The following is a 56563-nucleotide window of genomic DNA, read 5'->3' on the forward strand; positions in this document are numbered from 1 at the left end:
CGGGCGGCCGCCCGGTACGCCTGATCGACCTCGTCGACCGTGGCTATCGTGATCGACGCGAGCTTCTCGTCGTCGTACGGGTTGAAGTCGATGATGTCCCAGGAGCCGGTGCCCGGGCGCCATTCACCGTCGATGTACTGCTGAGCCAGGTCGGTGAAGTACGACGACATGTGATCCCTCGATCCCTTGCTGCATCAGCGGAGCACTGATCGACTGCATGGTCTGATCGCACGTCATCGTACTTGTGTTTCATGTGAGTTGCGGTGTGCTCAGGACATGTGCAGCAGCCCCCGCAGGAGGTCCCGGCTCTCCGCGGGGCCCGGGCTGTCGTGCTGGAGCTCCTTGAGCGCCTTCTCGTACTGGGCCACGTCCTCGGCCTTGTCGAGATACAGCGCGCTGGTCAGCTGCTCCAGGTACACGACGTCCGACAGGTCGGACTCGGGGAAGCTGAGGATGGTGAACGCGCCCGACTCGCCGGAGTGCCCGCCGAGGCTGAACGGCACGACCTGCAGCCGGACGTTGGGCCGCTCGGAGACGTCGATGAGGTGCTGGAGCTGGCCGCGCATCACCGCGCGGTCGCCGTACGGCCGGCGCAGGGCGGCCTCGTCGAGGACGACGTGGAACTCGGGGGCGTTCTCCGAGACCAGGTACTTCTGCCGCTCCAGGCGCAGCGTCACCCGCCGTTCGACGTCCTCCTCGCTCGCCCCCTTCATGCCGCGCCGCACCACCGCGCGGGCGTACTCCTCGGTCTGCAGCAGGCCGTGCACGAACTGCACCTCGTACGCCCGGATCAGCGAGGCGGCGCCCTCCAGACCCACGTACGTGGGGAACCAGCTCGGCAGCACGTCCGAGTAACTGTGCCACCAGCCCGCCACGTTGGCCTCCTTGGCGAGGGAGACCAGCGACAGGCGCTCCTGCTCGTCCGTGATGCCGTACAGCGTCAGCAGATCCTCGACATCCCTGGTCTTGAAGCTCACCCGGCCCAACTCCATCCGGCTGATCTTCGATTCGGAGGCGCGGATCGAATAGCCCGCCGCCTCACGCGTGATCCCCCGCGCCTCACGCAGTCGCCGCAGTTGTGATCCGAGCAGCATGCGCCGCACCACCGATCCCGGCTCTCCCGCGCTCACGTTCGCCAGCCTCCCCAACGTCTTCAGGGCCCGCAGTCTGCCACTAAAACACTTCGAGCAGTACTCGCCCGGTTACGGAAACGGAATCCGGCCGAGGGTGCCGGCCGGGAAGGAGCACGGAACGGGCACGGGGGGAGAAGGAAGGAGCAACGAGGAGGCATGGGAACAGCCGGAAGCGGACGGGAAGATGACGGAAAAATTGGCCAACAAACCAGTACGGCAGGGACGATTTCGGTCAGCTGCACGTGCATCTGCCCTTGCATCTGCTGTACGCATCCGAAACCATGGTCTCCGCACCACCGCAGCCTCGCTACGACCGCGAATTCCCGGGAGTGCCTCGCATGGGGACGAATGGATCGACCATGCTCGAGCCGTTACGGCAGGGCCTTCCGCCGCTGAACCTCGCGGCCGCGTCCGACGCCGCTTCCTGTGCCCTCCCCGCCCGCTACGAAGCGGTCCGCGAGGCCCGGCAGTTCACCCGCAAGACCCTCGACCAGTGGAACCTGGGCGACCGTTTCGACGACGTGTGCCTGGTCGTCTCCGAGCTGGTCACCAACGCCCTGCGGCACGGTCTGCCGGCCGGCGCCCCGCGGCCGACGGCACCGGACCTGCCGGTACGGCTGCACCTGATGCGGTGGACCGAGCGACTGGTGTGCGCGGTGCGCGACCCCAGCGACGACAGCCCCGTCACCCGCGAGTCGGACGACTTCTCCGCCGAGTCGGGCCGGGGGCTGTTCCTGGTCGAGTCCTTCAGCGACAGCTGGGGCTGGCACCCGATGACCGGCGCGCCGAGCGGCAAGGTGGTCTGGGCCCTGTTCCGGCTCCCGCGCCCCGCCGGCCACCCCTGTCCCGGCTCATGACGAACCGCGGCGCTTCCGGGCGCCGCGGTTCTACGCGCGTTGGCGGCTCCTGAGCCACTCCGGTCCCTTCCGGAGCGCCCGGCGCCATCGGTCAGCCGGCCACCAGGTGGTCGAACTCGCCGTCCTTCACGCCCAGCAGCATGGCCTCGATCTCCGCGCGGGTGTAGACGAGCGCGGGACCGTCGGGGAAGCGGGAGTTGCGCACGGCCACCTCTCCGCCGGGCAGCCGGGCGAACTCCACGCAGGACCCCTGCGAGTTGCTGTGCCGGCTCTTCTGCCAGACCACACCGTCCAGCCCGGTGGCCGCCATGCCGTTGTACGCGCCGGACGCGTCGGCACCGTCGTACACGTCACCGTCGTACACGTCGTGGTCCACAGGTCGCTCCCCGCTGGTGCACTGGCTGGTGTGGCCATTGATGCAGTGGTCAACTGACCGGGATCATAGCTTTGTTCACGTGCAGATGCTTGAGCAAATGCACGTGCACGCGGGGTGTTCCCGCGGTTACAGCCTTGACGGCCGAGTGGTGCCCGCTTTGACGGACGTTTTACCGAACCCCGCTTCCTAAGAGACGCACGCGGGGGCCTTTGTGTTCCACCGTGTTCCCTTGTGTGTCCTCCGCGTTCCGTGGGCGTCGTTCCCGTGCGCGCCGGCCCACCGATCCGCCGTGAACATGCGGTGCGAGGTGTGTCACGGAGGCTGGTGAGGTGCCGGTGGGTCCTGTTAGCTGGCGGCTGTCGTCCGGCCGACGGGGCCGGCCACAGCCAGGGGGCTCGCAGTGACTTCGGAGGCTTCGGTGACGTACCAGCCCGCATCGCCGTCATCGCGCGGGTCGCACTCCCGGCGCGCTCGGGTCGCGGCCGTGGCCGTGGCCGTGGGGCTGACCGGCACGCTCGTGCTGACCGCGTGCGGTGGGGGCGGCTCCGACGGCTCGGACGACTCCACGGCCGGCCCCACCCCGTCCACCACGGCGACCGCGGACTCCGGCGGCGGCACCGGGGGCTCCGGCGCGAGCGCGGCCCCGGCGAGCGAGCTGGAGGGAAGCTGGCTCACCACGGCCGACGGCAAGGCCGTGGTCCTGATGGTCAACGGCGGGGACGCCGCACTCTTCGCCACGGGCGGCACCGTGTGCAGCGGCACCGCGCGGGAGCGGGCCGGGACCCACTCGATCCGCCTGAAGTGCGGCGACGGCGCCGAGGAGCGGGCGAACGGCACGGTCGGCTCCGTCGGCGAGGACTCCCTGGAGGTCACCTGGGAGGGCGCCCTCGGCACCGAGACGTACACCAAGGCCGAAGGCAGCTCCTTCCCGACGGGGCTGCCCACGGAAGGGCTGGGCTCCTAGCGCCTGTCCGCGGGGCGGACCGGTGACGGATGCGTGATGATGACCGGTGGGCACCTCCACGAAACCCCAGAGGATCACTCATGCGCACCACGCCGATCGCCGTCCCCGCCGCCCTTGCCGCGCTCCTCCTGCTGACCGCCTGCGCCGGCGCGGGCGGCGACGAGGACGGCGACGGGAAGCGGGAGAGCACCGCCTGCTCGGTCGACACGGTGAGCGTGGAGGTCGGGCCCGCGAGCGCCGCGCCGGCCGCCGGGGACACCGGTGAGGTTCCCGTCGTCCTCACCAATCAGAGCGCCGCCTGCACCCTGGACGGCTTCCCGAAGGCGGCCCTGGTAGGGATCAGCGATTCCGCCACCCTCAATGCGCCGCCGGCCGAGGGCGCCAAGGCGCAGAAACTGACCCTGGCCAAGGGCGAGTCCGCGTCCTTCACCCTCACCTACGAACGCGGCACGCCCCGCGACGGCGCCTTCAACGCCGAGAAACTGCGGGTCGAGCTGCCCGGCGACACGAGCAGCTCCGTCATCCGGGCCTTCCCCTGGACGTACGGCCCGGTCGCGTCCGCCGGCCAGGGCAGCCACAAGATCTCCGTCGGCGCCTACCAGCAGGCGGGCGACTAGAACTCCCGGGGAAGGTGCGGACGCGCCCTGACCTGTGCGTCGTCCGCCGCGCGGGCACCCTCCTCCCAGCCCGCCGCGTCGCTCACGCCGCGCAGCCGGGTGGTCGTCGTCTCCGGGAACAGCCGGTCCGTCCGCTCGGTGACCGCCACCGCGCGGGAGGCGAGCACCGGGAGCAGATCGTCGCTCACCTGGGTCTCGGCGACGGCCGCGAGACGCGTGCCCACGCGGTGCGCGTAGGCGGCGAGGAAGGACTGTCGGAAGGTTTTGGTCCGCTTGCGCCCGCCCGCCCGCTGTGCGGCCTCCGCCCTGGTCATCGCCGTGGTGGCCTGCACCAGCAGTGAGGTGTAGAGGAGTTCCACCGCCTCCAGGTCGGAGGCGAAGCCGACCACGGTGGAGAAGCCGAGCGGTTCGTTCCACACGGCCCGGCAGTGGTTCGCGCCGGCGACCGCGTCCAGCAGCACCGCCTTGGCCTGCTCGTACGGCGGCTCCACCCCGATCCGGCAGGCGCCCGGCGCCTGGGCCGAGGGCTCCCGCGCGGCGAGCAGCGCCTCGTCGACGCTGTGCCGCGCCATCAGCTCCTGCGCCTTGGCGCTGAGCGCCTCCGCCTCGTCCGGGAACCCGGTCGCCTCCGCCTTGGCCAGCAGCGCGCGGATGCGGCCGAGCACGCGGGACTCCGGCCGCCGGTCCCGTGGGTCCGGGGCGGCCGTCTCGTCGAGGGGCTCGAGGGCGGGCAGGCGCAGCAGCAGGCGGTACAGCTCCAGGACGGCCGTGGCGTACGGGAAACGGTCACCGCGCGGGACGTCGTCCGCCCCGAGCTCGTCCAGCTGGGCCTTCCACCGGGGTCCGCGCGGCCGGTCGTCGCGCGGTGCCTGCGCGCGGATCAGCGCGGAGACGAGCCGTACGTGGACGTCGTCCAGCTCGCGCCGGACGATCCGTACGACATCGGCGGGCTGCCAGCCGCGCCGCCAGGCGGTCGCCACGAACTCCTGCCCCCGCCGGGCGAGTTCGGCGTCGGCCGCCGGGTCGGCGGCGAGCAGGGACGCGCCGGTGTCCAGGGCGGTGTCGCCGGTGTCGTAGAGGGCGGCACGGAAGGCGCGGTCGACGGTGCTGGACGTACTCACGGACCGATCGTGCCATGTTCCGGAGATTCACCCGGAAGTGTCAACTTCGGGTTGACACCCTCTGACTGTCAACCTACGGTTGACACATGACGACGAACCCCGCCATCAAGTCATCCGTACGTCTCGACGACCTCATCGCGGCCATCAAGAAGGTCCACGAGGAACCCCTGGAACAGCTCCAGGACGCGGTGCTCGCCGGTGAGCACCTCGGCGACGTGGCCGACCACCTGATCGGCCACTTCGTGGACCAGGCCCGGCGTTCGGGCGCCTCCTGGACGGACATCGGCAAGAGCATGGGCGTCACCCGGCAGGCGGCCCAGAAGCGGTTCGTGCCCAAGGAGGGCAACGACCTCGACCCGAGCCAGGGCTTCAACCGCTACACGCCCCGCGCCCGCAACACGGTCATGGCCGCGCACAACGAGGCGCAGGCCGCGCGCAACGCCGAGGGCCTGCCCGAGCACCTGGTCCTGGGTCTGCTGGTCGAACCCCAGGGGCTCGCCGTGAAGGCGATCACCGAGCAGGGCGTCACCGTGGACGCGGTCCGCGAGGCCGCCCGCGCGGCGCTCCCGCCGGCCGTCGAGGACGCCCCCGAGCTGGTGCCGTACGGCCCGGCGGCCAAGAAGGTCCTGGAACTCACCTTCCGCGAGGCCCTCCGTCTCGGCCACAACTACATCGGCACCGAGCACATCCTGCTCGCCCTGCTGGAGCACGAGAACGGCAAGGGCCTCCTCAGCGGCCTCGGCGTCGACAAGACCGCCACCGAGCGGTACGTCGCCGACATGCTGGCGCAGTACGTCGAGACCCGGACGGAGGGCGAGAGCGGGAGCGAGGCCGCGCGGGAGGGCTGAGCCCCAGGAGGCCGATCAGGGGCCGGCCGATCGGAAGGTCGACCGATCGGAAGGTCGACCGATCGGAAGGCCGTTGTCAGACCCCCCTGCCACACTCGCAGCATGGCCGACCGGTGGGCACTCGCTCCGGCCGAGGAAGGTGGCGTGGACGTCGCTCCCCTCGGTCCGGACGGGCTGCCCGCCGGTCCGGTGCTGCGGGAGGCGGACCTCGCCGAGGCCGTCCGGAGCCGTCCCGGTGTCACGCGGTGGGTGTGGCGGTCCACCGCCGAGGTCTACCCGCGCCTGCTCGCCACGGGGGTGCGAGTGGAGCGGGCCTACGACATCGAGGTCGCCGAGACGCTCCTCCTCGGCCACGAGGGGCGGTACGGGGAACCCCGTTCGGCCGCGGCGGCGCTGGCCCGGCTGCGCGGCGGCCCCGTACCGCCCGATCCACCGCAGCGCCAGGCCGAACCGGGCGCCCAGTCCTCCCTCTTCGAACCCCAGGGCGTCCGGCTGCCGCTGACGGACCTCCTCGCGGTCTACGCCGAACAGCAGCGGCGGACCGACGCGACCGCGCACCCGGACCGGATGCGGCTGCTGACGGCCGCCGAGTCGGCGGGGACGCTGGTGGCCGCCGAGATGAACCGCGCGGGACTGCCCTGGCGGGCCGACGTGCACCGCGCGGTGCTGCACGACCTGCTCGGCGAGCGGTACGCGGGCGGCGGCGAGCCACGCCGGCTCGCCGAGCTCGCCGACGAGGTGTCCGCCGCCTTCGGCCGCCGGGTCCGGCCCGACCTGCCCGCCGATGTGGTGAAGGCCTTCACGCAGGCCGGCGTCAGGATCACCTCGACCCGCCGCTGGGAGATCGAGTCCGTCGACCACCCGGCCGTCGGACCGCTGGTCGAGTACAAGAAGCTGTACCGGATCTGGGTCGCCCACGGCTGGTCCTGGCTCCAGGACTGGGTGCGCGACGGCCGGTTCCGGCCGGAGTTCCTCGCGGGCGGGACGGTGACCGGCCGCTGGGTGACCAACGGCGGGGGCGCGCTGCAGATCCCCAAGGTGATCCGCCGCGCGGCCGTCGCCGACCCCGGCTGGCGGCTCGTCGTCGCCGACGCCGACCAGATGGAGCCGCGCGTACTGGCGGCGATCTCCCGTGACCCCGGGCTGATGGAGGTGGCCGGCCGGGAGACCGACCTGTACCAGTCGGTGTCCGACCGCGCCTTCTCCGGCGACCGCGCCCAGGCCAAGCTCGCCGTCCTCGGCGCGGTCTACGGCCAGACCTCCGGCGACGGCCTGAAGAACCTCGCCGCGCTCCGCCGCCGCTTCCCCAGGGCGGTGGCCTACGTCGACGAGGCCGCCCGCGCGGGCGAGGAGGGCCGGCTCGTACGGACCTGGCTGGGCCGCACCTGCCCGCCGGCCGCCCGTACGACGGACGACGCGACGGAGGAGGCGGGCATCCCGGTCGCCGAGGAGGACCAGGAGTCCGCTGCCCGCCCGTGGGTTCCGGGCTACGCCTCGACCGACGCCCGCGCCCGTGGCCGCTTCGCCCGCAACTTCGTCGTCCAGGGCAGCGCCGCTGACTGGGCCCTGCTGCTGCTCGCCGCGCTGCGGCAGACCCTGAGCGACATGGCGGCCGAGCTGGTCTTCTTCCAGCACGACGAGGTGATCGTGCACTGTCCCGAGGAGGAGGCGGAGACCGTGGTGGCGGCGATCCGGCGGGCCTCGGATCTGGCCGGACGGCTGACCTTCGGGGAGACACCGGTGCGGTTCCCGTTCACGACGGCGGTGGTGGAGTGCTACGCGGACGCCAAATGATCAGGTCGCCGGCCGGCCCCCTCGTCGTTCTGCACGTCGGGTCGGACGACCGGTGGCCGGTCGGGTCGGACGACCGGTGGCCCGTCGGGTCAGATGACCGGTGGCCGTCCGAGCCGGGTGAGCCGCCACACCGTCCGCCAGCTCATGGCCCGCCGCTCCCCGGCCGGCTCCCGCAGCCCTTCCGTGAATCCGCCGAACCAGGCCCGCAACCCGCTGGCCGACCGGTTCCGCACCACGGTGAGCAGCATCCACACCCCGAGATGGACGGGGACGAGCAGGAGCGGCAGCCGCCGCCGGGCCAGCCACACCCGGTTCCGGGCGTTCACCCGGTAGTAGATGGCGTGCCTGGCCGGCGAGGTCTTCGGGTGCTGGAGCAGCAGTTCGGGCGCGTAGAGGATCCGCCACCCGGCGTCGACGGCCCGCCAGGCGAGGTCGGTCTCCTCGTGCGCGAAGAAGAACGCGGCGGGCCAGTCGCCGATCTCGTCCAGCATCGCCATCCGCAGCGCGTGCCCGCCCCCGAGGAACCCGGTGACGTACCCGCCGCGCATCGGATCCGACTTCCCGACCCGGGGCACATGCCGCTGCTGGGTCTCCCCCAGTTCGTCGGCGATCCGGAACCCGACGACCCCGAGCCGCTCGTCGGCGGCGTACAACTCCCCTACGCGGCGCAGCACATCGGCGTCGACGAGCAGCCCGTCGTCGTCCAGCTCGACGACGACGTCCACGTCCCCGAACTCCCGCAGCCGCGCGATCGCCGCGTTCCGCCCGCCGGGGCAGCCGAGGTTCTCCTCCAGCTCCACGGCGGTGACCTCACCGGGGAGCGACAGCCGCCGGGCGAACTCGGGCAGCGGGCAGCCGTTGCCCACGATCACGATCCGCGCGGGCGGGAGGTCCTGCTTGGCCACGGACTCCAGCAACGCGTCCACCTCGACCGGCCGGTTCCCCATGGTCACCACGGCGACGGCGATCCTCGGCGTCTCCACGTCCTCACCTCACCATCCCGGCCGACGACTGCGTCCGCGATGCTAGCCGTTCACGCCATGGCCTCCCGCGGTAGGCCGCGCGGACGCCTCCGTGCCGCGTCGCGTGGCGCACGTTCTCCTACGGAGCGGGGCGGAACGGTGTTCACCGGGCGGGCCGGGGGCGGGGAAGCAGGAGGGGAGCGGAGGTCCCGTTCAGGAGGGCTTGACGACGGAGACGACGGACCAGCGCAGCGCACTCGACCCCGAGCCGCAACGCACCACCTGAAGCCTGGCGTCGTTCCCGGCGGAACCGCCGCCGACCACACTCATGCACAGGTCGCTCGCGGCGTTGCGGATCCGGTAGCCCCCCGACTGCGGGTCCAGCCACCAGAGCTGGTTGTCCGCGCTCGGCCTGCAGTGGTACTCGGTGACCTTGGTCCCGGCTGCGACACTGCCGTAGTTGGGCAGGTCCATGCACATCCCGTCCTTACGGTTCTTGATGACGAACAGGCTCGATCCCTGGGGCCCGCCGTCCGCGTCGGCCACCTCCAGGTCCCAGAGCTGGTTGTCCTGGGTGGTGGGCCGGCAGTTGAACTGGCTCACCGGGCCGTCGACCGAACCCTTGTCGAAGTAGGGCAGGTCGGCGCACTTGCCGGTCGCGACGTTCTTCAGCTGCGCGTTGACCCGGGTGGAGAGGGCGTTGGCCAGTTGCCGGGCGGTGATCGCGGGGGGCTTCTCCGCCTTCGGCGTGGCCTTGCCCTCGGCCGTCTTCTTGGTGTCGGACCGGGGAGCCGCCTTCTCCTCGACGTCCGCGGTGACCGAGACGGAGGGCAGCGGCCCGGACGTGGCCCGGGCGTCGGACTTCACCTCGGGGCTGCTCGACGACGCCGAGGGTGACGGGGATTCGGCCTGGTAGTCGACGGCCGGGAGGTCGTCGGACGTACCGGGGTCGAGGGTCGTCCCACCGACGGGTGCCGTCTCGACCGTGCGCTCGTCGTCGCCGCTCAGGGCAAGCACCAGGAGGGGTACGCAGATCAGTACCGCGCCCACGAGGGCGGCCGCGGCGACCATGGGGCCGCGCAGGCGCCCCGGCGCCGACTCGTCAGCGGCCGTGCTCGCGTTCGCGTCGCCCGCGCCGTCGCCCTTCCCGGCCAGGAGCGCACCGGCCGCCGCCGCTTCGGATTCCGCTCCGTCGGACTCCGCCGTCTGCCGCCGCTGTCGTTCTTCCTGCCGCCGCTGTCGTTCTTCCTGCCGCCGCCCCTCCTCGACGGCCGCCGGTTCCGCGGCGGCGGACCGGAAGCGCCATCCGGTGCGCCGTCCGGGGGCGGGCTCAGAGGCGGACTCGGGGGCGGGCTCGGAGACGGGCTCGGGGGACGACGCTGCCGGTACCGAGGCGTCCGGACCGGCAGCGGAGTCGGGTTCGGGGGCAGTGGCAGTGGCAGGAGCAGGAGCGGGGGCAGGCTCTGGCGTACGCGGTCTCAGGTCCGCGCCGGGGTCCTTGCCCGGCGCGGGCACGGAAACCGCACGGCGGACGGCCACGGAAGGCGTCGTCTCTCCGGCCGGGGGTTCGTGCTGACGTGGCATGAACACTGCTCCTTGTCGATGGTGGGGGTGGACGGTGCGGTGTCGTCAGGGGGCGCCTACGCCACAGAACGGTCCGGCACGGCGAGCCGGCCGGTCACCGGTGGACGGCGCCGGGCCGAACGGCTGCTCCAGCGACTCACGAGTCACTCAACTAACTCTGGATTACACCCGGTTGCACCCAAACCCCAAACAGATGAACGTAGGACGACACAGGATCACGTTCGCCCGTCAACCACGTCGGGGGACTCGCTGCCGGGCCCGGCAGGCGCACTCCGCTCACGCACTCGGCTCCGTCCGGCCCCCCAGCACGGTCCGCCGCCCCGACCGCGGTGGGAACACACGGAGTCGACCGGCCGGTCCACGGGAGTTCCCCTGGAGCGGATCCCGGCCGGCAACGCGGCCCCGGCCTCCACGGGGCCGGGGCCGACGTCCGGGCGGCCGGAGCCTACGCGGGCATCGCCCCGCTCCGTTCCGCCTTGCGGTGGCGGGCGGACAGGCGGGAGCCGGACTCGCGGCGGGCGGCGCGGCGCAGGAGGGGGACCGCGAGGAGGAAGCCGAGGACCGCCCAGGCGGTCAGTACGAGGGCGACCATGGGCAGTTCCCAGGAGCCGGCCGGCTCGGCGGCCCGCGCGGCGTCCGGCAGCAGCGCCGAACGCAGGCCCTGTGCCATCCACTTGAGCGGGAAGACGGAGGCCACCTGCTGGACCGGCACCGGCAGCGAGGTGATCGGGAACGCCGTTCCGGAGGTGATCAGCAGCCCCATCACGGGCAGCATGATCAACGCCAGCGCCTCGCGCGGATTGGGCAGGACGGCGCCCAGGGCCGCGCCCAGCGGTACGACGGCGAGCAGCCCCAGCGTGGTGACCCACAGCAGCGTCAGCCAGCCGCCCGGCCCCTGCGGCAGCGGCCCGTCCACCAGCAGGGCCGCGGCCACCAGGAGCAGGGCCAGGGTGCCGACCGCCGTGACGACCACCAGCAGGCACTTGGCGACGAGGTAGGCCGGTATCCCGCCGGGCGTGGCGCGCAACCGCAGCAGGGCGCCCTCCTCCCGCTCGGTCACGAGTATCTGCGGAAGGTTGAGCAGCCCGATCTGGAACAGCAGATAGGCGGCGAATCCCGCGAGCGCCAGGTGGGCCATCGGGGTCCGGGTGCCGGGGACGTCGTCATCGACGTAGGCGACGACCAGCAGCGCGACGGCCACATTGACCAGGTGGCCGGACATCTCCTTGGAGTTGCGCAGGAGGTGCCGCAGCTCGATGCCGCCGCGGAGGAACCCGGCACGCCAGTAGGGGCGGGCGGGGCGGCGCGGGCTGCCCGTCCCGCCCGGTGCGTCCTCCTGTGTGTCCTTCATGTGGCCGCCGCCTCCCCGTCCGTGGTGCCGTCCTTCTGATGGACCATGTGCAGATAGGTGTCCTCCAGCGTCGGACGGCGGACCTCCAGGCCGGCGATCGGGCCGTCCGCGTCCCGGTGGAGTTCCCAGACCAGCCGTGAGGGGTCCGCGGTGCGTTCGCGGCGGTACGTCCCGTCGTCGGCCGTCCAGCGGACCTCGGCCTGTGCGGCGGCCCGCCGGGCCAGTTCCGCCGGAGTGCCGCAGGCCCGGATCCGGCCGCCGACCAGCATGGCGATCCGGTCGGCGAGCCGCTCGGCCTCCGCCAGGTCGTGAGTGGTGAGCAGGACGGTGACGCCTTCGTCGCGGGCCAGCCGTTCGACCAGGACGTGGAACTCGTGCCGCGCCTCCGGGTCGAAGCCGGTGGTCGGCTCGTCCAGGAACAGCAGCTCGGGGCGGCCGACGATGCCGAGCGCGACGTCCAGCCGCCGACGCTGTCCGCCGGACAGCCGGTCCACCTGCCGGCCGGCCTGGTCGGTGAGGCCGACCAGGGCCAGCAGTTCGGCCGGGTCGCGCGGGTGGGGGTAGTACGTCGCGAAGTGCGTCAGCAGCTCGGCGACCCGCCAGCGGCGGTGGTCGCGCCAGGACTGCAGGACCAGTCCGATACGGCCCCGCCAGGCGTCGTCGCCCCGCTCCGGGTCCGCGCCGAGGACGCGGACCTCCCCGGCGGACCGCCGTCGGAAGCCCTCCAGGATCTCCACGGTGGTGGTCTTACCGGCCCCGTTGGGCCCGAGCAGCGCGAACACCTCGCCGCGGTGGATCTCCAGATCGACGCCGTGGAGGACGGTGACATCGCCGTACGCCATGGTCAGATCGCGGGCCCGGACGACGGGTCGGTCGGTCGCGGTGGGTGCCGTCACCGCGCCGCCTCCACCCGGGACCGGCCTTGTTCCGCCCCGGCCTCGCCCGGTGCCGTGCGCTCGGCTCCCTCGACGATCGCGCGGAGCGCCGCCACATGACCGTCGAAGGCGGTGCGGCCACGGTCCGTCAGCCGCACTTTCGTACGCCGCTTGCGACCGCCGCCCTCCTTCTGGATCTCCAGGTACCCGGCCTCTTCCAGGGTGTGCAGCTGTTTGGAGAGAGCGGAGTCACTGAGCGAGAGGCTGTCGCGGACGAACCCGAAGTCCGCCCACTCGGTGGTGGCGAGCAGCGCGACCACCGACAGCCGGGTGGCCGGATGGATCAGCTCGTCGAAGCCGGCGGGCGTGCTCATCGGCCCTCCCCCGCACGGACCGCCGCTTCACCGCGACCGCGCAACGAGCCGACCGCCCAGCGATTGGCCGGCACCGCGAAGAGCACGAACACGCTCGCCGAGACCGTGGCCTGGATCACACTGGCGGCCATCGGCCCCCACGGCAGCGCCTCGACCAGTCGGCCGGACAGCAGAACCGTCCCGCCGGTCACGACCATCCCCCCGAGGAACGCGGCGGACGTCCGCCAGTCGTAGCGGGTGCGATGCAGCCGCACCCGGCTCCTGCGGTTGTGGATCACGGCCACCCCGGCCAGCAGCACGACGTACCCGGCGAGGGCCAGCCAGACACCCCACCGGGGCAGGTCCAGGCCCAGAGCGGCCAGGAAGACCCACATGATCGCGGCCGTGGCGTAGGTCGCGCCGGGGTCACCGAACGCACTCCGCTCGACCTCGTCGTACACCCGCTCCTGCGGCACCCGGATCCGCTGCAGGTCCTTCCAGGCCCGCTCGGCGTCCATCGGCACACTCACGACCATCGCCTCCCCACTTCGACTTTCCCACCAGGAAAGCTAACTCTCGACTTTCCCGGAAGGCAAGCCAGGGGATCGACGCCGATCCCGGCAGAAGGCGCGACAAGCAGCCCCGGAACACGAAAAACCCAGGCCACACGGAGTGTGACCTGGGTTCGCGATGAGCCGCCTTCGGGATTCGAACCCGAGACCTACGCATTACGAGTGCGTTGCTCTGGCCATCTGAGCTAAGGCGGCGTGCTGCCGGCACCATGGTGCGATCAGCGACGTCGGTAAGTCTACACAGTTTCCGAGGGTGCTTCGTACCGGCCCCGGAGGCGGGCCGGAGCGGACGCCTCCGGGGGTGGTCGCACCGGCTATGAGCAGCGCTTTCCGTCCTTCGGCGGGGTGCCGGCGAGCAGGTAGGTGTTGATCGCGGAGTCGATGCAGGCGCTGCCCCGGCCGTAGGCGGTGTGGCCGTCGCCCTCGTAGGTGAGGAGGCGGGCCGAGGAGAGCTGGCCGGCCAGGGCCTCGGCCCAGCGGTACGGGGTGGCCGGGTCCCGGGTGGTGCCGACGACGACGATCGGGGCCGCGCCCTTCGCCTCGATGCGCCGGGCCTCGCCCGTGGCCCGCACCGGCCAGTACGCGCAGTTCAGCGAGGCCCAGGCGAGGCCCTCGCCGAACACCGGGGACGCCTTCTCGAAGGCGGGGAGCGCCCGCCGCACCTCGTCCGGGGAGTCGAAGGCGGGCGGGAGGTCGAGGCAGTTCACCGCCGCGTTGGCGAACATCAGGTTGCTGTAGTCACCGTTCGCGTCACGTTCGTAGTAGCTGTCGGAGAGGAGGAGGAGTCCGGCGCCGTCGTTCTCCTTCATCGCGGCCGTCAGCGCCTCGCGCAGCTGTTGCCAGGCGCCCTCGTCGTACATCGCGGCGATCACGCCGATCGTCGCGAGCGACTCGGTGAGCCTGCGGCCGTCGGCGTCACCGGTGGGGACCGGACGGGCGTCGAGCTTCTCGAAGAACGTCTTGAGGTTCTTGCCGACCTGCTCGGGGGCGGTGCCCCGGCCACCGAGCGGGCAGTCGCTCTGCCGCACGCAGTCCTCGGCGAAGGCGGTGAACGCCGTGTCGAAGCCCTCCGTCTGTTCCAGGTTGAGCCGGCGCGCGGGCAGCGAGGGGTCCATCGCGCCGTCCAGGACGAGACGGCCCGCCCGGTCCGGGAACAGGCCGGCGTAGGTCGCGCCGAGGAAGGTGCCGTACGAGGCGCCGACGTAGTTCAGCTTCTCGTCGCCCAGCGCGGCCCGGACGATGTCCATGTCCCGGGCCGCTTCGACGGTGGACACATGGCGCAGCAGCTTCGGCGCGTCCGCCCCGCAGCCCTCGGCGAACTTCTTGTACGACGCGACCAGCGCGCCGGTCTCCTTCGTGTCGTCCGGTGTGATGTCCGTCCGCGTGTACGCGTCCATCCCGGGCCCGTCCAGGCACTCGACGGGTTCGCTGCGGGCGACGCCCCGCGGGTCGACGGCCACCATGTCGTAGCGGGCGCGCACGTCGGACGGGTAGCCGATCCCGGCGTACGCCTGGACGTAGCCGACCGCCGAGCCGCCCGGGCCGCCGGGGTTCACCAGCAGTGAGCCCAGCCGCTTTCCCGGGCCCGTGGCCTTCTTGCGGGTGAGGGCGAGGCGCACGTCACCGGCCGTCGGTTCGGCGTAGTCGAGCGGGACCTTCAGCGTGGCGCACTGGAAGCCGGGGACTCCGCAGTCGCGCCAGGCCGGTTTCTGCTCGTAGTACGGCGTGAGGGCCGTGGGTGTGGAGCGGGGCAGGGGGGCGAGGGCCGCCGCCGCTTCCCCCGCCGCCGCGCTGGCCATACTCGGGCTGTTCCCCGAGGAGCAGCCCGAGATCAGCAGTGCGGCGGCGGCGAGCAGAGCGAATCCGGTTCCGGTGCGGGTCCTGCGGTGGGTGCGCCTTGTGTGCATACCGTGAGCGTAACTGTGCGCAACGGGACAGGTGCTCTGTGCGCACGCCGTGCCTCGTACGAGTTACCGCGTCAAGCCACTGGGCGGATGCCCTCGGTCAGCCCGCTCTGAGGGCCATCGTCATCGCCTCCACCGCGAGCAGCGGGGCCACATTGCGGTCCAGGGCCCTGCCGCACGCCGCGATCGCCTCGATGCGGCGGAGCGTGGACTCCGGGGAGCTGCCGCGAGCCATACGCTCCAGTACGTCCTCGGCGTCGCCGTTGGCGATGGCGACGCGGGAGCCGAGCTGAAGGGCGAGGACGTCGCGGTAGAAGCTGGTCAGGTCGCTCAGCGCGATGTCGAGAGTGTTGCGTTGTGTGCGCGTTTTGCGACGCTTCTGATCGGCTTCCAGATCCTTGAAGACGCCTGCCGTGCCACGTGGCAACCGGCCGCCCTGGGCCGCGCCCAGGGCCTCCCTCAGCTCCTCGGTCTCCTTGGCGTCCATCTCCTCGGCGAGCTGCTTGGCGTCCTCGGCCGCCACGTCGACCAGCTCCTGGGCCGCCTTGAGCGCGCTGCCGATGTCCTCGACCCGCAGCGGCAGCTTGAGCACGGCGGCCCGGCGTGCGCGGGCGGCGGGGTCGGTGGCCAGGCGACGGGCACGGTCGACGTCGCCCTGGGTGGCGCGGGCGACGGCGGCGGCGACGTCCGGTTCGATGCCCTCGCGCCGGACGAGCATGTCGGCGACGGCGGCCACCGACGGCGTGCTCAGGTTGAGGTGGCGGCAGCGGGAGCGGATCGTCGGCAGGACGTCCTCGATCGAGGGGGCGCACAGCAGCCAGACAGTGCGGGGGGCGGGCTCCTCGACGGCCTTGAGGACGGCGTTGCCGGACTTCTCGTTCAGCCGCTCGGCCTCCTCGACGAGGATGATCTGCCAGCGACCGTTCGCGGGTGAGGTGAACGACTTGCGGACGGTCTCCTTCATGTGTTTGTAGAGGATCTCCGCGCCCATGGCGACCACCGTGTTGACGTCCGCGTGGGTGCCGATCAGCGCGGTGTGACAGCCGTCGCAGAAGCCGCAGCCGGGGGCTCCGCCCAGGGCACGGTCGGGGCTCACGCACTGCAGCGCTGCGGCGAAGGCCCGCGCCGTCTGTGTCACTCCCGCGCCGGGCGGGCCGGTGAACAGCCAGGCGTGCGTCATGCTCGACGTCTCGGGAAGCGGGCCGTCGGCCGCAGCGGCGGTCACGAAGGCGTCGGCGTCCCGGGCGGCTCCGGCGAGCCGCTCGCTCACCCGCTCCTGCCCGACGAGGTCGTCCCACACGGTCATGGGTCAGCCGGTCCTTCCGTCACGTCTGCTTACCGGATCCATTGTGCGGGTGGGCACCGACAACGCCCGCACCCGCGGACCGGACAGTCAGCGCCGACGCCCCCGGCGGCCTCGGCCCTCGTCCTCGTCATCCTGCTCGTCGTCGCCGTCGTGCGGGCCCAGCAGCTCGTCGGCCAGCGTCGGCAGGTCGTCCAGCGGGGTCTCCTCGGCCCAGTCCGAACGCTGCCGGCGGTGGGGCGCGCCCTCGGCGTCGATCCGGGGCAGTTCGCGCGTGCGGTCGTGGGGACCGTCGGTGGCCTCGGGGCCGCTCGCCGGGCGCTCGTCCCGGAAGTAGCCCGGCGGCAGCCGGTCCGCGGATCCCCTCCCGTCCTCCCGTACCGGAGGCAGCACCGCCGTCTCGTCCGCCGCGCCCGGCGGAACCGACGGCTTCGGCAGTTCGGCCGTCGCCTCGGCGTCGGACATTCCGGACCGGCCGGACCGCTGCCCGGCGTCCTCGTCCGGCACCCGGGGCAGCACGGCGGTCTCGTCGACCGGCCCGCCCGACGCGTTCGTCGGCGTCACCACCGGCGTCGGCACGGTCGCCGCTTCGTCAGCCGCTCGCCGAGGGGCGGCATCGGGGGCGCCCGTCGTCCTCGGTCCCGCCTCCGCCGCGGCCACCGCCTGTTCGGCCAGCCGCCGGGCCTGCTCCGCGCGCAGCAGCGCCTCCTCGGCCTTGCGCTGCTTCTCCAGGCGCAGTGCCTCGGCCTCGGCGCGCAGCCGCGCCTCCTCCTCGGCCTGCTTCCGGCGGCGCTCCTCCTCGGCCTTGCGGCGGGCCTCCTCCTCGGCGCGCGCCTTCTCCTCGGCGAGCAGCCGCTGCCGCTCCTCCTCCGCGCGCCGGCGCGCTTCCTCGGCCCGCTGCCGGGCCTCTTCCGCCTGTCGTTCCGCCTCGCGCTGCTGAGCTTCCTCCAGCTCGCGCCGCTTGCGCTCCTCCTCCTCGGCGCGCAGCCGGGCGAGCTGCTCCTGGCGCTCGCGCTCCAGGCGCTCCTCCTCGGCCTTGCGGGCCGCCTCTTCCTCCGCCTTGCGGCGGGCCTCCTCCTCCGCCTTGCGGCGTGCCTCCTCGCGGGCCCGGATCTCGGCCTCGGACAGCGGCAGCACCCGGTCGAGCCGGTGCCGGATCACCGTGGTGACCGCCTCCGGTTCCTGGCCGGCGTCGACCACCAGGTAGCGGCCGGGGTCGGCCGCGGCCAGCGTGAGGAAACCGGCCCGCACGCGCGCGTGGAACTCGGCGGGCTCCGACTCCAGCCGGTCCGGCGCCTCGGTGAAGCGCTCCCGCGCGGTCTCCGGGGACACGTCCAGCAGCACCGTCAGGTTCGGGACCAGCCCGCCGGTCGCCCAGCGGTTGATGCGGGCGATCTCGGTCGGCGACAGATCGCGCCCGGCGCCCTGGTAGGCGACGGAGGAGTCGATGTACCGGTCGGTGATGACGACGGCGCCGCGCTCCAGGGCGGGCCGTACGACGGTGTCGATGTGCTCCGCGCGGTCCGCGGCGTACAGCAGTGCCTCCGCGCGGTGCGAGAGGCCGGCGCTGGAGACGTCCAGCAGGATGGACCGCAGCCGCTTGCCGACCGGGGTCGCCCCGGGCTCGCGGGTGAGCACGACCTCGTGGCCCTTGGCCCTGATCCAATCGGCGAGGGCCTCGGCCTGGGTGGACTTCCCCGCGCCGTCGCCGCCCTCCAGGGCGATGAAGAAGCCGGAGGCGGCGGGCGTCTGGTCCGGGTCGTCGCCGCCGAGCAGCGCGTCGCGCAGGTCCTGCCGCAGCGGCACGCCGGAGCGGTCGTCGACCTTGGCCAGCACCAGCGCGGCCACCGGCAGCAGCAGCGCGCCGACCAGCATCAGTGTGAAGGCGGCACCGCCGTGCGCGAAGACGAACCGGCCGTTCTCCAGCCGGTGCGGTCCGATGGCCGCGGCGACCATCGGGGCGATCACCGCGGCGAGCGCCACGAAGACCCGGACCACGGCGTGCAGGTGCTCGGTCGTACGGGCCCGGCGCTGGTCCTCGGTCTCCTGGTCGAGCAGCGTGTGCCCGGTGTTGGCCGCCATGCCCGCGCCGACACCGGCCAGCGCCATGATCAACAGCACGCTGGTGACGTCCGGCACGAGTCCTGCCGCCAGCAGCGCGACGCCCGTGAAGGCGAGGGCGAGCGCGAGCAGCCGGCGCCGGGACAGGGCCGGCAGCAGGGCGGGCGCCGTACGGATGCCGATGACGACACCGCCGGTCAGCGCGCCCACCAGCAGGCCGTACAGCACGGGACCGCCGCCCAGGTCCTTGGCGTGCAGCACCGACACGGCGGCGGCGGCCGCCACCGCGGCGGTGACGGACGCGGACGCGAACACCAGGAGCGGCATCGCGCCGGTGCGGCCCCGGTCGGAACCTGCGGCGCTCTTCGGGCGGCGCAGTCCCTCCAGCGGCGACCGGGCACGCGGGGTGCGCGTGCCGGGCAGTTCCAGGAAGGTCAGGACGGACAGCGACGCGGCGAACAGCCCGGCCGCGACGTACGAGGCGAGGGCCGCCCGGTGTTCGCCGAACCAGTCGATCCCGGTGCCGAGCAGGTTGTTGATGAGGGCCGCGACGACGAGCGTGACGGCCGCGAGCGGTATCGCCACGAAGCCCGTGCGCAGCGACAGCCGGCGCAGCGCGTCCATGTGGTCGGGCAGCGGGCGCACGGTCGCGCCCTCCGGGGGCGGGGCGGGCAGCAGGGCGGGCGCCGCGCTCTCCCGGCACACCGTCCAGAACCGCTCGGCGACACCGGTCACGAAGGCCGTGACGAGGAGGACGGCCAGCGCGTCCTCGGGCGTCCAGTCGATCCACAGCGGCGCCACGATGAGCAGCGCGGCCCGCAGACCGTCCGCGCCGACCATGGTCCAGCGGCGGTCCAGCGGTCCGTCCTGCGAGGTGAGCGAGGCGAGCGGGCCGAGGAGTACGGCGCCGAACAGCAGCGTCGCCAGGATGCGTACCCCGAAAACGGTCGCCACTGCGAACGCCACGCCCCGGTAGCCCCCGCCGAAGGCTCCCTCGGCGACCGCCGCCTGCAGGGTCAGGAGGACCAGTACCAGGAGGGCGAGGACATCGCCGACCCCGCCCACGAGCTGCGCACTCCACAGTCGTTTCAGCTGCGGTCGGCGCAGCAGGGCGCGGACGGCACGCTCGCGGGAGTCCGCGACCAGGGCGTCGTCGGGGGCCGGCGGAGGGGCCGTTGGCTGCTCGGCTCGCGTCATGCGTTCAGACTATCGGCCCGAACCGACAGTCCGGCGCGACGCGCCTGACATGCTCACGCCCCGACATCGAAGTGTTGTCGGGGCGTTCGCATTCCGAACCCCGGGCGAAGACCGAACAGAAGGATCGACAGGAGGTCCGGACGTGGTCCGGAGGGCTCAGTCCTCCGCCGCGTTCGAGGCGGTCGCCTTCTTGGCCGCGGTCTTCTTCGCCGTCGTGGTCTTCTTCGCCGCGGTCTTCTTGGCGGCCGTGGCCTTCGCCGGCGCCTTCTTCGCCGGCGCCTTCTTGGCCGCGGTCTTCTTCGCCGTCTTCTTGGCGGGGCCCTTCGCCCGCTTCTCGGCGAGCAGCTCGAACCCGCGCTCCGGCGTGATCCCCTCGACGCTGTCGCCGGAGCGCAGCGTCGCGTTGGTCTCCCCGTCGGTGACGTACGGCCCGAAGCGGCCGTCCTTCACCACGACCGGCTTCTCGCTGACCGGGTCGGTGCCCAGCTCCTTCAGCGGCGGCTTGGCCGCGGCCCGACCGCGCTGCTTGGGCTGGGCGTAGATCGCCAGCGCCTCCTCCAGCGTGATCGTGAAGAGCTGGTCCTCGGACTGCAGGGACCGCGAGTCGGTGCCCTTCTTCAGATACGGCCCGTAGCGGCCGTTCTGCGCGGTGATCTCCTGGCCCTCGGCGTCGGCGCCGACCACACGCGGGAGCGACATCAGCTTCAGCGCGTCGTCGAGCGTGACCGTGTCCAGGGACATCGACTTGAAGAGGGAGGCCGTACGCGGCTTGACCGCGTTCTTGCCGGTCTTCGGGGTGCCCTCGGGGAGGACCTCCGTGACGTACGGGCCGTAGCGGCCCTTCTTGGCGACGATGTCGTGACCGGTGTCCGGGTCGGTGCCCAGGACTCGGTCGCCGCTCGGCTCGGCGAGCAGCTGCTCGGCCAGGTCGAGGGTCAGCTCGTCCGGCGCCAGGTCGTCCGGGATGTCGGCGCGCTGGTGCTGCTCGGTGTCCTTCTCGCCGCGCTCGATGTACGGGCCGTAGCGCCCGACCCGCAGCACGATGTCGTTGCCCACCGGGAACGACGACACCTCGCGCGCGTCGATCGCGCCCAGGTCGGTCACCAGTTCCTTGAGACCGCCGAGGTGGTCCCCGTCGCCGTTGCCGGCGTCGGCCGCGTCACCGTTGCTCGCGCCCTCGCCGAAGTAGAACCGCTTCAGCCACGGCACCGCCCGCGCCTCGCCCCGCGCGATGCGGTCGAGGTCGTCCTCCATCCGGGCGGTGAAGTCGTAGTCGACGAGCCGTCCGAAGTGCTTCTCCAGCAGGTTGACCACGGCGAAGGAGAGGAAGGACGGCACCAGGGCCGTGCCCTTCTTGAACACGTAGCCGCGGTCGAGGATCGTGCCGATGATCGACGCGTACGTCGACGGGCGGCCGATCTCCCGCTCCTCCAGCTCCTTGACCAGCGACGCCTCGGTGTAGCGGGCCGGGGGCTTGGTGGCGTGCCCGTCGACCGTGATCTCCTCGGCGGTGAGGGCGTCACCCTCGGAGACCTGCGGCAGCCGGCGCTCGCGGTCGTCGAGCTCGGCGTTCGGGTCGTCGGCGCCTTCCACGTACGCCTTCAGGAAGCCGTGGAAGGTGATCGTCTTGCCGGACGCGCTGAACTCGACGTCCCGGCCGTCGGCCGCCGTGCCGCCGATCCTCACGGTGACGGAGTTGCCGGTGGCGTCCTTCATCTGCGAGGCGACGGTCCGCTTCCAGATCAGCTCGTAGAGCTTGAACTGGTCGCCGGTCAGCCCGGTCTCGGCGGGCGTGCGGAAACGGTCGCCCGAGGGGCGGATCGCCTCGTGCGCCTCCTGCGCGTTCTTGACCTTGCCCGCGTAGGTGCGCGGCTGCGGGGGCAGGTAGTCGGCGCCGTACAGCTGCGTCACCTGGGCGCGGGCGGCGGCGACCGCCGTCTCGCTCAGGGTCGTCGAGTCCGTACGCATGTAAGTGATGTAGCCGTTCTCGTACAGCTTCTGCGCGACCTGCATGGTGGCCTTCGCGCCGAAGCCGAGCTTGCGGCTCGCCTCCTGCTGCAGCGTCGTCGTACGGAACGGGGCGTACGGCGAGCGGCGGTACGGCTTGGACTCGACGGAGCGCACGGCGAACCGCGTGTTCTCCAGGGCGGCGGCGAGCGCGCGGGCGTTCGCCTCGTCGAGGTGGAGGGTGTTCGCGCTCTTCAGCTGTCCCAGGGAGTCGAAGTCGCGGCCCTGCGCGACCCGCCGCCCGTCGACGGTCTGCAGGCGGGCGACAAGGGACGACGGGTCGCTCGCGTCCCCGGCCCGGCCGGTCGCGAAGGTGCCCGTCAGGTCCCAGTACTCAGCGGAACGAAAAGCCATGCGCTCGCGTTCCCGCTCCACCACGAGCCTGGTGGCGACGGACTGCACGCGGCCGGCGGACAGCCGGGGCATGACCTTCTTCCACAGGACCGGCGAGACCTCGTAGCCGTAGAGGCGGTCGAGGATGCGGCGGGTCTCCTGGGCGTCGACCAGCTTCTGGTTGAGCTGGCGCGGGTTGGCCACGGCCGCGCGGATCGCGTCCTTGGTGATCTCGTGGAAGACCATCCGCTTGACCGGGATCTTCGGCTTGAGCACTTCCTGCAGATGCCAGGCGATGGCCTCGCCCTCGCGGTCCTCATCGGTGGCGAGGAAGAGTTCGTCGGACTCCTTCAGGAGGTCCTTGAGCTTCTTGACCTGGGCCCGCTTGTCCGCGTTGACCACATAGATCGGCTGGAAGTCGTGGTCGACGTCCACACCGAGGCGGCGGACCTCGCCGGTGTACTTCTCCGGCACCTCGGCGGCGCCGTTGGGAAGATCGCGAATGTGCCCGACGCTCGCCTCGACGATGTAGCCGGGGCCGAGGTAGCCCTTGATCGTCTTCGCCTTGGCAGGCGACTCGACGATGACGAGTCGGCGGCCGCCCTTCGCGGTCTCGCTGGTCGGGGACAACTTCGCTCTTCTCTCCGGTCGACGCTTGGGGCTCCCCAGGCGGTCTCCCCCGGGGTCGGGTCATGGTGACGCTGCGGAGTGTGACGGTACATCCCGCCCTCGTGTCAAACGGGAAAAGCCCGCAACGGCCACTCGAACGGTAACCCGACTACCACCGTTCCTGCCGCCCGGAGTGTCCAGACTCCGCCCGTGCTTATGCGGAGCGCGCTCTACCGGTTACCGGGAGCTGCTAGGGTTCCGCGCCTCTCACAAGCGGGTCAGGCACCATGCGCCGAGGGCCAGGGAGATCATCGCGACCAGTCCCGCGACGGTGACCGATGCGACGGGACTCACACCCTGGGCGACGGGGCGGTGCTGCCGCGCGCGGGTCACGGTCCAGGCCAGCAATCCGCCTCCGAACAGGCAGAACACCATCCCCGCGAAGATCGCCGGTCCGCTCTCCATGGTCGCCCGATGCCCTCTTTCCCGTCCGCCGCCACCGGCCTCGCAAGGAGGCTGCCACGCCCGGGCGGCGGGCAGGCGAATCGGAGGTGAACGCGAGGGCCACGGGCCCGGTCAAGTGTCCTGAAACCGGCCCAGGAACCCTTTCACGGAAATTCCGGATCGATGGGAAAGGGCCGGGGCGGCGGCTGTGGTCGGCGTGAAAGAGGTGACACAAGGCAGTGACGTGACTCATGAGGGCCGGCCTGCCGGGGTGCCCGTGCGACCGCCGCCGCCCGTCTCAGCCGACGGGCTCCAGGAATCCCTGCTCCACGAGCAGCCGGATCTGGGCCGGCGTCCGGTCGCGCAGCAGCACGGGGTCCTCGCCCAGGAGCTGGGCGATGGCGTCCAGGATCCGGCCCGCGCCCATGGTGCCGTCGCACACGCCCGCGAAGCCCGCGCCGATCGTGTCCACCTTGGTGGCCCGGCGCATCCCCCGGTTCTGCCGCAGCACGACGTGCTCCGGGTCCTCGGCACCGGGCAGCCCGACCTGCTCCTGCACCACCTCGGCGGCCAGCGCGAAGCGCGCTTCGAGGAGCGCCGCGTCGTCGTGCGTCCGCAGGTAGTCGAGCCGGTCGAAGTGCGCCCGGACCGTCTCACCGAGCGGCTGCTCGACCGGGTGCGGCCACTCCTCCACCGTGATCGACTCCGCGGCGGAGCCCGACTTGCGCAGGGTGATCCAGCCGAAGCCGACCGCCTTCACCTTGCGCGCCTCGAACTCGTCCAGCCACGCGTCGTACCGCGCCCGGTACTCGGCCCGGTCACCCCGGTGGTCGCCCGCGTCCCGCAGCCACAGCTCGGCGTACTGGGTGACGTCCTGCACCTCGCGCTGCACGATCCAGGCGTCGCACCCGCGGGGCACCCATGACCTGAGTCTGTCCTGCCAGTCCTCCCCCTCCACGTGCTGCCAGTTGGCGAGGAACTGCGCGAACCCGCCCTCGTTCAGCCGTTCCCCCGCCTCCTGAACGATCGTGCGGCACAGATCGTCCCCGCCCATCCCGCCGTCGCGGTAGGTGAGCCGGGCGCCCGGCGAGATCACGAACGGCGGATTGGACACGATCAGGTCGTACGTCTCGCCGTCCCGGACCGGCGTGAACAGCGAGCCCTCGCGCAGGTCGGCGGCCGGGACCCCGGAGAGGGCCAGGGTGAGCGCGGTGATGTGCAGGGCGCGCGGGTTGACGTCGGTGGCCGTCACGCGCGTGGCGTGCCGGGCGGCGTGCAGTGCCTGGATGCCGGAGCCGGTGCCGAGGTCGAGCGCGGAGGCCACGGGCGTACGGACGGTGATGCCGGCCAGGGTCGTGGACGCCCCGCCGACGCCGAGCACGACGCCCTCGTCATGGCTGCCGATGCCCCCGGCGCCGCCGACCGCGCATCCGAGGTCGGACACGATGAACCAGTCCTCGCCGCCCGGCCCGCCGTACGGCCGTACGTCCACGGTCGCGGTGAGATCGTCCGCGCCGGCACGCGTGAGCCATCCGCTCTCCAGGCAGACGTCCACGGGCAGGACGTCCGCCACGCGCGCGTGCGGCACGGGCTGCTGCAACAGGAACAGCCGTACGAGCACCTCCAGCGGCGTGTCCCCGCGGGTGACCCTCAGGGCGGGCACGGTCTCGCTGCGGGCCAGCGCCGCGTACGCGGGCGCGCCGAGCAGTTCGAGCAGTCCGTCGGCGGTGAAGGAGGCTCCGAGCAGCGCGTCCCGCAGCCGGGCGGCGGCTTCGGGACGGTCGGACGAGGGCAGGGGCGGCAGGCTGGCGTCACTCACGCCCTCCATTGTGGCCGCCGCCCTCACCCGGCGCGTCCCCGCGGCCGCTGTCGCGGCGTCAGCTCTTGGTGGCTCCCGCCGTCGCGGTGGCCGTCCGGCAGCTGGGCTGCCGGGACATCGCCTCGCCGACCTCGCCCTCCTCCAGCGTGCTGAGGGCGTCGCTGCCGCTCTTGCCGAGCTTGTCCAGCTCGGCGGCGATGTCCTTCAGGCCGTCGGCGAACTCCGCCTGGTCGTCCGTGTCGAGACCGTCGACCTGCTTCTTCAGCGAGGCGTACGACGCGGAGATCCCGTTGAGCTCCTTGACCGCGTCCGTCTGCTTCTTCTCCCCGTTCTCGACGTCCGGCGCCCCGGCCTTGCTCACGGCGGCGCCGATCGCCTTGTAGGCGTCGGACATGTCCTGGAAGGCCTTCGAGTCGGCCTTCTGGACCTCTTCCGGCGTGCTGTTGTCCGAGGTCTCCTTCTGGATCGCGGCGTTGGCCGATTTGATCTTCGCGGCCTGCGGCTGCACCGCGTCGCAGACCTGCTTCGCCCAGGCGTCCAGCTTCTCGTTGTTGTCGTCGCCGCCGCATCCCGTCAGCGCCAGTACCAGTACCGCACCGCCGGACAGTGCGGCCGCGAGCTTCTTGTTCACCGGATTGGTCCCTTCCATGGCCTTCGGCCCCGGAACATACACGCCAGATGGCCTACACCCACCCGTCGAACATCCGATATGGAACTTTTGAAGCCATTTGCACCACGCGAGAGAAGGCTCACGGCACTGGTTCCGCGCACAGGGAAAGGGCGGACGGCACGTCAATGCGCGTCGCCCGCCCGCACCTTGGTCCGGTGTCCGCCGTCCGGCTCTAGGAAACCACCGCCGGATCCACCGATTTGGGCTCCGGCTCGGGGTCGTCCTCGTCCTCCACCGCGATGCCGCGCCGCTTGGACACGTACACCGCGCCGACTATCACGAGCAGCGCCAGGACCGCGATGAGCACCCGCATCCCGACGCTCTTGTCCGCGCCGTAGGAGAACTTGATGACCGCGGGCGCGATGAGCAGCGCCACCAGGTTCATCACCTTCAGCAGGGGGTTGATCGCCGGTCCGGCGGTGTCCTTGAAGGGGTCGCCGACGGTGTCGCCGATGACGGTGGCCGCATGGGCCTCGCTGCCCTTGCCGCCGTGGTGGCCGTCCTCGACGAGTTTCTTCGCGTTGTCCCAGGCACCACCGGAGTTGGCGAGGAACACCGCCATCAGGGTGCCCGCGCCGATCGCGCCCGCGAGGAAGGCGCCCAGGGCGCCGACGCCGAGCGTGAACCCGATGAAGATGGGCGCCATCACGGCGAGCAGTCCGGGTGTGGCGAGCTCGCGCAGGGCGTCCTTGGTGCAGATGTCGACGACCTTGCCGTACTCCGGCTCCTCGCTGTAGTCCATGATCCCGGGCTTCTCGCGGAACTGCCGCCGCACCTCGTAGACCACCGAACCCGCCGACCGCGACACCGCGTTGATCGCCAGCCCCGAGAAGAGGAAGACGACCGCCGCGCCCGCGATCAGACCGACGAGGTTGTTGGGCTGGGAGATGTCCATCATCAGGCTCATCGGCGCGCCCTCACCGCTGAGCCTCTCGCCCACGTCCCGCGCGCCGGTGGTGATGGCGTCCCGGTACGAGCCGAACAGCGCCGCCGCCGCCAGTACGGCCGTGGCGATCGCGATGCCCTTGGTGATGGCCTTGGTGGTGTTGCCGACCGCGTCCAGATCGGTGAGCACCTGGGCGCCCGCGCCCTTGACGTCGCCGGACATCTCGGCGATGCCCTGCGCGTTGTCGGAGACCGGGCCGAAGGTGTCCATCGCGACGATCACGCCGACCGTGGTGAGCAGTCCGGTGCCGGCCAGCGCCACCGCGAACAGCGCCAGCATGATCGACGCACCGCCGAGCAGGAACGCCCCGTAGACACCGAGGCCGATCAACAAGGCGGTGTAGACGGCCGATTCGAGGCCGATCGAGATACCGGACAGAACGACCGTGGCCGGGCCGGTGAGCGAGGTCTTGCCGATGTCCCGCACGGGACGCCGGGTGGTCTCGGTGAAGTAGCCGGTGAGCTGCTGGATGAGGGCCGCGAGCACGATGCCGATGGCCACCGCGACGAACGCGAGGAGCCGCGGGTCGCCGTCCTTGCCCAGGATCGCCTCGTCGGTGACGCCGTCGAGATCGGCGTACGACGACGGCAGGTAGACGAACACGGCGATCGCGACCAGGACGAGCGAGATCAGCGCGGAGATGAAGAACCCCCGGTTGATCGCGCTCATGCCGCTGCGGTCGGCGCGCCTCGGGGCCACCGCGAAGATGCCGGCCATCGCGGTGAGCACACCGATGGCGGGCACCAGCAGCGGGAAGGCGAGCCCGGCGTCGCCGAACGCCGCCGAGCCCAGGATCAGCGCGGCCACCAGGGTCACGGCGTACGACTCGAACAGGTCGGCCGCCATGCCCGCGCAGTCGCCGACGTTGTCGCCCACGTTGTCGGCGATGGTCGCGGCATTGCGCGGATCGTCCTCCGGAATGCCCTGCTCGACCTTGCCGACCAGGTCGGCGCCGACATCGGCGGCCTTGGTGAAGATGCCGCCGCCGACCCGCATGAACATCGCGATCAGCGCGGCCCCGAGACCGAACCCCTCGAGCACCTTCGGGGCGTCGGCCGCGTACACCAGCACCACACAGGAGGCACCCAGCAGGCCGAGGCCGACGGTGAACATGCCGACGACACCGCCCGTACGGAAAGCGATCTTCATCGCTTTGTGCGAGACGGCGGTGAGATCCTTTTCCGGCTCGCCCTCGGCCGGAGTCGCTTCGCGCGCCGCCGCCGCGACCCGCACATTGCTGCGCACGGCGAGCCACATACCGATATAGCCGGTGGCCGCCGAGAACGCCGCTCCGATCAAGAAGAACACCGACCGTCCGGCGCGCTGATTCCAGTCGTCCGCGGGCAGCAGCATGAGCAGGAAGAACACGACCACGGCGAATACGCCGAGGGTGCGCAACTGGCGGGCCAGATAGGCGTTCGCGCCCTCCTGGACCGCTGCCGCGATCTTCTTCATGCTGTCGGTGCCCTCGCCGGCCGCGAGAACCTGGCGCACCAGGACTCCCGCGACCACCAGCGCCGCCAGCGCGACGACGCCGATGACCACCACGAGCAGGCGGTTGTCATCGGTCAGCACGGCGGCCGCGAGGGATGTGGACGGTCCCGACTCTTGTGTGATGGAAAGCCCCGCCATTCGTCCTCCTTGACGCTTGGGCTGAGCTCAAGATGTGGACGGGATTGTAGGTACCGGAAGCCGGTCAAAACAGAGCACGGGAAATGTAAATGTCCCGCACGCACTCTTCCATAATGATCGCCGGGCGCCCGGCGACCGGAAATCGGTAATGCCTTTGACGCATTCACGTGATCGCATTTCCATGGCACGGCCGGTCGTGAAAGAATTCACGCGATCAACCGCACGAGACCACTGTAAGCGCGAGCACTGACACCCGCACATGACGAAGGGCCCCACGAGGGGGCCCTTCGGAAAAAAGTCGCCGTCCGGGTGAAGCGGTCAGGCGAGGAGGCCGGCCGGCGGCACGGTGGGCCACCTCATGCGGATCGATCCGCCGTGCTCCCCCGCGCTGACCTCGACGTCGTCGACGAGTCCGCTGATGACCGCGAGGCCCATCTCGTCCTCCTCGGTCTCCGCGTCGGCGTCGCCCGGCATCTCACCGGGCGCCCGCTCGCCGGGGACCGCATGGGGCGCCTCGTCGCCGACCTCGATGGAGAACTGCTTCTCCTCCTCGATCAGCAGCACCTTCACGGGTGCCGAGATGCCACCGACCCGGTGCAGTCCCACGGCCCGGCTGCACGCCTCGCCGACGGCGAGCCTGACCTCGTCGAGGACGGCCTCGTCCACTCCGGCCCTGCGCGCTACCGCCGCCGCCACGAGCCGGGCGGTCCTGACGTGCTCGGGCAGCGCGCTGAAGCGGAGTTCGACGGTGGCCATGCATCCCCCTCGCGACTACGGGCGTGCTGTGGAGAGGCCGGGCCGCCGAAAGCCCGGCCCTCCTCTTGTGTTCTCTTCCGCCGCCCGGGCACATGGCCCGGGAGCGGGGTGGTCAGTCGGTGGCCGCCACCGCTTCCTCGACCGAGGTGTGGATCGGGAACACCTTGGTGAGGCCGGTAATGCGGAAGATCTTGAGAATACGCTCCTGGTTGCAGACCAGGCGCAGTGAGCCCTCATGGGCACGGACGCGCTTCAGGCCGCCGACCAGCACGCCGAGTCCGGTGGAGTCGAGGAAGTCCACACCTTCCATGTCGACGACAAGGTGGAAACTGCCGTCGTTCACCAGCTCGACCAGCTGCTCGCGCAGCTTGGGCGCGGTATATACGTCGATTTCGCCACCGACCCTGACGATCGTGCGATCGCCCATGGTCTCGGTCGACAGGGACAGGTCCACGGATCCTCCAGCACCTAGCTATCGAGCGGTCGCCCTTGGGGCATCTCGGCTCAGCCCCCGGGACGGTTCGCCAGCCGCGATGGCATTCAATCACTTACCGGCAGGCGTGCACGACGCCTTGGCCCCATTGTCCGTCACGCCAGTGACACACTCGGTGCCGATGGCCAAGAATCACCGATCCGATCGACCCCCGACGGACCTCCCGTCCGGGCCCGCCCCGGGCGCGGTCCTGGACCGGCTCGCGTCCGGACCGAACCGGGCTTCGCGCATCACTCATACGGAGCACTTGCCCCCGCGCGAGGGCCGCCATGCCGTCTGGCCGGACCGGATCCGTCCGGAGGTCCTCGCCGCCGTGCGGGCCGCGGGTGTCGAACACCCCTGGGCCCACCAGGCACACGCCGCCGAGCACGCCCTGGACGGCGAGTCCGTCGTGGTCGCCACCGGCACCGCGTCCGGCAAGTCCCTGGCGTACCTCGTGCCCGTCCTGTCCACGCTCCTGGACGGCGCCGAGGCCCCGAACGGCCGCGGCGCGACCGCCCTGTACCTCGCGCCCACGAAGGCCCTCGCGGCGGACCAGTGCCGGTCCGTGAAGGAACTTTCACACCCACTGGGCCATTCGGTGCGCGCGGCCGTCCACGACGGCGACACTCCGTTCGAGGAACGTGAGTGGATCCGCCAGTACGCCAACTACGTGCTGACCAACCCGGACATGCTGCACCGGGGCATCCTGCCCTCCCATCCCCGCTGGTCCTCCTTCCTCAAGGCGCTGAAGTACGTCGTCGTCGACGAGTGCCACACCTACCGGGGCGTCTTCGGCTCGCACGTCGCCCAGGTCCTGCGCCGGCTGCGCCGCCTGTGCGCCCGCTACGGCGCCTCGCCCGTCTTCCTGCTGGCCTCCGCGACCGCCGCCGAGCCCGCGGTCGCCGCCCGCCGCCTCACCGGCCTGCCGGTCGTGGAGGTGGCCGACGACGCCTCACCACGCGGTGAACTGGTGTTCGCCCTCTGGGAGCCGCCGCTGACCGAGCTGCACGGTGAGAGGGGCGCACCGGTCCGCCGCACGGCCACCGCCGAGGCCGCCGACCTGCTGACCGACCTCACCGTGCAGGGCATCCGCTCGGTCGCCTTCGTACGCTCCCGGCGCGGCGCCGAGCTGATCTCCGTGATCACCCAGGAACGCCTCGCCGAGGTCGACCGCTCGCTGTCCCGGCGGGTGGCGGCGTACCGGGGCGGCTACCTCCCCGAGGAGCGCCGCGCCCTGGAACGCGCCCTGCACTCCGGCGAACTGCTCGGCCTCGCCGCGACGAACGCCCTCGAACTCGGCGTGGACGTCTCCGGTCTGGACGCCGTGGTGATCGCCGGCTATCCGGGCACCCGCGCCTCTCTGTGGCAGCAGGCCGGACGCGCGGGACGGTCCGGGCAGGGCGCCCTCGCCGTCCTGGTCGCCCGCGACGACCCCCTGGACACCTTCCTCGTCCACCACCCCGAGGCCCTCTTCGACCGGCCCGTGGAGTCCACCGTCCTCGACCCCGACAACCCCTACGTGCTCGCCCCGCACCTGTGCGCGGCGGCCGAGGAACTGCCGCTGACCGAGGAGGACCTGGACCTGTTCGGCCCGGCCACCGCGGAGCTGCTCCCGCAACTGGAGGCCGCGAAGCTGCTGCGCCGGCGGACGAAGGCCTGGCACTGGACCCGCCGGGAGCGGGCCGCCGACCTGACCGACATCCGGGGGCAGGGCGGACGGCCGGTCCAGGTCGTCGAGGCCGGTACGGGCAGGCTGCTCGGCACGGTCGACGCGGGCGCGGCGCACACGAGCGTCCACGAGGGCGCGGTCCACCTGCACCAAGGGCTGACGTACCTCGTCCGCTCGCTCGACCTGGAGGACTCCGTCGCGTTGGTCGAACGGGCGACCCCGACGTACACGACGGTGGCCCGGGACACGACGTCGATCTCCGTGCTGGAGACGGACACCGAGATCCCGTGGGGCGACGGCCGCCTGTGCTACGGCTCCGTCGAGGTCACCAACCAAGTGGTCTCCTTCCTGCGCCGACGGGTCATCACCGGCGAAGTGCTGGGCGAGACGAAGCTCGACCTCCCTCCTCGTACGCTGCGCACCCGCGCGGTGTGGTGGACGGTCACCGAGGACCAGCTGGACCGGGCCCGGATCAACCCGGAGATCCTCGGCGGTGCGCTGCACGCCGCCGAGCACGCCTCCATCGGCATGCTGCCGCTCTTCGCGACCTGCGACCGCTGGGACATCGGCGGTGTCTCGGTCCCGCTGCACCCCGACACGCTGCTGCCCACGGTCTTCGTCTACGACGGCCACCCGGGCGGCGCGGGCTTCGCGGAACGCGCCTTCCACACCGCCCGTGCCTGGCTCACCGCCACCCGCCAGGCCATCGCCTCCTGCGAGTGCGACGCCGGCTGCCCCTCCTGCATCCAGTCCCCCAAGTGCGGCAACGGCAACGATCCGCTGCACAAGCGGGGCGCGGTACGACTCCTCACGGTGCTGCTCGAGGGCGCACCGGAGGAGGTGAAGGGGGAGGAGGGTGCGTCCGGGGCGTCCGGGGCTGCTGGGACGTAGTCGGGACCCGGCGCCGGAAGCGGTGGTTCCGCCGGGCCGGCAGGACCCGCCCGGGCCCTGATCTCCGCCGCGAACGGCCCCCGGCCTGACGCCACCGACACGTCCGACACCTCGCCGGTGATCACGCACCGTACGAGCCGCGTGCCCTGTGCCCGGGCCACCCGGTCCGCCCGGGCGCAGGCCGCCTCAGCGCCCTCCGTCCAGTGGTCCGCCGCCGCGAGCGCCGCCAGATCCGCGCCGCCGGCCGCCCGGTGCCGGACCACGACGGCGTGTCCCAGGGCGAGGACGACACCGAACACCACACACAGCACGGCGATCACACCGACGCTCCAGACGGTCGCCGACCCTCGGTCGGAACACCGCGCGCGCCGTCGGCCGCATCCCGGCCACCACTCCCGGAACCGGGCCCTCACGTCGCCGCCCTCACCGTCTCCTCCACCGCGGCGACGGCCTCCTCCCGCAGGCCGAAGGGCAGTCCGTGCAGGACCGGGGGCCTGGCCTCGACGACCACCCGGACCTGATCGGCCTCCCGGCTCACCGTGACTCTCGCGCCGGGCGGTGCCGCCGCGCGGGTCACCTCGACGACGGCGTCAGGGGCATCCTGCCGGGCCGCAGCGCGGGCCCCGGCGCGCGCCGCGTCCACACACTGGATCTGCGCCGCCACCACCAGCAGGCCCCAGACCAGCGCCGTCGCGAACATCACCAGCACGGGCAGCACCATGGCCGACTCCGCCGTCACGAACCCGCGGTCCGCACGCCGTTCACATCCGGCCATCGAGTGCCTGCTGCACGATGTTCCGCAGCGCCGTGCTGACCGGTCCGCTGGTGACCACCTTGTAGAGCACGACGGAGAACGCCACCGCCGCCACGATGCCCATCGCGTACTCCGAAGTCACCATTCCGGCGTCCTTCCGTGCCGTACGCACCTTGCACACCAGGGCACGCAGTCGTGCCCGCATCGCCTGATACATCTCAACCCCCATGAGGAGAAGTCGCATTGATCTCGTAGTTCCCGTTGCTTCCACCGGTCGTCTTCCGTCAGGCGCCACCTCCTCCCAGCACTCCGCCCGCGAGCCCGATCACCACGGGCAGCACGCCGACCGCGATGAACGCGGGCAGGAAACACAGCCCCACCGGCGCGCTGACCATGACGGCCGCCCGCCGGGCCCGTGCCGTCGCCGCGCGGGTCCACTCCGCGCGGGCCTCGGCGGCGAGCCGGGCCACGGGAGCGGCCAGGGGAAGTCCGGACGCATCGGCCCGCTCCAGCAGCCGGGCCAGGGGCCGGGCGCCCGGTAACGACGCCAGCCGGTGCCACGCCGCGGCCGGTTCACCACCGAGCCGCACCTCCGCCGCGCCCCGCGCCAGCGCCTCCCCGACCGGCCCGCCCAAGGTCTCTCCGACGGCCTGCGCGGCGAGTACCGGGCCGGCGCCCGCCGCGATGCAGGCGGACAGCAGATCGGCGGCGAGCGGCAGTTGCTGTTCCGCCCCGGCGGTGCCGGGCTCCCGCGTGTGCGGAGCGGCCGCCGTCCGCCACAGACGCCACCGCCACAGTCCGGCCGCGACAGCCGGCCCCACCACCGCTCCGACGGGACCGCCCACCAGCACCCACCCGGCACCCGCCACACCCGCGTACGGCAGCCAACTCCGCGCGGCACGCAGCAGCGTGAGGTGCGAGGCAGTCGCCGCCTGCTCCAGGGACAGCACCCCGGCCAGTCTCCGCCGTCCTCTCCGCTCGCGCCGCGTGCGGCCCCACCACTCCGCCAGCCAGGCGAGCGCGCACACCGCTCCCCCCACTGCCCCCAGCCTGTGGACGAGGTCCCCGCTCATGCCGCCGCCTCCTCGGCGCCCCGCATGATCCACAGTGCCCACCACAGCCCCAGGCCCTCCAGCACCCCGCCGGCCGCCAGACAGGCCAGTCCCGACGGTGTGTGCAGCAGGACGCGCAGCGGGTCGGCGCCGAGAGCCGCACCGAGCGCCAGGCCCACGACCGGGAGCCCGGCGAGCAGCACCGCCGTCGCGCGGGCGCCGGCCAACTGGGCACGCAGATCGGCCCGCTGGTCCCGTTCGGCACGCAGCGCCGCTTCCAGCCGGTCGAGCCCGGCCGCGAGCCCGGCTCCCTGGTCCACCGCCACCCGCCAGCACGCGGCGAGTCCCCGCAGCCCTTCGGCACCCGGCCGCCGTGCCGCCTCCGCGAGCGCCTTCGGGACGTCCCCGCCGAAGCGCGCCGCCGCCAGCACCGTCGCCTGCATGTCACCGAGCCCACCGGAGTCCCGCGCGGCCGACAGCAGCGCCTCACCCGGTTGCCGCCCGGCGCGCACCTCCCCGGCGAGCGCCCCGCACAACGCGATCACCGCGTCGCCACGGTCCTCCCGCGCCCGGCGTTCCCCGGCGGCCCGCCGCACCCGCCTCAGCAGAAGCACCCCGGCCGCCCCCGCGACGACCGGCAGCGGCGACGTGCCCAGCACCGCCGACACCAGGCCGGCGGCCAACGACCACCACTCGGCCCGCAGCCGCCCGCGCACCCGTCCCCACGTCCGGATCATCCGGGGCCACCCCGGCGGTCCGCCGCCCACCTCGCCTCCGCCGGCCAGCAGCAGTCGCGCCCGCCCGGCCCCGGCACGCCCGCCGCCCAGCAGCCAGGCCGCGGTCCCCAGGCACGCCACGGCCGCCCCCGTCGACACCTCGGTCGTCCCGTTCATCCCACGGTCCTCTCGCCCGGTCCGCCGTCGTACCCGGTCCTCTCGCCCGGTCCGCCGGCGTCCCCGTTCCGGAGCAGCTCCCGCAGGCGCTGCCATCCCCGCTCCCGGGTGAAGGCCTGCGGGCCCCACCGCAGCGCCGGCACCGTCCGCACCAACCCCGACTGGTCCCGTTCCAGCACGTGCACCTCCGCGATCCGCCGCCGCCCGCTCCGGTCGCGTACGAGGTGCAGCACCACCGAGAGGGCTGCCGCCACCTGACTGTGCAGGGCGAACCGGTCGAGTCCGGCGGCCGTGCCGAGCGCCTCCAGCCGGGCCGGCACGTCGGTGGCGGCGTTGGCATGGACCGTTCCCGAGCCGTCGTGGCCCGTGTTGAGGGCGGCCAGCAGATGGATCACCTCCGGGCCGCGCACCTCACCGACGACCAGCCGGTCCGGCCGCATCCGCAGCGCCTGCCGCACCAGGTCCTCGAGAGTGACGAGGCCCGCGCCCTCCTGGTTGGCGGGTCTGGTCTCCAGGCGCACGACGTGCGGGTGATCGGGCCGCAGTTCCGCCGAGTCCTCGGCCAGGACGATGCGCTCGTCCGGCCCGACCAGCCCCAGCAGCGCGCTCAGCAAGGTCGTCTTGCCGCTGCCGGTGCCCCCGCTGACGAGGAACGACAGCCGCGCGTCCAGCAGTGCCCGCAGCACGCGGTCCCCACCCGGCGGGACCGTCCCTGCCGCCACGAGCTCGTCGAGGGTGAAGGCACGCGGTCGTACGACCCGTAGCGACAGGCAGGTGCAGCCGACGGCCACCGGGGGCAGTACCGCGTGCAGTCTGGTCCCGTCGGGCAGCCGCGCGTCGACCCAGGGCCGGGCGTCGTCCAGGCGCCGGCCGGCCACGGCGGCGAGCCGCTGGGCGAGGCGCCGGACGGCCGTCTCGTCGGGGAAGGCCACCTCTGTCAGTTCCAGCCCTCCGCCCCGGTCCACCCAGACCCGGTCCGGCGCCGACACCAGCACGTCGGTCACCGAGGGCTCGGACAGGAGCCGCTCCAGCGGCCCGCTGCCGACCAGCTCGGACCGCAACTGCTCGGCCGCCCCGAGCACTTCTGCGTCACCGAGCACCCGCCCCTGGTCACGCAGCGCCTGCGCCACCCGCGCGGGCGTCGGCTCGGCCCCGCTCTCCGCCAGCCACCGCCGCACCCCGTCGAGCAGGCCGGGAGGCATGACCGCCGCGCTCATCACCGGCCTCCTCATGCCGCCCTCGCCTCCACCAGCGCCCGCTCCCAGAACTCCTTGCAGAAACGGGCCAGCGGGCCCCGGCCCGAGGCCCCGGGCGGCCGGCCCGACTCGTACGGGCGTCGCAGGGCGGGCTCGACGGGCACGTCTCCGGCGAGGGGCAGCCCGAGCAGCCGGGCCACCTCGCGGTCGTTCAGTCCCGGCGCGTACGGCCCGCGCACCGCCACCCGCAGATCACGCAGGACCATGCCCACGGCGGAGGCGACGCGGCCCGCCGCCGCGACGGCGCGCAGTTCCGCGGGGACCACGAGGAGCCCGAGGTCGAGCTGGGCGAGGACCTCGGCGACACCGTCGTCGACGCGGCGCGGCAGGTCGACCACGACGGTGCCGCCCCCGCGCCGCGCCGCGGCGAGCACCGCTCGCACGGCCCTGGGCGGTACGGCGAGACAGTCGCCGCGGTCCCAGCTGAGCACCCGCAGCGAGTGCAGTTCCGGCAGCGACTCCTCCAGGGCGCCGCCGCCGACCCGGCCGTGTGACGCGGCGAACGCCGGCCAGCGCAGCCCTTTGGCCGTCTCGCCCCCGAGGGCCACGTCGAGTCCGCCGCCCAGCGGATCGGCGTCCACGAGAAGGGTGCGCAGTCCCTCCCGCGCGGAGGTGACGGCGAGCGCGCACGCGAGCGTGGACGCTCCGGCGCCGCCCCGGCCGCCGATGACGCCGACGGTCAGGGCGGGCCGTCCGACGCCTTCGGCCACGTCGGCGATGCGGTCGACCAGCCACTGCTCGCCGTCGGGCAGCATCAGGACGTGGTCGGCGCCGATCTCGACGGCCCGCCGCCAGACCCCGGGATCGTCCTGGTCGCGGCCGACCAGCACCACTCCCGGCCGGCGTGCCGCCCCGCGCACCCGTCGCGCGGCGTCGTCCCCGACCAGGACGAGTGGTGCGGCCTCCCAGCTGCCCCTCGGTTCCGGCACCGTGTGATGGACCTCCGGTGTGGCGCCGGCCGCCGCGCACAGGCGCAGCAGGTCGTCGAGGAGCCCGGCGTCCTCGGTGACGATCAGCGGTGCGCCCGGCCTGCCTCCTCCGGTGGCCGGCGGCGGATCGTGGGTGATGGTTCCGGACATGTTCGTCCCCCTTTGCTGCATCTCTCGCGCAGCCCCTGCGGCCCCGCGATTCCCAGATGTGCGAAGAGCCGGCAAGCGGTTCTCCTTTGAACGGCCGGCGGAAACCGGCCGTACGCGCCCCGACAAACGGAACCGGGTGTGAACTCGCGGCGAACGGGCGCGTCGGAATCACGATGCGGCGATCCGGAAAAGCATGTGGATCTTGGTCGATAACTGTGGACGAGTCGACGCCTGTGAATATCGCGGTCACCCATACCGGTGAGTCCCGCACACCCCCTGTGCGACTCCCGTAGAGCAGTCCGACGACTACCGCGGGTAACTACTCATGCTCATGACAGAAGGAAGCGCGCCCGGTACCGACGAGGTGCACCAACCACGAGAAGAAGGGAGAAAACCCACCCGGACATGCGACGACCCCCGCCGGGGGGGAGAGCGGGGGTCGTCCCCACGGCCGACTCGGGGGGGGGAGGAGTCGGACCGGGTTAGCACGGTCGCGAACGATCCGTGACTTCCATGGTGTACCCGAGAGCCCTCTCAGGCAAACCCACACGCCCCACCTTACGCCGAATGGGCTGCGCCTATGCTCAAGGACGTGGAAAACCACTCGATGCCCCGCACAGCCGCCTTCTTTGACCTGGACAAGACGGTCATTGCGAAGTCGAGCACGCTCACGTTCAGCAAGTCGTTCTATCAAGGCGGCCTGATCAACCGCAGGGCTGTCCTGCGCACCGCGTACTCCCAGTTCGTGTTCCTGGCCGGCGGCGCCGATCACGACCAGATGGAGCGGATGCGCAAGTACCTGTCCGCGCTGTGCCGCGGCTGGAACGTCCAGCAGGTCAAGGAGATCGTCGCCGAGACGCTGCACGACCTGATCGACCCGATCATCTACGACGAGGCCGCCACCCTCATCGAGCAGCACCACACCGCGGGACGCGACGTCGTGATCGTGTCCACGTCGGGCGCCGAGGTGGTCGAGCCGATCGGCGAACTGCTCGGCGCGGACCGCGTGGTGGCCACCCGCATGGTCGTCGGCGACGACGGGTGCTTCACCGGCGAGGTGGAGTACTACGCGTACGGCCCGACCAAGGCCGAGGCGGTCAGGGAGCTGGCCGAGTCGGAGGGCTACGACCTGGCCCGCTGCTACGCCTACAGCGACTCGGTGACCGATGTGCCGATGCTGGAGTCCGTGGGTCACCCGCACGCCGTGAACCCGGACCGCGCGCTGCGCCGGGAGGCTCTCGCGCGGGAGTGGCCGATCCTCGACTTCCACCGGCCGGTACGGCTCAAACAGCGCTTCCCCGCGTTCTCCGTACCGCCGCGCCCCGCCCTGGTCGCGGCGGCGGCCATAGGCGCCGCGGCGGCCACCGCGGGCCTCGTCTGGTACGCGAGCCGGCGCCGCACGACGGTGGCCTGACCGCGAACCGCCCCGCCGATCGCCGACCGCGAACGCCCCGCCGATGCCCGTTCGAGACGGATTTGGCACTAAAAGTAAAGAAGCAGGATGAAGACTTCCGCTTGCTTCGCACCCGGAGTACAAAGGACTTGACGGCCCGCGAGACCGAGGACATCCGCGAGGATCACCTTCACCAACGCATTCATGGCCCCACGGACCGCGCATGAACACCGGGAACCCACGCGACGTCGACCCGTCGATTACGGGCCAGCCGCACCAGGTGACGGGCGAAGTTCCCGACCTGATGGGCACATATCGAGGACGCTTGGTAACGCGGTGGACATGCCAGCGGCGGTACGAGTACTCGTACCGCCGCATCTCTGTCCGGTTTCCGCCCGGCCCCTCTTACGCGGCCCCGCGCTGGAGCGCCTCGCACACGGCCGTCGACTCGCGCGCCCCCAGCTCGATCGCGCGCCCACAATGGGCGATCCAGGCCGCCACACCCTCGGGGGTGCCGGAGACATAACCCTCCAGCGCCCCGATGTAGGCCTCCCGGCCCAGCTCGGCGTGCCCGACCTCGGCCGGGCAGACCGACTTGGGGTCGAGTCCGCTGCCGACCAGGACGATGCGTTCGGCCGCACGCGCGACCAGGCCGTTGTGGGAGGTGAAGGGGCGCAGCGCGAGAAGTTCGCCGTGGACGACGGCGGCCGTCACCAACGCCGGGGCGGAACCGCCCGCGATGATCAGCCCGGACAGCCCGTCCAGCCGGCCGTGCGCCTCCGCGGCGCTCGGCAGAGCGAGCCCGATCAGCGGCTCGTCGACCGGTTCGCCCTCCTGGCGGGGCCGCCCGACCCGCTCGGCCTTGTCGGCCGCCGCGACCAGGTGCAGCCGGGCCAGGACCCGCAGAGGCGACTGCCGCCAGATGGACAGCAACTGCCCCGCCTCGGCGGTCAGCCGCAGCGCCGCACCCATCGTGCGGGCGTCGGCGTCACCACTGAAGTCGCTGCGCCGGCGCACCTCCTCCAGGGCCCAGTCGGCGCCCGACAGCGCCGCCGAGCCACGGGCGCCGCGCAGCGCCGCCTCGGAGGTGATCTCGTTGCTGCGCCGCCGCATGACCCGGTGCCCGTAGACCCGGTCCACGGCCTTGCGCACGGACTCCACGGAGTCGGCCACTCCGGGCAGGGAGCCCAGGGCGGCGAGCGGGTCGGCGGTCGCACCTGTCGTACTCATGAGTACGACACTACGCACCCCCGGCGCCCACCCCACGAAGGAGTGGTCTTCTTCACGTCCGGCCGTGACGCACAGCTACCTTTCCATTACTCTTGGTGAACATGAAAATTGCTTTCGTGGGAAAGGGCGGCAGCGGAAAGACGACCCTGTCCTCCCTGTTCGTCCGTCATCTCGCGGCCGTCGGCGCCCCGGTCGTCGCGGTGGACGCCGACATCAACCAGCACCTCGGGACCGCGCTGGGCCTGGACGAGGCGGAGGCGGCCGCGCTGCCCGCGATGGGCGAGCACCTGCCGCTGATCAAGGACTACCTGCGTGGCACCAATCCGCGCATCGCGTCCGCCGAGACGATGATCAAGACCACTCCGCCCGGCGAGGGCTCCCGGCTGCTGCGGGTGCGCGAGGACAATCCGGTCTACGACGCCTGTGCGCGGCCGGTGGAACTCGACGGCGGAGCCGTCCGTTTGATGGTCACCGGCCCCTTCACCGACGCCGACCTGGGGGTCGCCTGCTACCACTCCAAGACCGGAGCGGTGGAGCTGTGCCTGAACCACCTGGTGGACGGCCCCGACGAGTACGTCGTGGTCGACATGACGGCCGGCTCGGACTCCTTCGCCTCCGGCATGTTCACCCGCTTCGACATCACGTTCCTCGTGGCCGAGCCGACCCGGAAGGGGGTCTCCGTCTACCGCCAGTACAAGGAGTACGCCCGCGACTTCGGCGTCACCCTGAAGGTCGTCGGCAACAAGGTGCAGGGTCCGGACGACCTCGACTTCCTCCGCGCGGAGACCGGGGAGGACCTGCTGGTGACGGTGGGGCACTCGGACTGGGTCCGGGCCATGGAGAAGGGCCGGCCACCCCGGTTCGACCTCCTGGAGGAGCCCAACCGGCACGCGCTGCGTCTGCTGCACTCGGCCGCCGACGCGACGTACGGGTCGCGTGACCGCGAGCGTTACACCCGCCAGATGGCGCACTTCCATCTGAAGAACGCCCGGTCGTGGGGTGACGAGCGCACCGGGACCGACCTGGCGGCCCAGATCGATCCCGGTTTCGTGCTCGGCGAGGACGTCACGGCGTCCGCCTGACGCTCACCGCTTCTGGGCCGGGGCTCCGGGCACCCCCTTGGGGGCCGGTGCGGAACCGCCGGACAGGAAGGACTCCCAGCCCTTCTCCGGGGCCTCACCGACGTCCAGCGTGCGCAGTTTCGCCAGGGTCTCCGGGTCCTGGGCGTCCAGCCAGTCCACCAGTTGCCGGAAGGAGACACACCGCACGTCGGACTTGGTGCACACCTCCTCGATGACCTCCTCGACGGCCCGCATGTAGGTGCCGCCGTTCCAGGACTCGAAGTGGTTGCCGATGATCAGGGGCGCCCTGTTGCCCTTGTAGGCCCGCTCGAAGCCCTGGAGGAGGCCGTCCCGCATCTGGTCGCCCCACATCTCGCGCTTGGCGGGGTCGCCCTGGGGGGTGCCGGACTGGTTGACCATGAAGTTGTAGTCCATGGTGAGCTGCTCGAAGGAGTGTCCGGGGAAGGGCACGAGCTGCATCGACAGGTCCCACAGGCCCTGCTTCTTCTTCGGCCACACCTGGTTGTTGACCCCACTGGTGTCGTAGCGGAAGCCCAGGTCGCGGGCGGCCTTCATGAAGTTCTTCTGCCCCTCCAGGCAGGGGGTGCGGGCGCCGATCAGCTCCTTGTCGTAGTCGAAGGGCAGCGGGGCCGAGCTCTTCATGCCGGTGTTGGTCTTCCAGGTCTTCACGAAGCGCTTGGCCTGGGCGATCTCGTCCTTCCAGTCCGCCACCGACCATTCGCCGACTCCACCGCCGCTGCCGCAGAAGTGCCCGTTGAAGTGGGTGCCGATCTCGTTGCCCTCCAGCCAGGCGAGGCGCAGCTGCTTCACCGTGTCGGCGATGCCCTCCTGGTCGTTGAAGCCGATGTCGGAGCGGCCCGGGGGGTGCTGCGGCGGGTGGTACAGATCGCGTTTCTCCTCCGGCAGCAGATACACGCCGCTCAGGAAGTACGTCATGGTCGCGTCGTTCTCCTTGGCGACCTTGCGGAAACGCGAGAAGAGCTTCTGACCGTCCTCACCCGCACCGTCCCAGGAGAAGACCACGAACTGCGGGGGCTTCTCGCCGCGCTTCAGCCGCTCGGGCCGGGGCAGGTGCGGCTGTGCGCCGGTGTACGCGGTGGAGCCGTCGCCGATCAGCCGGACGACGTTCTTCGGTGCCGGAGCCGGCTTGGCCTTCTCCCGGTCATGGGCCTGCTCGCCGCTGCCGTCGGTGCCGGTCCCGCAGCCGGCGAGCGAGGCGACGCAGACCGTGACGATCACGGTGCCCGTGGCGATTCTGTGGGTGGCGGCCATCCGCCCACCTTCTTCCTTCTCTCGGGCCGAGCTCGATGAGGGCTTTGCCTGGTGCCGTGCCGACCCACGCCGGCAGCGCCGTCAAAGTCACACGGAACGGAGAAGGAATTAATACGACAAGCCGATGAAATGGCTACATCACTCGCTTGAGTGATTGATTCATCCATTTGCCCGGAAAGTCTATGCCAGTCCTTTACTCTCAATTACGATCCGTTTACGGATTGTTGATGTCCGGGAGAGGAGAGACCGTGTCAGCCTGCGTTCCCGCCCGCGCCGCCGACTCGGATCGGACCGAGCGAGCCCACCCGCCCCACAGCCCGCCACCGAGCGGCCCTCCACGCCCGCGTATCGCGGGAGCCGACCTGTCGGCCTCGGTCGCGGTCTTCCTGATCGCCCTTCCGCTGTCCCTCGGCATCGCCCTCGCCACCGGCGCGCCGCTCCAGGCCGGCCTGGTCGCCGCCGCCGTGGGCGGAATCGTCGTCGGGCGGCTCGGCGGCTCCCCGCTCCAGGTGAGCGGTCCCGCCGCCGGACTCACCGTCGTCACCGCCGACCTCATCCAGCACTACGGCTGGCGGACGACCTGCGCCATCACCGTCCTCGCCGGACTCGCCCAGCTCGGCCTCGGCTGCCTGCGCGTGGCGCGCGGCGCGCTCGCCGTGAGCCCCGCGATCGTGCACGGCATGCTCGCCGGCATCGGTGTCACCATCGCCGTCGCCCAACTGCACATCGTCCTCGGCGGCACTCCGCAGAGCTCCGTCCCCGACAACCTGCTCGCCCTTCCCGCGCAGTTGGCGAATCTGCATCCCGCGGCCCTGTCGGTGAGCCTGCTGACCCTGGCCCTGCTGCTGCTCTGGCCCCGGCTCCCGGGCCGCGCCGGACGCGTTCTCCGCGCGGTTCCGGCAGCGCTCGTCGCCGTCGCCGGAGCCACCGCGGTCGCCGCCGCGGCCGGACTCGTCCTGCCCAAGGTGGATCTGCCCTCCTGGCACAACCACGCCCTGGCCGGGCTGCCCGAAGGGCCCGTGCTCGGCCTCGCCGCCGCCGTGCTCACCACGACGCTGGTGTGCAGCGTGCAGTCGCTGCTCGGCGCCGTGGCCGTGGACAAGCTGGTGTCCGGCCGCCCCGGACCCGGCCATGTCGGGCGCTCCGACCTGGACCGTGAACTGCTCGGTCAGGGCGCGGCCAACATCGTCTCCGGCTCACTCGGCGGACTCCCGGTGGCCGGTGTGGCGGTCCGCAGTTCCGCGAACGTCAAAGCGGGTGCCGTGAGCCGGAACTCCACGATGCTGCACGGCGTTCTCGTAGTGATCGCCGCGCTGCTGATGGTCCCGCTCCTGGAGCTCATCCCGCTCGCCTCGCTCGCCGCCCTGGTGATGGCCGTCGGCATCCAGATGGTGTCCCTGCACCACATCCGCACGGTGACCCGTCACCGCGAAGTCCTGGTCTACGCCGCGACCACCCTCGGCGTCGTCTCCCTCGGTGTCCTGGAGGGCGTGGCACTGGGCATCGCCGTCGCCGTCGGCGTGGCCCTGCACCGGCTCACCCGCACCCGGATCACGCACGAGGAGCAGGAAGGAGTCCATCACGTACACGTACGAGGACAGTTGACGTTCCTTGCGGTGCCACGGCTCAGCCGGGCCCTGCATCTCGTACCCCAAGGAGCCGACGTGGTCGTGGCGTTGGACGGCTCCTTCATGGACCACGCGGCGTACGAGACACTGCAGGACTGGCAGAGCACGCACACCGCGCGGGGCGGCACCGTCGAGATCACCGGCCGCCGCGCCGGGGTCCGGATCGCCGAACCCGCGGCCCTCACCTCCGGGCACCCGCCCGACGGGAGCGAGGAGGCCGGTGCGTCCGACACCGGCTGCCGCTGTCGGCCCTGGACGGCCTGGCGCAACCACCAGTGCGAACGTCCGCGCCCCCTGCCGGGCGGCGCCCCACGGCCGGGCGAGACCGACGGAACGAAGGGAGCGGATGGACCGGACGTGACGGACGGAGCCGCTGGAGGGGAACCTGAGCCGGCCGAAACCGGCGGCCACGCACTGGTACGCGGCATCAGCGCGTTCCAGCGCAACACCGCCCCCCTGGTGCGCGGTGAGCTGGCCCGGCTGGCGCGTGAGGGACAGCGGCCCGCACATCTGTTCCTGACCTGTGCCGACTCCCGGGTGGTCACCTCGATGATCACGGCCAGTGGTCCGGGAGACCTGTTCGTGGTGCGCAATATCGGCAACCTCGTGCCACCGCCCGGTGCGGAGAGCGGCGACGACTCGGTGGCGGCCGCCATCGAGTACGCCGTGGAGGTGCTGGCGGTCCGGTCGATCACGGTGTGCGGACACTCGGGGTGCAGTGCGATGCAGGCGCTGCTCGACACCGAGCCGGACGGCGCCCGCACCCCGCTGAGACGCTGGCTGCGACACGGCCGGCCGAGCCTGCAGCGCATGGGTGACGACAGCGGGCCCCCGTCGCGGCTGGCCGGGCGGGCACCCGCCGACGCGGTCGAGCAGCTCTGCCTGACGAACGTGGTGCAGCAGCTGGATCATCTGCGCGCCCATGAACCGGTGGCACGGGCCTTGAAGGACGGGGCCCTGGAGCTGCACGGCATGTACTTCCACGTGGGTGAGGCCCAGGCGTATCTCCTCACCGAGCGGGACGAGGAGAAGGTGTTCGGCCGGGTACGGTCCGCGGACCTGACGATGTGAGGGGACCCGTCCGGGTGTGAGAGGCGTTACACACCTTGAACCGGCTTGCTCCGGGCCCCGTGGGAAGGGGTGGCGCGCCTCGCGCCACCCCACCCGACAGGTCTAAACCAATTTTCCGTCGGCCCTTGTCAGCGCACCCCTGGGTCTGATGAGCTGTGGCCTGGGACACAACGGACACCCTGGGAAAGGCAGATGCCGTGAGCAATGAAAGCCTGGCCAACCTTCTGAAGGAGGAGCGTCGCTTCTCGCCCCCCGCCGACCTGGCCGCGAACGCCAACGTCACGGCGGAGGCGTATGAACAGGCCAAGGCTGACAGGCTCGGCTTCTGGGCCGAGCAGGCCCGCCGGCTGACCTGGGCCAAGGAGCCCACCGAGACCCTGGACTGGTCGAACCCGCCGTTCGCCAAGTGGTTCCAGGACGGCGAGCTCAACGTCGCCTACAACTGCGTGGACCGACACGTGGAGGCCGGGCACGGTGACCGGGTGGCCATCCACTTCGAGGGCGAGCCGGGCGACAGCCGCGCCATCACCTACGCCCAGCTCAAGGACGAGGTCTCCAAGGCAGCCAACGCCCTGCTGGAGCTCGGGGTCCAGAAGGGCGACCGGGTCGCCGTCTACATGCCGATGATCCCGGAGACCGCGGTCGCGATGCTGGCCTGCGCCCGCATCGGCGCCGCGCACTCCGTCGTCTTCGGCGGCTTCTCGGCGGACGCGCTCGCCACCCGTATCCAGGACGCCGACGCGCGTGTCGTCATCACGGCCGACGGCGGCCACCGGCGCGGCAAGCCCTCCGCGCTCAAGCCCGCCGTGGACGAGGCGATCGCCAAGGCCGGCACCGTCGAGCACGTCCTCGTCGTCCGCCGCACCGGCCAGGACGTGGCCTGGACCGAGGGCCGGGACGTGTGGTGGCACGACCTGGTGGAGCGGCAGAGCGCCGAGCACACCCCTCAGGCGTTCGGGGCCGAACACCCGCTGTTCATCCTCTACACCTCGGGGACGACGGGTAAGCCGAAGGGCATCCTGCACACCTCCGGCGGCTACCTGACCCAGACCGCGTACACGCACTGGTCCGTGTTCGACCTCAAGCCGGAGACCGACGTGTACTGGTGCACGGCCGACGTCGGCTGGGTCACCGGGCACTCGTACATCGTCTACGGCCCGCTCGCCAACGGCGCCACGCAGGTCATGTACGAGGGCACGCCGGACACCCCGCACCAGGGCCGCTTCTGGGAGATCGTGCAGAAGTACGGCGTCACGATCCTCTACACCGCGCCCACCGCGATCCGCACGTTCATGAAGTGGGGCGACGACATCCCCGCCAAGTTCGACCTCAGCAGCCTGCGGGTGCTGGGCTCGGTGGGCGAGCCGATCAACCCCGAGGCGTGGATCTGGTACCGCAAGAACATCGGCGCGGACCGCACCCCGGTGGTGGACACCTGGTGGCAGACCGAGACCGGCGGCATCATGATCTCGCCGCTGCCGGGCGTGACCGACGCCAAGCCCGGCTCCGCCCAGACCCCGCTGCCCGGCATCGCCGCGACCGTCGTCGACGACGAGGCCAACGAGGTACCGAACGGCGGCGGTGGCTACCTGGTCCTCACCGAGCCGTGGCCGTCGATGCTGCGCACCATCTGGGGCGACGACCAGCGGTTCATCGACACCTACTGGTCGCGCTTCGAGGGCAAGTACTTCGCCGGTGACGGCGCCAAGAAGGACGACGACGGCGACATCTGGCTGCTCGGCCGGGTCGACGACGTGATGCTGGTGTCCGGCCACAACATCTCCACCACGGAGGTCGAGTCCGCGCTCGTCTCGCACCCGTCGGTCGCCGAGGCGGCCGTGGTCGGCGCGGCGGACGAGACGACCGGTCAGGCGATCGTCGCGTTCGTGATCCTGCGCGGCACGGCGGCGGAGAGCGAGGACCTCGTCGGCGAGCTCCGCAACCACGTGGGCGCCACGCTCGGCCCGATCGCCAAGCCCAAGCGGATCCTGCCGGTGGCCGAGCTGCCGAAGACCCGCTCCGGCAAGATCATGCGCCGCCTGCTGCGGGACGTCGCGGAGAACCGCCAGCTCGGAGACGTCACGACGCTGACGGACAGCACGGTCATGGATCTCATCCAGGCCAAGCTGCCTCAGGCGCCCGGCGAGGACTGAGCGGACACCGGCCGGACACAGCCGGACGACGGCACCCCGGCGCGCTCCCGCGCCGGGGTGCCGCCGCGTGCCGCCAAGTGCCGCCGCGTACTCGAGGGTGCGCCCCAGGAGCACGTTAGCTAAACTAAACAAAAAGCTGTCTCATGGGGCGCCGGGAAGTCTGGTCGGCACGCGATTCGTGCTGCCCGCCGACCAGAGGAACTCCCGTGACCGCGCCCCGCACCCCCAGCCCCCACAAGGCATTCGGACGCCTCTCCCTGCCCGAGCGGTCATACGTCGCGGACGCGCTGCGCACCGAGACCGTCGGCGGCATCCTGCTCCTCCTCGCCGCCGTCGCCGCGCTGATCTGGGCGAACGTGCCTGGTCTGCACGACAGCTACGAGAGCGTCAGCCACTTCCACCTCGGCCCCGAGGCCCTCGGGCTCGACCTGTCCGTGGCGCACTGGGCCGCCGACGGACTGCTCGCGGTCTTCTTCTTCGTCGCGGGGATCGAGCTCAAGCGCGAGCTCGTCGCCGGCGATCTGCGCGACCCCAAGGCCGCCGCACTCCCCGTCGTCGCCGCGCTGTGCGGCATGGCCGTACCGGCGCTGGTCTACACGCTCACCAGCGGTGCGGGCGGCGGTTCCCTGGCCGGCTGGGCCGTGCCCACCGCCACCGACATCGCCTTCGCACTCGCCGTGCTCGCCGTCATCGGCACCTCCCTGCCGAGCGCGCTGCGGGCCTTCCTGCTCACCCTCGCCGTCGTCGACGACCTGTTCGCGATCCTGATCATCGCGGTCTTCTTCACCGACGACCTGAACTTCGCGGCGCTCGGCGGCGCCGTCGCCGGCCTGGCCGTCTTCTGGCTGCTGCTGCGCAAGGGCGTACGCGGCTGGTACGTGTACGTGCCGCTCGCGCTGGTCGTGTGGGCACTGATGTACAACAGCGGCATCCACGCCACCATCGCCGGCGTCGCCATGGGCCTGATGCTGCGCTGTCACCGCCACGAGGACGAGGCGCACTCCCCCGGCGAGCACATCGAGCACCTCGTCCGGCCGCTCTCGGCGGGCCTCGCGGTGCCGCTGTTCGCTCTCTTCAGCGCGGGCGTGGTGGTCTCCGGCGACGCCCTCACCGACGTGTTCACCCAGCCCGAGACGCTCGGCGTGGTGCTCGGGCTGGTCGTCGGCAAGACGCTCGGCATCTTCGGCGGTACGTGGCTGACGGCACGCTTCACAAGAGCGTCGCTCAGTGACGACCTCGCCTGGGCGGACGTGTTCGCGGTGGCGACCCTCGCCGGGATCGGTTTCACCGTCTCGCTGCTCATCGGGGAACTCGCCTTCGAGGGCGACGCGTCGATGACCGACAGCGTCAAGGCGGCCGTCCTGGCCGGCTCTCTGATCGCCACCGCCGTCGCGACGGTGCTGCTGAAGGTACGGAACGCCAAGTACCGCAGGCTGACCGAGGAAGAGGAGCGCGACGAGGACCTCAGCGGCGTCCCGGACGTCTACGAGCAGGACGACCCGGCGTACCACCTGCGCATGGCGGAGATCCACGAACGGAAGGCCGCGGAGCACCGGCGGCTCGCCCGGGAGAAGGCCGCCGAGCGGGACGCGCTTGCCGAAGTGACGGGCGGGGCAGGCGAGGAGCACGACGGTCCGGCATGATCTGACGAGACGGTACAAAAGACTGAAGCGTACGCGCAGGCATGAGGAACGTACGCAGCACGTACGCAGGAGAGGGAGACCGCGATGAGCGCACCCGACGGCAGCCCGGTCGGCGCCGAACGCAGCATCGGCCAGCTGTTCGCCTCGGCGACGGCCGACATGTCGGCGCTGGTGCACGACGAGATCGCGCTGGCGAAGGCGCAGCTCAAGCAGGACGTCAAGCGCGGCGCGACCAGCGGCGGCGCGTTCATGGCGGCCGGGGTGCTGCTCCTGTTCTCCCTGCCGATGCTGAACTTCGCGCTCGCCTACGGCATCCGCACCTGGAGTGACTGGAACCTCGCGGTCTGCTTCCTGCTCTCCTTCGCGGCGAACGTGCTGATCGCGCTGCTCCTCGCGCTGATCGGCATCGTCTTCGCGAAGAAGGCGAAGAAGGGCCGGGGTCCGCAGAAGGTCGCCGCCTCGGTGAAGGAGACGGCGGGCGTGCTGCAGAAGGCCAAGCCGCACCCGCGCCCCGAGCTGCCCGAGGACCGGGGCCCCCAGGCCATCGAGGCTGTGGCACGCTCGTCCTCATGACGGAACCCGCCACACCTTCGGCGCAGCCCGCTTCGGCCGTACGCCTCGACATCCCCGGCGGCGCCGGACTGACGCACCGGGACGTCGCCGCCAACGGCGCCCGCTTCCACATCGCGGAGCTGGGCGACGGCCCCCTGGTGCTGCTGCTGCACGGCTTCCCGCAGTTCTGGTGGACCTGGCGGCACCAGCTGACGGCGCTCGCCGACGCCGGTTTCCGGGCCGTCGCCATGGACCTGCGGGGCGTCGGCGGCAGCGACCGCACACCGCGCGGTTACGACCCGGCCAACCTCGCGCTGGACATCACCGGGGTGATCCGTTCCCTCGGCGAGCCGGACGCCGCGCTGGTCGGGCACGACCTGGGCGGATACCTGGCGTGGACGGCGGCGGCGATGCGCCCCAAGCTCGTACGGCGGCTCGCGGTCGCGTCCATGCCGCATCCGCGGCGCTGGCGCTCGGCGCTGCTCTCCGACGCCAGGCAGTCGGCCGCGCTGTCCCACATCTGGGGATTCCAGCGGCCCTGGATCCCGGAGCGCCGGCTCACCGCGGACGACGGGGCGCTGGTGGCCGAGCTCATCCGGGACTGGTCCGGGCCGCACCTGCCGGACGAGAAGGCGCTGGAGAACTACCGGCGGGCCATGTGCATCCCGTCCACGGCGCACTGCTCGATCGAGCCGTACCGCTGGATGGTGCGCTCCCTGGCCCGCCCCGACGGCATCCAGTTCAACCGCAGGATGAAGCGGCCCGTGCGGGTGCCGACCCTGCACCTGCACGGCTCGCTGGACCCGGTCGTGCGCACGCGCAGTGCCGCGGGGTCCGGGGAGTACGTCGAAGCGCCGTACCGCTGGCGGCTGTTCGACGGGCTGGGGCACTTCCCGCACGAGGAGGATCCGGTCACTTTCTCGACGGAACTGATCAATTGGCTGAAGGATCCCGAACCCGATCGGTGATCGAACCGAGCACTTGTCTGACGATCGGCCAATTGCCCGGCGCATAAGCCAATTGGGGGCGCGTGAGGCGGTTATCGACCTTGGGGCGGGGGCAGACGTCCGGGTATGGGCTGGACGCACGACTACAGTGACGCAAGCCGCGACCGCCGTTCGGCGGGCGGTATGGGTTCCCACCAGCGAGGCGGTGCACCGCAGATGGCAGGTACGGACCTCAGGGTGGGAATCCCGCGCATCCTCCGCCGCAGGGCCCGCTGGGTCTCCGTCCGCCTGCGCCACCCGCGCGGCTGACGGCCCGTACGACCGCCCCCCCCGGGGCCGGGACGGGGACCGAGGCCGCTCTAGAGCGCGCAGCTGTCGCTGTCCACCTGCTGGTTCGCGCTGCGGCCCTTGGCGATGTCCTCCTGGACCTCGTCCGCGGTGAGCGCGTAGCCGGTCTCCGCGTCGTCCCTGGACTTCGCGAAGATCACGCCGTAGACCTCTCCCTCGGGGGTCAGCAGCGGACCGCCGGAGTTGCCCTGGCGGACGGTCGTGTACAGGGAGTACACGTCGCGGCGAACCGTGCCCCGGCGGTAGATGTCCGCGCCGTTGGCCGTGATGCGCCCCCGCACACGCGCGGAACGGACGTCGTACGCCCCGTTCTCCGGGAAGCCGGCGACGATCGCGCCGTCGTTGATACTCGCGTCCTCGGTGGTGAAGCGCAGCGCGGGTGCCTTGAGTTCGGGTACGTCGAGGACGGCGATGTCGCGCTTCCAGTCGTAGAGGACGACCGTGGCGTCGTACTTCCTGCCCTCGCCGCCTATCTGCACGGTCGGCTCGTCGACGCCGCCCACGACATGCGCGTTGGTCATGATGCGGCGCTCGGCGAAGACGAAGCCGGTGCCCTCCAGGACCTTGCCGCAACTCGGGGCGGTACCCATCACCTTGACGATGGAGCGCTGCGCGCGGAGGGCGACGGGGCTGCCCGCCAGGGCCGGGTCCGGGGGCCGGACGTCGGTGATCGGCTCGCTGGCGAAGGGGCTGAAGACCTGCGGGAAGCCGTTCTGCGCGAGGATGGAGGAGAAGTCGGCGAACCAGGTGTCGGCCTGGTCGGGCAGCGCCCGGGATACCCCGAGCAGCACCTTGGAGCCGCGGACCTCCTTGCCGAGCGTCGGCAGCGTCGTACCGGCGAGGGCCGAGCCGATCAGCCAGGCGACCAGGAGCATCGCGACGACGTTGACAAGTGCGCCGCCCGTGGCGTCCAGCGCGCGGGCCGGGGACCAGGTGATGTAGCGGCGCAGCTTGTTGCCGAGGTGGGTGGTCAGGGCCTGGCCGACGGAGGCGCAGACTATGACGACGACGACCGCGACGACGGCGGCCGTCGTACCGACCTCGGAGTCGTCCGTCAGGGCGTCCCAGAGGACGGGCAGCGCGTAGACGGCGGCGAGACCGCCGCCCAGGAAACCGATCACCGACAGGATGCCGACGACGAAGCCCTGGCGGTAGCCGACGACCGCGAACCACACGGCGGCGACGAGCAACAGGATGTCCAGCACGTTCACCGCTTCAAGCCTCGCCTCGTCCGACCCAGCACGGCGCCCACCCTGTCATGAGCGCCAGTCCAGCGGGACCCGCCTGTCCCGGTCCCAGGGCCGCTCCCAGCCCGCGAAGTGCAGCAACCGGTCGATGACCCCGGCGGTGAAGCCCCATACGAGGGCCGATTCGACCAGGAATGCCGGGCCTTGGTGACCGCTGGGGTGAACCGTGGTCACGCGGTTGTCGGGGTGGGTGAGGTCCGTCACGGGGACGGTGAACACCCGCGCGGTCTCGTTCGGGTCGACGACCCCCACCGGGCTGGGTACGCGCCACCAGCCCAGCACGGGCGTGACGACGAAGCCGCTGACCGGGATGTAGAGCTTCGGCAGCACGCCGAACAACTGGACGCCGGACGGATCGAGCCCCGTCTCCTCCTCGGCCTCCCGCAGCGCGGCCCGCAGCGGTCCGTCGCCCTGCGGGTCGCCGTCCTCGGGGTCGAGGGCACCACCGGGGAAGGACGGCTGCCCGGCGTGCGAGCGCAGCGAACTCGCCCGCTCCATGAGCAGCAGCTCCGGGCCGTGCTCGCCCTCGCCGAAGAGGATGAGGACGGCGGACTGGCGCCCCGTGCCGTTCTCCGGGGGCAGGAAGCGGCTCAGCTGTCTCGGCGCGACCGTCTCCGCCGCGTGGGCCACCGGGTCCAGCCAGGAGGGCAGCCCCTCCCTGCTGAGCGTCACCGGGCCGCCCCGGGTACCGCTCGTCCGCGTCATCGCCACCCCCGTCGTCCGGCCCTGTCCCAGCGGTTCAACGCCCGGCGGCCCCGAGATCGTTCCGAGGACCGCCGCGCATGCCGCCCCGTCATCCGGCCCCCAGCGGCGGGGCGGGCCTGCCGCCGGCGTCCAGATAGGCCTGCGGGGGCTTCAGACGCTGGCCCGGGAGGCCGCCCTTCTCGTACTTCAGCAGCTTCTTCGCCTTCTCCGGGTCCGTCTCGCCCTCGCCGTACGCCGGGCAGAGCGGCGCGATGGGGCAGGCGCCGCAAGCGGGTTTGCGGGCGTGGCAGATGCGGCGGCCGTGCCAGATGACGTGGTGGGACAGGTCGGTCCAGTCGCTCTTGGGGAAGAGCGCGCCGACGGCCGCCTCGATCTTGTCGGGGTCGGTCTCCCCGGTCCAGCGCCAGCGGCGCACGAGGCGCTGGAAATGGGTGTCCACGGTGATTCCGGGGCGGCCGAAGGCGTTGCCGAGCACGACGAACGCCGTCTTGCGGCCGACGCCGGGCAGCTTGACGAGGTCCTCGAGCCGGCCGGGCACCTCGCCGCCGAAGTCCTCCGCCAGCACCTTCGACAGCCCTATGACCGACCTGGTCTTGGCCCGGAAGAAGCCGGTGGGGCGCAGGATCTCCTCCACCTCCTCCGGGTTGGCGGCGGCCAGGTCCTCGGGGGTGGGGTACTTCGCGAAGAGGGCGGGGGTCGTCTGGTTGACGCGCAGGTCGGTGGTCTGGGCCGACAGCACGGTGGCGACGACGAGTTGGAAGGGGTTCTCGAAGTCCAGCTCCGGGTGGGCGTACGGGAACACCTCGGCGAGCTCACGGTTGATCCGGCGCGCACGCCGGACCAGCGCGGTGCGCGACTCGTCCCCGACCGGCTCGACGACGGTCTTCACCGGGGCGGCCTTCACGGAGGCGGTCGCCTTCCGGGGAGCGACGAGCGGCTTCTTGGCGACCGGGGCCTTCTTGACGGGGGCGGCCTTCTTGGCCACGGCCCCCTTGGTCTCGGTCTTCTGCGCGGCGGTCGCCTTCTTCGCCCCGACTGTCTTCTTCGCCCCGGTCACTTTCTTCGCCGCCGTCTTCCTCACCGCCGCCTTCTTCACCGGCGTGTCCGTCTCCCCGGCCGCCCCGCTCGCGCGGGCCGTCGGTTCCTTCCCCAACGGCGACCCCTTTGCCGTTTTCGCCGTTTCTCTACCGCCATCGGAGCCCTGTTCGCCCACAGCGGAATCGCGACGTACACCCACTCGCGCAGCTCCCTCGGCCTGTGCTCTCACCGGCGATTTGGACACCCGGCCAGCCTACGACCCGGCACCGACATCCGCCCCGGGCCCCGAAGACCGGCGTCCAATTGGACCCCTGACGCTTACCCCGACCGGCCCGTACGGCATCCTTGTGACAGATCACACTGTTTGGACCGTCCGGCAAAATGGGAACCACGGTCCCCTGGTACGTAGGGGAACAAGATCCCCTGAGCAGGTCGACAAGGAGAGAACTCGTGGACGACGTTCTGCGGCGGAATCCGCTCTTCGCGGCGCTCGACGACGAGCAGGCCGCCGAGCTTCGCGCCTCCATGAGTGAGGTGACCCTCGCACGGGGCGACTCCCTGTTCCACGAGGGCGACCCCGGCGACCGCCTGTACGTGGTCACCGAGGGCAAGGTCAAGCTGCACCGCACGTCCCCCGACGGCCGCGAGAACATGCTCGCCGTGGTCGGTCCGGGCGAGCTGATCGGTGAGCTGTCGCTCTTCGACCCGGGCCCGCGCACCGCGACCGCCACGGCGCTCACCGAGGTCAAGCTGCTCGGCCTGGGCCACGGCGACCTGACGCCCTGGCTGAGCGCCCGCCCCGAGGTGGCCACGGCGCTGCTGCGGGCCGTCGCGCGCCGGCTGCGCAAGACCAACGACGCGATGTCGGACCTGGTCTTCTCGGACGTCCCGGGCCGTGTCGCCCGCGCCCTGCTGGACCTCTCCCGCCGCTTCGGCGTGCAGTCCGAGGAGGGCATCCACGTCGTGCACGACCTCACGCAGGAGGAGCTGGCCCAGCTGGTCGGCGCGTCCCGCGAGACGGTCAACAAGGCCCTGGCCGACTTCGCCCAGCGCGGCTGGCTCCGCCTGGAGGCCCGCGCGGTGATCCTCCTGGACGTCGAACGCCTCGCGAAGCGCTCCCGCTGACACCTGGCACCGGAGCCCCGCTTCCCGTGGGAGGCGGGGCTCCGTCGCGCCCGCGCACGGCAGGCGTACGCGCGCGCGTGCGCCGTGCGGGCTCCGAGGGCTAGATGCGGGCTCCGGGGGCTAGATGAGCCCGTGCTCCCGCAGGTACTCCAGTTGGGCGCGGACCGAGAGTTCCGCGGCCGGCCACAGGGAGCGGTCGACGTCGGCGTAGACGTGGGCGACGACCTCGGCCGGGGTGCGGTGGCCGTCCTCGACGGCCGTCTCGACCTGGGCGAGGCGGTGGGCCCGGTGGGCGAGGTAGAACTCGACGGCGCCCTGGGCGTCCTCCAGGACGGGCCCGTGGCCGGGCAGCACCGTGTGGACGCCGTCGTCGACCGTGAGCGACCTGAGCCGGCGCAGCGTGTCCAGGTAGTCGCCGAGGCGGCCGTCGGGGTGGGCCACGACGGTCGTACCGCGGCCGAGGACCGTGTCGCCCGTGAGGACCGCCCGGTCGGCCGGGAGGTGGAAGCACAGGGAGTCGGCCGTGTGGCCGGGGGCCGGTACGACCCTCAGCTCCAGGCCCCCGACGGTGACGACGTCCCCGGCGGCCAGCCCTTCGTCGCCGAGCCGCAGCGCCGGGTCCAGTGCCCGCACCTTCGTGCCGGTCAGCTCGGCGAAACGGGCGGCGCCTTCGGCGTGGTCGGGGTGACCGTGTGTCAGGAGGGTGAGGGCGACGCGCTTCCCGGCCTGCTCGGCGGTGCCGACGACGTGCCGCAGGTGTCCGTCGTCCAGCGGGCCGGGGTCGACCACGACGGCGAGGTCGGAGTCCGGTTCCGACAGGATCCAGGTGTTGGTGCCGTCCAGGGTCATCGCCGAGGGGTTGGGGGCCAGCACGTTGACGGCACGCGCGGTGGCGGGGCCGGAGAGGGCGCCGCCCCGCGGCTGGCCGGGAAGGGTGCTCGCGTCCGTCATACGGGGGCTCCACCGGTCGGGATGTGCTTGGTGAACTCGTCGTGCCCCGGCCAGGAGAGCACGATCTCGCCCTCCACCAGGCGCGCGGAGGCCAGCACCGGCGTGAGGTCACGCGCGGGCGCCGCGTCGAGCGCCTCCGCGGCCGTGGCGTACGCCGTGAGCTGGCGCAGGGTGGCGATGGTCGGGGGCATCATCAGCAGCTCGCCCCGGTCGTACGCGGTGGCCGCCGCGCGCGGGGTGATCCACACCGTGCGGTCGGCCTCCGTGGAGGCGTTGCGGGTGCGCTGCCCCTCGGGGAGCTTGGCGACGAAGAACCAGGTGTCGTAGCGGCGGGGCTCGAACTCGGGGGTGATCCAGCGCGTCCACGCGCCGAGCAGGTCCGAGCGCAGGACCAGTCCGCGGCGGTCCAGGAACTCCGCGAAGGACGTCTCCCGCGCGACGAGCGCGGCACGGTCCGCCTCCCAGTCGTCGCCGGTCGTGTCGCCGACCATGGAGTCGGGGGTGGGCCCGGCGAGCAGGACGCCGGCCTCCTCGTACGTCTCCCGCACGGCCGCGCAGACGATCGCCTGGGCCCCCGCCTCGTCGACGCCGAGCCGGTCCGCCCACCCCGCGCGCGCGGGGCCCGCCCAGCGGACGTGCCGGTCGTCGTCCCGCGGGTCGACGCCGCCGCCGGGATAGGCGTACGCGCCGCCCGCGAACGCCATGGACGTACGCCGGCGCAGCATGTGCACGGCGGGCCCGTCGCCGGTGTCCTTGAGCAGCATGACGGTGGCCGCGCGCTTCGGCACGACCGGCGTGAGATCGCCGCCCGCCAGCGCACGGATCCGCTCCGGCCACTCCGGCGGGTACCACTGCCCACCGGCCTGCGCATTCACCATGGCCGGAGGCTATCCCGTGACGGGCGGATGTTCGAGTGCCCAGGGGGACGGCGAAGCCGACGGACTACACGGCGAAGCCGGCGGACGACACGGCGGGCGCCGGACGGGACACGGCGGCAACCGCGCACCGGACGCCACGCTCA

At 72.0% G+C, this 56563-nt stretch carries 47 protein-coding genes, 1 tRNA gene and 2 pseudogenes; 15 read left to right on the top strand and 35 right to left on the bottom strand.

Translation table 11 applies throughout. The features are described from left to right. Both KUM38_RS04400 and KUM38_RS04405 read right to left on the bottom strand, forming a co-directional pair. A pseudogene (locus KUM38_RS04400) lies at window positions 1-170 on the bottom strand (aldehyde dehydrogenase); the annotation flags it as partial. A 99-nt stretch (window positions 171-269) separates the two neighbouring features. Beyond that, entirely contained in the window at window positions 270-1094 is an 825-nt protein-coding gene (locus KUM38_RS04405; protein ID WP_217127998.1) for a helix-turn-helix transcriptional regulator, read from the bottom strand. A gap of 398 nt (window positions 1095-1492) precedes the next feature. Here KUM38_RS04405 and KUM38_RS04410 point away from each other — a divergent pair, with 398 nt between their 5' ends. Next, window positions 1493-1990, top strand: coding sequence for an ATP-binding protein (locus tag KUM38_RS04410; RefSeq protein ID WP_254396684.1), 498 nt, complete (start codon window positions 1493-1495; stop codon window positions 1988-1990). A gap of 91 nt (window positions 1991-2081) precedes the next feature. On the opposite strand, the gene KUM38_RS04415 is transcribed toward KUM38_RS04410, so the two are convergent. Next, the gene (locus KUM38_RS04415) at window positions 2082-2366 is read right to left on the bottom strand and encodes a DUF397 domain-containing protein (protein WP_217127950.1); all 285 of its coding nucleotides are present in this window, start codon (window positions 2364-2366) and stop codon (window positions 2082-2084) included. A 484-nt stretch (window positions 2367-2850) separates the two neighbouring features. On the opposite strand from KUM38_RS04415, the gene KUM38_RS04420 reads away from it, so the two are divergent. Then, window positions 2851-3330 carry a hypothetical protein gene (locus KUM38_RS04420; RefSeq protein WP_308408898.1) on the top strand — a complete coding sequence of 160 codons (480 nt, stop codon included), beginning with the start codon at window positions 2851-2853 and terminating at the stop codon, window positions 3328-3330. 80 nt (window positions 3331-3410) lie between these two features. Further along, complete coding sequence (locus KUM38_RS04425; protein ID WP_217127952.1) at window positions 3411-3947, top strand: DUF4232 domain-containing protein; 537 nt, start codon at window positions 3411-3413, stop codon at window positions 3945-3947. Here the strand turns inward: KUM38_RS04425 and KUM38_RS04430 are convergent. Next, window positions 3944-5068, bottom strand: coding sequence for a DUF2786 domain-containing protein (locus KUM38_RS04430; RefSeq protein WP_217127953.1), 1125 nt, complete (start codon window positions 5066-5068; stop codon window positions 3944-3946). The genes KUM38_RS04425 and KUM38_RS04430 overlap by 4 nt on opposite strands. A gap of 86 nt (window positions 5069-5154) precedes the next feature. Here KUM38_RS04430 and KUM38_RS04435 point away from each other — a divergent pair, with 86 nt between their 5' ends. After that, window positions 5155-5916: a Clp protease N-terminal domain-containing protein gene (locus KUM38_RS04435; RefSeq protein ID WP_217127954.1), complete on the top strand. Its 762-nt coding sequence runs from the start codon at window positions 5155-5157 to the stop codon at window positions 5914-5916. A 102-nt stretch (window positions 5917-6018) separates the two neighbouring features. Beyond that, window positions 6019-7710, top strand: a complete 1692-nt coding sequence (locus tag KUM38_RS04440; protein ID WP_217127955.1) for a bifunctional 3'-5' exonuclease/DNA polymerase — start codon at window positions 6019-6021, stop codon at window positions 7708-7710. Window positions 7711-7799: 89 nt separating this feature from the next. Here KUM38_RS04440 and KUM38_RS04445 read toward each other — a convergent pair whose 3' ends face one another. The 17 genes from KUM38_RS04445 to bldG form a co-directional block, all read right to left on the bottom strand. Then, window positions 7800-8693: a glycosyltransferase family 2 protein gene (locus KUM38_RS04445; RefSeq protein WP_217127956.1), complete on the bottom strand. Its 894-nt coding sequence runs from the start codon at window positions 8691-8693 to the stop codon at window positions 7800-7802. Between the two features lie 192 nt (window positions 8694-8885). Continuing rightward, a complete protein-coding gene (locus KUM38_RS04450) occupies window positions 8886-10256 on the bottom strand; it encodes an RICIN domain-containing protein (protein WP_217127957.1) in 1371 nt (456 codons plus the stop codon). A gap of 445 nt (window positions 10257-10701) precedes the next feature. Beyond that, on the bottom strand, window positions 10702-11607 hold the full coding sequence (locus KUM38_RS04455) for an ABC transporter permease (protein WP_217127958.1): 906 nt from the start codon (window positions 11605-11607) through the stop codon (window positions 10702-10704). Then, on the bottom strand, window positions 11604-12449 hold the full coding sequence (locus tag KUM38_RS04460) for an ABC transporter ATP-binding protein (protein ID WP_217127999.1): 846 nt from the start codon (window positions 12447-12449) through the stop codon (window positions 11604-11606). The genes KUM38_RS04455 and KUM38_RS04460 overlap by 4 nt, the downstream gene beginning before the upstream one ends. Window positions 12450-12499: 50 nt before the next feature. Beyond that, window positions 12500-12856: a transcriptional regulator gene (locus tag KUM38_RS04465; protein ID WP_217127959.1), complete on the bottom strand. Its 357-nt coding sequence runs from the start codon at window positions 12854-12856 to the stop codon at window positions 12500-12502. Beyond that, a complete protein-coding gene (locus KUM38_RS04470; RefSeq protein WP_254396685.1) occupies window positions 12853-13371 on the bottom strand; it encodes a hypothetical protein in 519 nt (172 codons plus the stop codon). Before KUM38_RS04470 ends, KUM38_RS04465 begins: the two co-directional genes overlap by 4 nt. 157 nt (window positions 13372-13528) lie before the next feature. Continuing rightward, a tRNA-Thr gene (locus KUM38_RS04475) sits at window positions 13529-13602 on the bottom strand. Window positions 13603-13721: 119 nt separating this feature from the next. Next, complete coding sequence (locus KUM38_RS04480) at window positions 13722-15314, bottom strand: alpha/beta hydrolase (RefSeq protein WP_217127960.1); 1593 nt, start codon at window positions 15312-15314, stop codon at window positions 13722-13724. A gap of 97 nt (window positions 15315-15411) precedes the next feature. Next, the gene (locus KUM38_RS04485) at window positions 15412-16617 is read right to left on the bottom strand and encodes a DNA polymerase III subunit delta' (protein ID WP_217127961.1); all 1206 of its coding nucleotides are present in this window, start codon (window positions 16615-16617) and stop codon (window positions 15412-15414) included. 87 nt (window positions 16618-16704) lie between these two features. After that, window positions 16705-19872, bottom strand: a complete 3168-nt coding sequence (gene tmk, locus KUM38_RS04490) for a dTMP kinase (protein WP_217127962.1) — start codon at window positions 19870-19872, stop codon at window positions 16705-16707. Between the two features lie 156 nt (window positions 19873-20028). Continuing rightward, on the bottom strand, window positions 20029-22842 hold the full coding sequence (gene topA, locus KUM38_RS04495; protein WP_217127963.1) for a type I DNA topoisomerase: 2814 nt from the start codon (window positions 22840-22842) through the stop codon (window positions 20029-20031). Window positions 22843-23088: 246 nt separating this feature from the next. Next, window positions 23089-23286, bottom strand: coding sequence for a hypothetical protein (locus KUM38_RS04500; RefSeq protein ID WP_217127964.1), 198 nt, complete (start codon window positions 23284-23286; stop codon window positions 23089-23091). A 277-nt stretch (window positions 23287-23563) separates the two neighbouring features. Continuing rightward, entirely contained in the window at window positions 23564-25093 is a 1530-nt protein-coding gene (locus KUM38_RS04505) for a methyltransferase (protein ID WP_217127965.1), read from the bottom strand. Window positions 25094-25142: 49 nt separating this feature from the next. Then, the gene (locus KUM38_RS04510) at window positions 25143-25733 is read right to left on the bottom strand and encodes a small secreted protein (RefSeq protein WP_217127966.1); all 591 of its coding nucleotides are present in this window, start codon (window positions 25731-25733) and stop codon (window positions 25143-25145) included. 193 nt (window positions 25734-25926) lie between these two features. After that, a complete protein-coding gene (locus tag KUM38_RS04515) occupies window positions 25927-28332 on the bottom strand; it encodes a sodium-translocating pyrophosphatase (protein WP_217127967.1) in 2406 nt (801 codons plus the stop codon). A 318-nt stretch (window positions 28333-28650) separates the two neighbouring features. Then, window positions 28651-29088 (bottom strand): ATP-binding protein, encoded by a 438-nt coding sequence (locus KUM38_RS04520; protein WP_217127968.1) that lies wholly within the window; start codon window positions 29086-29088, stop codon window positions 28651-28653. A 112-nt stretch (window positions 29089-29200) separates the two neighbouring features. Next, window positions 29201-29542, bottom strand: a complete 342-nt coding sequence (gene bldG, locus KUM38_RS04525) for an anti-sigma factor antagonist BldG (RefSeq protein WP_003991900.1) — start codon at window positions 29540-29542, stop codon at window positions 29201-29203. Window positions 29543-29621: 79 nt separating this feature from the next. Here bldG and KUM38_RS04530 point away from each other — a divergent pair, with 79 nt between their 5' ends. Then, window positions 29622-32123, top strand: a complete 2502-nt coding sequence (locus KUM38_RS04530) for a DEAD/DEAH box helicase (protein WP_217127969.1) — start codon at window positions 29622-29624, stop codon at window positions 32121-32123. 2 nt (window positions 32124-32125) lie between these two features. Here KUM38_RS04530 and KUM38_RS04535 read toward each other — a convergent pair. From KUM38_RS04535 to ssd, 7 genes and pseudogenes are all read right to left on the bottom strand, one after another. Then, a pseudogene (locus KUM38_RS04535) lies at window positions 32126-32536 on the bottom strand (Rv3654c family TadE-like protein); the annotation flags it as partial. Next, window positions 32533-32898, bottom strand: coding sequence for a TadE family type IV pilus minor pilin (locus tag KUM38_RS04540; RefSeq protein WP_217127970.1), 366 nt, complete (start codon window positions 32896-32898; stop codon window positions 32533-32535). The gene KUM38_RS04540 and the pseudogene KUM38_RS04535, both read right to left, overlap by 4 nt. After that, window positions 32885-33094: a DUF4244 domain-containing protein gene (locus KUM38_RS04545; RefSeq protein ID WP_217127971.1), complete on the bottom strand. Its 210-nt coding sequence runs from the start codon at window positions 33092-33094 to the stop codon at window positions 32885-32887. The genes KUM38_RS04540 and KUM38_RS04545 overlap by 14 nt, the downstream gene beginning before the upstream one ends. Before the next feature lie 67 nt (window positions 33095-33161). Further along, window positions 33162-33950 carry a type II secretion system F family protein gene (locus KUM38_RS04550; RefSeq protein ID WP_217127972.1) on the bottom strand — a complete coding sequence of 263 codons (789 nt, stop codon included), beginning with the start codon at window positions 33948-33950 and terminating at the stop codon, window positions 33162-33164. After that, on the bottom strand, window positions 33947-34822 hold the full coding sequence (locus tag KUM38_RS04555; RefSeq protein ID WP_217127973.1) for a type II secretion system F family protein: 876 nt from the start codon (window positions 34820-34822) through the stop codon (window positions 33947-33949). Before KUM38_RS04555 ends, KUM38_RS04550 begins: the two co-directional genes overlap by 4 nt. Next, window positions 34819-36039, bottom strand: coding sequence for a TadA family conjugal transfer-associated ATPase (locus KUM38_RS04560; protein WP_217127974.1), 1221 nt, complete (start codon window positions 36037-36039; stop codon window positions 34819-34821). The genes KUM38_RS04555 and KUM38_RS04560 overlap by 4 nt, the downstream gene beginning before the upstream one ends. Before the next feature lie 11 nt (window positions 36040-36050). Continuing rightward, window positions 36051-37157, bottom strand: a complete 1107-nt coding sequence (gene ssd / locus KUM38_RS04565) for a septum site-determining protein Ssd (RefSeq protein WP_217127975.1) — start codon at window positions 37155-37157, stop codon at window positions 36051-36053. Between the two features lie 580 nt (window positions 37158-37737). On the opposite strand from ssd, the gene KUM38_RS04570 reads away from it, so the two are divergent. Then, on the top strand, window positions 37738-38571 hold the full coding sequence (locus KUM38_RS04570; RefSeq protein WP_217127976.1) for an HAD family phosphatase: 834 nt from the start codon (window positions 37738-37740) through the stop codon (window positions 38569-38571). A 384-nt stretch (window positions 38572-38955) separates the two neighbouring features. Here the strand turns inward: KUM38_RS04570 and KUM38_RS04575 are convergent, their stop codons facing one another. Continuing rightward, entirely contained in the window at window positions 38956-39780 is an 825-nt protein-coding gene (locus tag KUM38_RS04575) for an oxidoreductase (protein ID WP_217127977.1), read from the bottom strand. A 101-nt stretch (window positions 39781-39881) separates the two neighbouring features. On the opposite strand from KUM38_RS04575, the gene KUM38_RS04580 reads away from it, so the two are divergent. Further along, window positions 39882-40862 (top strand): ATP-binding protein, encoded by a 981-nt coding sequence (locus KUM38_RS04580; RefSeq protein WP_217127978.1) that lies wholly within the window; start codon window positions 39882-39884, stop codon window positions 40860-40862. Window positions 40863-40865: 3 nt separating this feature from the next. Here the strand turns inward: KUM38_RS04580 and KUM38_RS04585 are convergent, their stop codons facing one another. Further along, window positions 40866-42134, bottom strand: coding sequence for a hypothetical protein (locus KUM38_RS04585; RefSeq protein WP_217127979.1), 1269 nt, complete (start codon window positions 42132-42134; stop codon window positions 40866-40868). Window positions 42135-42382: 248 nt separating this feature from the next. On the opposite strand from KUM38_RS04585, the gene KUM38_RS04590 reads away from it, so the two are divergent. From KUM38_RS04590 to KUM38_RS41560, 6 genes are all read left to right on the top strand, one after another. Then, window positions 42383-44833 carry a SulP family inorganic anion transporter gene (locus tag KUM38_RS04590; RefSeq protein WP_217127980.1) on the top strand — a complete coding sequence of 817 codons (2451 nt, stop codon included), beginning with the start codon at window positions 42383-42385 and terminating at the stop codon, window positions 44831-44833. 197 nt (window positions 44834-45030) lie between these two features. Further along, window positions 45031-46986: an acetate--CoA ligase gene (acs, locus tag KUM38_RS04595; RefSeq protein ID WP_217127981.1), complete on the top strand. Its 1956-nt coding sequence runs from the start codon at window positions 45031-45033 to the stop codon at window positions 46984-46986. Window positions 46987-47192: 206 nt separating this feature from the next. Beyond that, on the top strand, window positions 47193-48629 hold the full coding sequence (nhaA, locus tag KUM38_RS04600) for a Na+/H+ antiporter NhaA (RefSeq protein WP_217127982.1): 1437 nt from the start codon (window positions 47193-47195) through the stop codon (window positions 48627-48629). Window positions 48630-48713: 84 nt separating this feature from the next. Next, the gene (locus tag KUM38_RS04605; protein ID WP_217127983.1) at window positions 48714-49202 is read left to right on the top strand and encodes a phage holin family protein; all 489 of its coding nucleotides are present in this window, start codon (window positions 48714-48716) and stop codon (window positions 49200-49202) included. Then, window positions 49199-50149 carry an alpha/beta fold hydrolase gene (locus tag KUM38_RS04610; RefSeq protein WP_217127984.1) on the top strand — a complete coding sequence of 317 codons (951 nt, stop codon included), beginning with the start codon at window positions 49199-49201 and terminating at the stop codon, window positions 50147-50149. The genes KUM38_RS04605 and KUM38_RS04610 overlap by 4 nt, the downstream gene beginning before the upstream one ends. A gap of 105 nt (window positions 50150-50254) precedes the next feature. Continuing rightward, the gene (locus KUM38_RS41560; protein ID WP_254396688.1) at window positions 50255-50437 is read left to right on the top strand and encodes a hypothetical protein; all 183 of its coding nucleotides are present in this window, start codon (window positions 50255-50257) and stop codon (window positions 50435-50437) included. A gap of 50 nt (window positions 50438-50487) precedes the next feature. Here KUM38_RS41560 and KUM38_RS04615 read toward each other — a convergent pair whose 3' ends face one another. The 3 genes from KUM38_RS04615 to nth form a co-directional block, all read right to left on the bottom strand. Then, a complete protein-coding gene (locus KUM38_RS04615; RefSeq protein WP_217127985.1) occupies window positions 50488-51687 on the bottom strand; it encodes a MarP family serine protease in 1200 nt (399 codons plus the stop codon). Between the two features lie 45 nt (window positions 51688-51732). Further along, the gene (locus KUM38_RS04620) at window positions 51733-52428 is read right to left on the bottom strand and encodes a CoA pyrophosphatase (RefSeq protein ID WP_217127986.1); all 696 of its coding nucleotides are present in this window, start codon (window positions 52426-52428) and stop codon (window positions 51733-51735) included. A gap of 88 nt (window positions 52429-52516) precedes the next feature. Further along, on the bottom strand, window positions 52517-53581 hold the full coding sequence (gene nth, locus KUM38_RS04625) for an endonuclease III (RefSeq protein WP_217127987.1): 1065 nt from the start codon (window positions 53579-53581) through the stop codon (window positions 52517-52519). 335 nt (window positions 53582-53916) lie between these two features. Here nth and KUM38_RS04630 point away from each other — a divergent pair, with 335 nt between their 5' ends. After that, complete coding sequence (locus tag KUM38_RS04630; RefSeq protein WP_006132548.1) at window positions 53917-54591, top strand: Crp/Fnr family transcriptional regulator; 675 nt, start codon at window positions 53917-53919, stop codon at window positions 54589-54591. Window positions 54592-54711: 120 nt separating this feature from the next. Here KUM38_RS04630 and KUM38_RS04635 read toward each other — a convergent pair whose 3' ends face one another. Further along, window positions 54712-55542 (bottom strand): MBL fold metallo-hydrolase, encoded by an 831-nt coding sequence (locus KUM38_RS04635; RefSeq protein ID WP_217127988.1) that lies wholly within the window; start codon window positions 55540-55542, stop codon window positions 54712-54714. Beyond that, a complete protein-coding gene (locus KUM38_RS04640) occupies window positions 55539-56420 on the bottom strand; it encodes an NUDIX hydrolase (RefSeq protein WP_217127989.1) in 882 nt (293 codons plus the stop codon). Before KUM38_RS04640 ends, KUM38_RS04635 begins: the two co-directional genes overlap by 4 nt. Window positions 56421-56563: the final 143 nt, after the last annotated feature.

The sequence above is a fragment of the Streptomyces sp. AC558_RSS880 genome (assembly GCF_019049255.1).
GTDB lineage: Bacteria > Actinomycetota > Actinomycetes > Streptomycetales > Streptomycetaceae > Streptomyces.

Bases quoted from the DNA above. Each gene is read 5' to 3' on its own strand.
- KUM38_RS04405 (WP_217127998.1), bottom strand. From the start codon at position 1,094: ATGCTGCTCGGATCACAACTGCGGCGACTGCGTGAGGCGCGGGGGATC.
- KUM38_RS04410 (WP_254396684.1), top strand. From the start codon at position 1,493: ATGCTCGAGCCGTTACGGCAGGGCCTTCCGCCGCTGAACCTCGCGGCC.
- KUM38_RS04425 (WP_217127952.1), top strand. From the start codon at position 3,411: ATGCGCACCACGCCGATCGCCGTCCCCGCCGCCCTTGCCGCGCTCCTC.
- KUM38_RS04435 (WP_217127954.1), top strand. From the start codon at position 5,155: ATGACGACGAACCCCGCCATCAAGTCATCCGTACGTCTCGACGACCTC.
- KUM38_RS04440 (WP_217127955.1), top strand. From the start codon at position 6,019: ATGGCCGACCGGTGGGCACTCGCTCCGGCCGAGGAAGGTGGCGTGGAC.
- KUM38_RS04450 (WP_217127957.1), bottom strand. From the start codon at position 10,256: ATGCCACGTCAGCACGAACCCCCGGCCGGAGAGACGACGCCTTCCGTG.
- KUM38_RS04455 (WP_217127958.1), bottom strand. From the start codon at position 11,607: ATGAAGGACACACAGGAGGACGCACCGGGCGGGACGGGCAGCCCGCGC.
- KUM38_RS04460 (WP_217127999.1), bottom strand. From the start codon at position 12,449: ATGGCGTACGGCGATGTCACCGTCCTCCACGGCGTCGATCTGGAGATC.
- KUM38_RS04465 (WP_217127959.1), bottom strand. From the start codon at position 12,856: ATGAGCACGCCCGCCGGCTTCGACGAGCTGATCCATCCGGCCACCCGG.
- KUM38_RS04470 (WP_254396685.1), bottom strand. From the start codon at position 13,371: ATGGTCGTGAGTGTGCCGATGGACGCCGAGCGGGCCTGGAAGGACCTG.
- KUM38_RS04480 (WP_217127960.1), bottom strand. From the start codon at position 15,314: ATGCACACAAGGCGCACCCACCGCAGGACCCGCACCGGAACCGGATTC.
- KUM38_RS04485 (WP_217127961.1), bottom strand. From the start codon at position 16,617: ATGACCGTGTGGGACGACCTCGTCGGGCAGGAGCGGGTGAGCGAGCGG.
- tmk (WP_217127962.1), bottom strand. From the start codon at position 19,872: ATGACGCGAGCCGAGCAGCCAACGGCCCCTCCGCCGGCCCCCGACGAC.
- KUM38_RS04500 (WP_217127964.1), bottom strand. From the start codon at position 23,286: ATGGAGAGCGGACCGGCGATCTTCGCGGGGATGGTGTTCTGCCTGTTC.
- KUM38_RS04505 (WP_217127965.1), bottom strand. From the start codon at position 25,093: ATGGAGGGCGTGAGTGACGCCAGCCTGCCGCCCCTGCCCTCGTCCGAC.
- KUM38_RS04510 (WP_217127966.1), bottom strand. From the start codon at position 25,733: ATGGAAGGGACCAATCCGGTGAACAAGAAGCTCGCGGCCGCACTGTCC.
- KUM38_RS04515 (WP_217127967.1), bottom strand. From the start codon at position 28,332: ATGGCGGGGCTTTCCATCACACAAGAGTCGGGACCGTCCACATCCCTC.
- KUM38_RS04520 (WP_217127968.1), bottom strand. From the start codon at position 29,088: ATGGCCACCGTCGAACTCCGCTTCAGCGCGCTGCCCGAGCACGTCAGG.
- KUM38_RS04530 (WP_217127969.1), top strand. From the start codon at position 29,622: ATGGCATTCAATCACTTACCGGCAGGCGTGCACGACGCCTTGGCCCCA.
- KUM38_RS04540 (WP_217127970.1), bottom strand. From the start codon at position 32,898: ATGGCCGGATGTGAACGGCGTGCGGACCGCGGGTTCGTGACGGCGGAG.
- KUM38_RS04545 (WP_217127971.1), bottom strand. From the start codon at position 33,094: ATGTATCAGGCGATGCGGGCACGACTGCGTGCCCTGGTGTGCAAGGTG.
- KUM38_RS04550 (WP_217127972.1), bottom strand. From the start codon at position 33,950: ATGAGCGGGGACCTCGTCCACAGGCTGGGGGCAGTGGGGGGAGCGGTG.
- KUM38_RS04555 (WP_217127973.1), bottom strand. From the start codon at position 34,822: ATGAACGGGACGACCGAGGTGTCGACGGGGGCGGCCGTGGCGTGCCTG.
- KUM38_RS04560 (WP_217127974.1), bottom strand. From the start codon at position 36,039: ATGAGCGCGGCGGTCATGCCTCCCGGCCTGCTCGACGGGGTGCGGCGG.
- ssd (WP_217127975.1), bottom strand. From the start codon at position 37,157: ATGTCCGGAACCATCACCCACGATCCGCCGCCGGCCACCGGAGGAGGC.
- KUM38_RS04570 (WP_217127976.1), top strand. From the start codon at position 37,738: ATGCTCAAGGACGTGGAAAACCACTCGATGCCCCGCACAGCCGCCTTC.
- KUM38_RS04575 (WP_217127977.1), bottom strand. From the start codon at position 39,780: ATGAGTACGACAGGTGCGACCGCCGACCCGCTCGCCGCCCTGGGCTCC.
- KUM38_RS04580 (WP_217127978.1), top strand. From the start codon at position 39,882: ATGAAAATTGCTTTCGTGGGAAAGGGCGGCAGCGGAAAGACGACCCTG.
- KUM38_RS04585 (WP_217127979.1), bottom strand. From the start codon at position 42,134: ATGGCCGCCACCCACAGAATCGCCACGGGCACCGTGATCGTCACGGTC.
- KUM38_RS04605 (WP_217127983.1), top strand. From the start codon at position 48,714: ATGAGCGCACCCGACGGCAGCCCGGTCGGCGCCGAACGCAGCATCGGC.
- KUM38_RS04610 (WP_217127984.1), top strand. From the start codon at position 49,199: ATGACGGAACCCGCCACACCTTCGGCGCAGCCCGCTTCGGCCGTACGC.
- KUM38_RS41560 (WP_254396688.1), top strand. From the start codon at position 50,255: ATGGGCTGGACGCACGACTACAGTGACGCAAGCCGCGACCGCCGTTCG.
- KUM38_RS04620 (WP_217127986.1), bottom strand. From the start codon at position 52,428: ATGACGCGGACGAGCGGTACCCGGGGCGGCCCGGTGACGCTCAGCAGG.
- KUM38_RS04635 (WP_217127988.1), bottom strand. From the start codon at position 55,542: ATGACGGACGCGAGCACCCTTCCCGGCCAGCCGCGGGGCGGCGCCCTC.
- KUM38_RS04640 (WP_217127989.1), bottom strand. From the start codon at position 56,420: ATGGTGAATGCGCAGGCCGGTGGGCAGTGGTACCCGCCGGAGTGGCCG.